Consider the following 57,671-nt stretch of genomic DNA (forward strand, 5'->3'; position numbering starts at 1 on the left):
GAGCGTGCGGCGTAGACCTGCGCCGCCGGCTCCCCTGCGGAGCCGGCGGCCAGCAGCCGGGACAGGGCGGCCAGGCCGTCGGCGTAGACCGTGTTGAACAGGACGTCGACCCAGCGGAACCCGCCGGAGCCGGTGGGGGCGGAGTCGGGCCGCCGCCCGGACTCGTAGTGCTCCAGCAGATCGCGCATGGCCTGGTGCCAGCGCGCCGAGACCTCGGCGGTCGGCGTCCCCGCGATGCCCAGCGCCTCGTCGTACTTGCTGCTGGAGTCGAGACCGGACTCGTCCGGCTGGTGGATGGCCAGCAGCCCGTCGGGTAGGGCGCGGTGCCGGTGCAGCCAGTCGAAGAAGGCCCTGGCCCCGGGCAGTACGGAAGCCAGCCAGGCGTCGTCCCCGTTGACCGCGTGGACCCGTTCGATCGCCCTGGCCAGCACGGGCGGTGCCAGGGTGATCGAGGTCCAGCCGTTCCACAGGGCTATCCGGAAGTCCGCGGTGGCCCGGGCCCGCAGGTTCTCCTGCCACAGCAGCATGTGGGCGAGGAAGCCGTCGGGCGCGATCCCCTTCAGGAGCGTGTCGATCTCGGCGGCCGCCCGCCGGGGGTCGACGCGGCTGAGTGCGATCGCGTGGTACGAGCTGTCCCAGGCCCACTGGAAGGGGTAGCTGTCCGGCGAGGGGCAGGTGAAGTCGTACACCAGGCCGCGGTCGGTGCCGGTGCGGTGGTTGGCCGCCAGCGTGCCGAGCGCATGGGCCGCGGCTGCCCGGGCCGTGTCCGAGGCCGACCCGGCCGTGTCAGAGGCGGGCGCGGCCGCCGCGCGGGGCGCGGCGGCCTGACGGGAGGCGGGGGTCACAGCAGCGAGCCGCTCGTCTGCGGGACGCCCTCGTCCGCCTGGACGGACACCGGCTCCCCGGGCAGCGCCGCGGTGGTGATCGAGGGCTTCATGCCGCCGAAGGCGCCGTAGTTCTCGAAGGCGTCGCGCACGGCGGCCTCGTCGTCGAAGGACAGGTGCGAGGTCACCACCGAGCCGGCGTCCACGACACCGTGGGTGATGAGGTCCAGCGCGACCCGGGCGACGTGGGCGGAGCGGGTCATAGAGAACGCCCGCACGTCGAAGGGCGTGGCCCTCAGCCGCAGGCCCTTGGCGAGGATCATCCAGGAGCTGATCGACTGCCGCAGGCCGGTGGCGCCGTAGACGACGTAGTCGCCCCCGGGCCGCAGCAGGCCCATGGCGAGTTCGCGGGCGTCGGGGCCGTCGTGTGCGTCCACGTGCGGCAGGGCGTCGAAGACGTAGTCCGCGTACCGGTCCTGGTGCTCGGCGATCATCGCCTCGACCTCCGGGACCTGCCGTCCGAGGTTGAACACGGTCGTCGCCCCCGCCGCCGCGGCGCGGGCCAGCCGGGCGTCGTCCAGGTCGAAGACGGTCACCGAGCGCACGCCGAAGTAGCGCAGCATCACCTGGAGGGCCAGCAGCCCGCTGGGGCCGCAGCCGAGCAGCACGCAGTCGTCACCGGGCTTGGGGGCGTTGACCAGCAGCGAACGCAGCACGGACGTGAGCGGTTCGACGACGGTGGCCAGGTGGCCGGGCAGTTCGGAGGGCACGACGACCGCCGCGGCCTGGTGGGCGTCGTAGAAGTGCCGCTCGGTGTACCAGGAGGTCTCCTGGGAGGCGCCGAGGTCGGCGGCGAACAGCGGCCGGATGGTCCGGTAGTCGGCCAGGCCGCCGAAGTCGGTCTGGCCCCAGTAGCAGACGCGGTCGCCTTCGCGTATGACGCCGCGCAGGTCGGCACCGACCTGGACCGCCCTGCCGACGTACTCGTGTCCGGGGATGATCGGCCACGCGTCGGGGAACAGGTGGCCGCGGAAGTAGGAGATGTCGGTCGAGCAGAGCGATACGGACTCCGTCCGCAGGGTGACCTCGTCGGGACCGCACACCGGGTCGGGAACGGTGTCCAGGCCCAGCCGTCCGGGGCCGGACAGCAGGTAGGCGCGCATGGGGGTAATCCTTTGCAGGTGAAAGTGGAACGCTCGTGTCGCGCCCGGCCCGAAGCCGGCCGGCACGCGGAAACGAGTCAGGGGGAGTCAGGAGGCCTTCGCCGCGCGCCTTCCGGCACGCAGGGCCCAGACGGCCAGGGCGGCCGAGCAGGCGACGGAGACGGCGAAGGGAAGACGGGTGTCGATGTCCACGGTGAGACCGGTCAGCCACACCATCAGGGTGGTCAGGACCGCCGAGCCGACACCGAGCGACGCGTTGAGCGGGCCGTGCTGCTCGGCGGGCGTCCGGCCCAGCATCCAGCCCTGGTAGACGGGAACGAGGGGCGCGGTGCCGAACGCGAAGACCACCACGCCCACATAGGCCACCACAACCGAGCCGGCGCAGATCAGCACGTCGCCGACGATGACGAGCAGCACGCCGAGCAGTACGACGCTGGTCACGGACATCCGCTTGACCAGCAGGTCGCCGACCGCCCTGGCGGGCGTGTAGGCCACCCACAGAAGGGCCAGCAGGAAGGACGCGTCGGAGAGCGTGAGCCCGTAGTGGTACTGGCCGAGCGAGGTGACCCAGGAGACCACGACGGTCTCCGCGGCCATCAGCGCCGCGTACACCGCGATGTCCGGAAGCCAGCCGACCAGCAGCGCCCGGGTCAGCCGGGGCTGCACGGCCTCCTCCGCGGCCTCACCGGCCGCCGTGCCCGTGGACCTCGCGAGCAGTGCGCCGGCGCCGACCAGCACCGCCAGGGCCGCGGCGAAGATCGCGTACACCGCACGGTAGTCCCCGCCGTCCGACACCAGCACGCCGACCATCGAGGGCGCGGTGAAGCTGGCCACGCCGAAGGTCGCGTACAGGGCGGAGATCCGGTGGTAGCGCTTCGGCAACCGGTAGAGATAGGAGACCGTCGCCAACGCGCCCAGCGAGAAGGTCGCGCCGTGCAGGAAGGCCCCGGCCAGCACCCCGGCGTAGTTCTGCGCGGTGATCAGAGCCGCGCAGCCCGCCAGGCCCACCAGCACGGCCAGCGTGGTCATCCGCGCGACACCGAGCCTGCGCAGCAGGACGGGCCCGGCGAACATCGCCGCGATCAGTCCCAGGTCCTTGAGGTTCTGGACGTTGGCGAGCTGGCCCCCGCTGAGCCCGTAGTCCTTGCGGAAGGTGGTCACCAGGGCGGGCACCAGGCCCATGCCGAGGGCCAGGGTGCCGTAGACCAGGAAGAGGTAGGTGGTGGTCAGGGCGTACCCGGCCGATGCCGGGGGCGGGGCGGGCGCGGGTCTCTCCAGGGTCCCTGTCGAGGTGGCCGGCCCGCCGGACGGGGGAGCTCCGTCGGCCCCTGTCCCGTTCACGGTGCCACCGGGACGGCTTCGGTGTCCCGGAGCTCCGCCGCCGTGGCGTGCGCGGCGAAGGTCTCCGGATCCAGCTCGCGGGCCTGGCGCAGTTGGGACCGGCCGAGTTCCGGGCTGCCGTCGGCGGTCACCGTGCGTCCGATGCGGATGAGATAGCGGCACAGCACCGCCCGGCCCGTCCGCTCGTCGGCCGCACCGCGCGCGATGGCCGAGGCGATGGCCTCCTCCAGGCCCTCGCGCTCGTTGGTGCAGCGCATCCGGTTGAACGCGTCCACGCCGCCGGACTGCTTCCGCGAGGCGCTGCCGCCCACCTGGGGGACCCGGTAGCAGGTCGGGATGCCCGGCACGTGGTCGATCGCGGCGCCGCTGCCCAGGTAGCGGAACAGGGTTGCCACGTCCTCGCAGAACGGTTTTGCCGGGAACGGAACGCTCAGCGCGAGGGTGGTGCGCAGGTTCATCGCGGACGGTATCGCGATGTTGTCGCGCTCGACGGCCTGCTCGATCCAGCGCTCGCGGCCGCGCAGCTTCGGCAGCCGCTGCTGCTCGTCGAGCATGCGCAGACCGGGCAGCAGCCGGTCCCGGTCCCACGGCCTGCCGTGCTCGTCGATGAACTCGATGTCGTTGTAGGCGAAGTCGAGCTCGGGTTCGGCCGTGAACAGGGCGCGGACGGCGGCCACCCGGTCCGGGTGCGCCAGGTCGTCGGCGTCCAGATAGGCCAGCAGGGGGTGCCCGTCCTGGTACGCCGCCTCGATCGCCAGGTTCCTGGCCTGTCCGGCGCCGGCGTTGCGCGGGGCGTGCAGCACCGTCACCGAGCCGGATGTCGAGGCGGCGAGGTCGGCCAGGAACTCGGCGGTGCCGGGAGTGGGCGAGGCGTCGTCCACCAGATAGGCGCACCAGTCGGGGTCCGTCTGACGTTCGAGACTGCGCAGGGTCAGGCGCAGGTAGTCGCGGCGCCACGCCAGGCCGTCGTCGAAATAGGGGATCACGAAGGCCACGGTCTGCGTTAAGCCGGCGGAATGGGGGGTTACGAACATGGGAATCCTCGGGGGGTGTTCGGACTAAGGAATCCGCAGGGTTGCGAAAGGGGGAAGGGGGAGGGGGAGGGTAAGGAGGAGGGGGGAAGTCGGGAAGCGGGAAGCCAAGAGGGGACGGAGGATGGGGATGGGGATGGGGATAAGGAAAGAAGAGGGGTCGGACGTTGCCGGGAGCTGAGCCGGGCGCCGGATCCGCTAGGTGAGCGGAGCGGGAGCCGGCTCGGAGGCGGGTGCAATGTCGATCAGCAGCCCGTCAGGTTCCTGCCGCACCCGCAGTGCTTCCAGGGTCGCCACGAGCGCGTCGGCCTCCAGCCGGGACGCGGGGTGGGTCGTTGTCACCGCGATACTACGCATACCGGCGGCCCGGGCCGCCTGGAGCCCCGCGGGAGCGTCCTCGACCACCAGGCAGTCGGCGGGCGCGACCCCCAGCCGGGCGGCGGCGACGAGGAAGGGTTCGGGGTCCGGCTTGCCGCGGGTGATGTCATCGGCCGTGATGAGGACCGGGGCGTCGAGACCTACCCGGCGCAGCCGTGCGTCGGCCGTCCGGCGGCTGGCTGAGGTCACCACCGCCCAACGGTCGCGCGGCAGGGCGCGCAGTACGTCGGCGACCCCGGGCAGCAGTACACACTCGGTGTCCTCGGCCTCCAGGTCGTCGTACCGCTGGACGGCGGCCGCCACCGACTCCGCGGGCAGGACCTGGGCGACGACCTCCAGCACGGGCCTGCCGAACACCTTGACCGGATCGAACGAACCGGCGCGCAGTCCATGTTCCTCGCCCCAGCGGGCCCAGCAACGCAGGATGGCGGCAGTCGAGTCCACCAACGTCCCGTCGTTGTCGAACAGGACAGCTTGCACTTTCACGCTTGCGTGCACTCCTCCGGAGTGACCGGACAGTACGTCAAACGCCAATTGCCCGGCTGTAGTTGATTGTTTGAAGAGCCGTTCAGCATGATTGCACACCATCCGTACCGCGGATGACGCGGTGGCGGGCGACCGTGCGACCGGGCGGTGAGTGCCGCCGCATTGGCGCTGGTGGACGTTGGAACGCGGGCCGGGCGTGTCGGCAGCGCCATGAGGAATTCACGTCCATGACAGACCCGGTGACTTCCTTGAACAGACGGAAGTCGATCTTGATTCCCCTCCCCGGCCGCCAATTGCGGAACACCCCTCGAAACCGCGGGGTTTCGAGGCTCTTGCGGTGGGCTGGGCGCCGCGCCGCAGCCGCTTCGCCGGGGGCCTGGACCCGACGGCCGGGCCGCCCCGTCGAACGCGCCCGTACCGGGGCGGCCGCACGCGGGTTCCCGTCGGCTCGACGGGTGCCGCCGTGGCCGGATCGGCCCAGGTGGTGACGGTGGCGTGACGGTGGCCCCTAAATGCTTTAGAGTTCAATTAAATAGCAGTCGCCGGTCCCCCCGAGGAGTGATCGATGCAGCACGCGGTCGTGGAGCGCATGCCCACCCTCTACCTCTCGCACGGCGCCCCGCCCCTCGCGGACGACCCGGTGTGGACGCGTGAACTCGCCGACTGGTCCACGCAACTCCCGCGACCGGCGTCGATACTTATCGTTTCCGCGCACTGGGAAGAGGCCCCGCTCGCCCTGGGCGCGACGGCGACCGTGCCCCTCGTCCACGACTTCTGGGGATTCCCGGAGCACTACTACGGCGTCAGGTACGAGGCCCCCGGCGCGCCGGAACTCGCCGCCTCGGTACGCGTGCTGCTCGGGGGCGCGGGAACGGCCGTGTGCGACGTGCCCGAAAGGGGTCTCGACCACGGGGCCTACGTGCCGCTCAAGGAGATGTTCCCCGCAGCCGACATCCCGGTCCTGCAGATCTCGATGCCCACCCTGGACCCCGGCGAGCTGATGCGGATCGGGCGCGCCCTCGCACCGCTGCGCGACGAGGGCGTGCTGATCGTGGGCAGCGGCTTCTTCACGCACAACCTCGCGGCGCTGCGGCTGCCGGACGGGGAGGTGCCCTCCTGGTCGGCGGAGTTCGACGACTGGGGGCACCGCGCGCTCGCCGCACAGGACGTCGACGCCCTGCTGGACTTCAGGCACAAGGCGCCCGCGGGCCGTCTCGCGCACCCCAGGACGGAGCACTTCGCGCCCCTGTTCGTGACGCTCGGTGCGTCGGAGGGGGACCTCGGCCGGGGGCGGAGCGTGATCGACGGGTTCTGGAGGGGGCTGGCGAAGCGGTCGGTGCAGTTCGGCTGATCCGGTGGGCGCCCGGCCGATGCCGTCCGCGGCCGCCGCGCGACCGGCCGTTCGGGTGCCGCCGCACTCCGGCCCGGTGTGCGTGCCGGTCGGACGGCCGGGTGCGGCGGCACCCGGCCCTCAGATGTCCCGAAACGTTTCGATCTGTGCCCCGACCGAGTTGAGGCGTTCCGCCAGGTCCTCGTAACCGCGGTTGATGACGTAGACGTTCCGCAGTACGGAGGTCCCCTCCGCGGCCATCATCGCCAGCAGCACCACGACGGCCGGGCGCAGTGCGGGCGGGCACATCATCTCGGCGGCGCGCCAGCGGGTGGGGCCCTCCACGAGGACCCGGTGCGGGTCGAGGAGCTGGAGCCGGCCACCGAGGCGGTTGAGGTCGGTGAGGTAGATCGCCCGGTTGTCGTAGACCCAGTCGTGGATCAGCGTCTTGCCCTGCGCCGAGGCGGCGATGGCCGCGAAGAACGGCACGTTGTCGATGTTCAGGCCCGGGAAGGGCATCGGGTGGATCTTGTCGATCGGGGCCTGGAGCTTGGACGGGCGCACGGTGAGGTCCACCAGGCGGGTGCGGCCGTTGTCGGCCACGTACTCCGCGGACCTGTCGTGGTCCAGGCCCATCTCCTCCAGCACGGCCAGCTCGATCTCCAGGAACTCGATCGGCACCCTGCGGACCGTCAGCTCCGACTCGGTGACCACGGCGGCGGCCACCAGGCTCATCGCCTCCACCGGGTCCTCGGAGGGTGAGTAGTCCACGTCGACGTCGATGGTGGGAACGCCGTGCACGGTCAGCGTGGTGGTGCCGATGCCCTCCACCCGCACGCCCAGGGCCTCCAGGAAGAAGCACAGGTCCTGGACCATGTAGTTGGAGGAGGCGTTGCGGATGACGGTCGCACCGTCGTGCCGGGCGGCGGCCAGCAGGGCGTTCTCGGTGACGGTGTCACCGCGCTCGGTCAGCACGATCGGGCGGCCCGGGGTGACGTCGCGCTGGACGTCGGCGTGGTACAGGCCCTCGGTGGCGGTGATGTCGAGCCCGAAGCGGCGCAGTGCGATCATGTGCGGCTCGATGGTGCGGGTGCCGAGGTCGCAGCCGCCCGCGTAGGGCAGCTTGAAGCTGTCCATCCGGTGCAGCAGCGGGCCGAGGAACATGATGATCGACCGGGTGCGGCGGGCGGCCTCCGCGTCGATCGCGTCCATGTCCAGGTGGGCGGGCGGCACGATCTCCAGATCGACGCCGTCGTTGATCCAGCGGGTGCGCACCCCGATGGAGTTCAGCACCTCCAGCAGGCGGTAGACCTCCTCGATGCGGGCCACCCTGCGCAGGAGGGTCCTGCCCTTGTTCAGCAGGCTGGCGCAGAGCAGCGCCACGCAGGCGTTCTTGCTCGTCTTGACGTCGATGGAGCCGGAGAGGCGGCGTCCGCCGACCACGCGCAGGTGCATGGGACCTGCGTAGCCGAGGGAGACGATCTCGCTGTCCAGGGCTTCTCCGATCCGGGCGATCATCTCAAGGCTGATGTTCTGGTTCCCGCGCTCAATACGATTGACCGCGCTCTGGCTGGTGCCGAGCGCCTCGGCGAGCTGCGTCTGTGTCCAGCCGCGATGGTGACGGGCGTCACGGATGAGCTTGCCGATGCGTACGAGGTAGTCGTCTGACATACATGCAGGGTATCTCAGATATGAGATGTCGCGCGTTGAGGGGGCGCGCTGGCGTGGCGGGCCGGGGCAGGGGCAGGGGCGGGGTTGGGCTCGGGTGAACCCGGGTGCACCGGGGTGCCCTTCGACGGTCCGCCCGCCGGGCGCCGCCCGCAACTCGACGGGTGCCGTCCGGGGGTCCACCCACCGTGCGGATGCCCCCTCCCCGCGTCCTCACTCCCACCCGGACGTACCGGGTGCGAGCGCGGACCCGCCGGGCGGCCCCGGGCTCTCGGATGCGGCCGGGCGCCACTCCCGCCATGATGTGGGGACCCCGGTGTTCCCGGACGACGCGATCGCCGCGGCACCGCCGGGCGGGCCCGCACGCCCGGCGGTGCCGCTCGGCCCCCCCTCCGCACATGACCGGCCCGCACCTATGTACTAGAGTTATCTCGACATCGAGATATCTGCCGGGACGCACCGGCCGCCATCTCGGCAAGGCCCACCCGATCACGCCATGAGGGCGCCATCCGGACCCGCACGGCGCGGCGGGCGCCTTGTCGGACCGGCGGGTGAGCCGTGACGGCACCGCGCGGTGGCAGCCGCACCCGGGTGCGGGCGGTGGTATGCGCGGATACGTAAACACGAAGGAGACTGTCGTGTCGGCGAACAGCTTCGACGCCCGCAGCACGCTGCGCGTGGGCGACGAGTCGTACGAGATCTTCAGGCTGGACAAGGTGGAGGGCTCCGCGCGCCTTCCCTACAGCCTGAAGGTGCTGCTGGAGAACCTGCTCCGCAACGAGGACGGCGCGAACATCACCGCCGACCACATACGTGCGCTCGGCACCTGGGACTCCGCTGCCCAGCCCAGCCAGGAGATCCAGTTCACGCCGGCCCGCGTGATCATGCAGGACTTCACCGGCGTGCCCTGCGTGGTCGACCTCGCCACCATGCGCGAGGCCGTCAGGGAGCTCGGCGGCGACCCGGCGAAGATCAACCCGCTGGCCCCGGCCGAACTGGTCATCGACCACTCCGTCATCGCCGACAGGTTCGGCACCCCGGACGCCTTCGCCCAGAACGTGGAGCTGGAGTACGGCCGCAACAAGGAGCGCTACCAGTTCCTGCGCTGGGGCCAGACCGCCTTCGACGAGTTCAAGGTCGTCCCGCCCGGCACCGGCATCGTGCACCAGGTCAACATCGAGCACCTGGCGCGTACGGTCATGGTCAGGAACGGCCAGGCATACCCGGACACCCTGGTCGGCACCGACTCCCACACCACCATGGTCAACGGCCTGGGCGTGCTCGGCTGGGGCGTGGGCGGCATCGAGGCCGAGGCCGCCATGCTCGGCCAGCCCGTCTCGATGCTCATCCCGCGCGTCGTCGGCTTCAAGCTGACCGGTGAGCTGAAGCCCGGCACGACCGCCACCGACCTGGTGCTCACCATCACCGAGATGCTGCGCAAGCACGGTGTGGTCGGCAAGTTCGTCGAGTTCTACGGCGAGGGCGTCGCCGCCACGAGCCTCGCCAACCGCGCCACCATCGGCAACATGTCGCCGGAGTTCGGCTCCACCGCCGCGATCTTCCCCGTGGACGCGGAGACCCTGAACTACCTGCGCCTGACCGGCCGCAGCGACCAGCAGGTCGCCCTCGTCGAGGCCTATGCCAAGGAACAGGGCCTGTGGCTGGACCCGGCCGCCGAGCCCGACTTCTCCGAGAAGCTGGAGCTCGACCTCGCCACGGTCGTGCCGTCCATCGCCGGACCGAAGCGCCCGCAGGACCGTATCGTCCTCGCCCAGGCCGCCCAGCAGTTCGCGCAGGACGTGCGGAACTACGTCGCCGAGGACGAGGAGGCGGGCAAGGAGTCCTTCCCGGCCTCCGACGCCCCGGCCACCGCCAACGGGGTGCCGACCCGCCGCGTCCCGGTGACCGCCCCCGACGGCACCAGCTACCAGCTCGACCACGGCGCCGTCACCGTCGCCGCGATCACCTCCTGCACCAACACCTCCAACCCGTACGTCATGGTCGCCGCGGCGCTGGTCGCCAAGAAGGCCGTCGAGAAGGGCCTCACCCGCAAGCCGTGGGTGAAGACCACCCTCGCGCCCGGTTCCAAGGTCGTCACCGACTACTTCGACAAGGCGGGCCTGACGCCGTACCTGGACAAGGTCGGCTTCAACCTGGTCGGCTACGGCTGCACCACCTGCATCGGCAACTCGGGCCCGCTGCCCGAGGAGGTCTCCAAGGCGGTCAACGAGCACGACCTCGCCGTCACCTCGGTGCTCTCCGGCAACCGCAACTTCGAGGGCCGGATCAACCCCGACGTCAAGATGAACTACCTGGCGTCCCCGCCGCTGGTCGTCGCCTACGCGCTCGCCGGTTCGATGAAGGTGAACATCACCGAGGACCCGCTCGGCACCGACCAGGACGGCAACCCCGTGTACCTCAAGGACATCTGGCCCTCCGAGGCCGAGGTCAACGACGTCGTGGCGAGCGCCATCGGCGAGGACATGTTCACCAAGTCCTACCAGGACGTCTTCGCCGGTGACGCGCAGTGGCAGGCGCTGCCCGTGCCGACCGGCAACACCTTCGAGTGGGACGCCGAGTCGACCTACGTCCGCAAGCCCCCCTACTTCGAGGGCATGAGCATCGAGCCCAGCCCGGTGGAGGACATCGAGGGCGCACGGGTGCTGGCCAAGCTGGGAGACTCGGTCACCACCGACCACATCTCGCCGGCCGGTGCCATCAAGGCCGACACGCCCGCCGGCACGTACCTCACCGCGCACGGCGTCGAGCGCCGGGACTTCAACAGCTACGGTTCGCGCCGCGGCAACCACGAGGTCATGATCCGCGGCACCTTCGCCAACATCCGGCTCCGCAACCAGATCGCGCCGGGCACCGAGGGCGGCTTCACGCGTGACTTCACGCAGGACGGCGGTCCGGTCTCCTTCATCTACGACGCCGCGCAGAACTACCAGGCCGCGGGCGTTCCGCTGGTGGTGCTCGCCGGCAAGGAGTACGGCTCGGGATCGTCCCGTGACTGGGCCGCCAAGGGCACCGCGCTGCTCGGCGTCAAGGCCGTCATCGCCGAGTCCTACGAGCGCATCCACCGCTCGAACCTCATCGGCATGGGAGTCCTGCCGCTGCAGTACCCGCAGGGCCGGAACGCCGAGTCCCTCGGCCTGACCGGCGAGGAGACCTTCTCCTTCAGCGGCGTCACCGCCCTGAACGACGGCACCACCCCCGCCACGGTCAAGGTCACCACCGACACGGGCGTCGAGTTCGACGCGGTCGTCCGCATCGACACCCCCGGAGAGGCGGACTACTACCGCAACGGCGGCATCCTGCAGTACGTACTGCGCCAACTCGTCGGTTCTTTGACCTGACGTGAACGAGGCCGGGCCCCTGCATCTCGCGCGCGGGGGCAGGGCGCTCGCGCGCGGCGGGCGGAAGACGCGCCTGCGACCATGATCCCATGCGATCTGTTCCCGGAGCGGAGCTGCGCATCCTACGACGAAGAACTCCGCACCTGGTACCAGGTGCGGAGTTCTTCTGTCCTTGCGAGCGTGTGGCGAACGAGCGCCTGGTACTGCAACGGTGCCTGCCGTCACTGGGGGCCAGGTCGGTCGTTGGTGCGGTCATGGGTGGGGACCTTGCTGGTGTCAGGTTGTGGGCGCATGAACCGCACGCTCTGCATGAGCGGTTCGGGCATCGGTTCAAGGGATCAGAGCCGCGGGGATCGGCACTGGCCTATACGCGATGGCTGATCGCTCCGCTGCGACGCAAGAACGGCTGGACCCTGGCGGAGGAGGTCGGTCACGCGGGCCCGGAGCGCATCCACCGGATGCTGAACCTGATCGACTGGGATGCCGACGAGATCCTCGGCCGGACGTTGATCGACCGCCGTCTGTATCTGCCTATGTCCGGGACGGACGACCGGGAACAGTGCCGTCGGGCCGCATCGGTGACGAGGTCGCCTTCGAGACGAAGGTGGCGATGGCCAAGGCGATCGTCCGCCGGGCGATCGCCGACAAGGTGCCCTTCCGGTGGGTGACCGCGGACGCCGCCTACGGCTTCTCCAGCTCCTTGCGCAGCCGCTTGAGCTCCGCGCGCTCGGCGCTGGTCAGCTCACCGGAATCGTCCTTGCCCCGGCGCGCCTTCCCCCGGCGATACCACCGCGCAGGGACTCGGAGCTGATGCCGAGTCCCCGTGCGACTGGCCGTGACCGTCCTGCCCGAGGAATCGACGAGCGCGATCGCGTCCCGCTTGAACTCCTCGGTGTACCGCTTCGTGTACTTGCTTCCCACCTGGTGCTATTTCCTCTGGGCCCTCAAGATCACCAGTCTCCGGCTGTCCACGATCAAGGGGAAGCTTCGATCCTGCACTACCGCCGGTACAAGGACGAGGAACTGCCCTCGTGGAAGGAGGAGCACAACGCCTCCCACCGCCGCGCCCGCGCCGAGCACACTTTCGCCCGCATGAGGAACTGGAAGATCCTGCGTGACCACAGCCTGAGAGGCGACGGAAACCACCACGCCATGCCCGGCATCGCCCGCCTTCACAACCTCACTGGATGACAGGCGAACGAGCAGGTCAACCACACATGCTCCCGAGCATGCACGGGACACCGTCAGTGGACCGCAAGCTGGAGACGGGTAACGTCGAAATCAAGCGACTGCAGGTGTGCGCGGGTGAAGCACCACCCAGGACGATCCCGAAACCAACCCTCGTGACTGAACGGAGTCTGCCCGTCACCCATGGTGCTCATTGAGGGATAGTAGGCCGATCAGGAAGGCATACACGGACCGGCGGAGAGCGTCCGTGAAGTCTGTCTTCATGAACGCAAGGGTGGGGTCGGAGTCGTAGACCGCGCGAATTGCGGGCGCCGGGTGAGTCGCGACCTCGGCCGACACGTTGTGCTCCAACACCCCGGCCTGTGCGCTGACCGGCCTGGCCCTCGACGAACCCGCGTCACCTTGAAGAGCTGAAAACGCGTGAGTCCAGAGCGCGCCGACCAGCACGATGATCAGCCTGCTCGCCTGCGCCGCTTGCTCCGGTTCGAGTCTCCTCGACCTCGCTGCGGGAGACTTTCTCGCAGGGGCGGTCGAGCAACTTGTCAAGTAAATGACAAGGTCAGGACAGGTTGGATTCGTGTACAGGTTGACGAGGTGCGCGCGGTCCCGGCGGCCCGCTGAGATCGGTCGTGCCCGAGGTCGCGATCACAGGAATTCCGTGCGCCTCGTGGCCTTTGTCGGTCTGCGGAGCCGTTCCGGGCCGCTGGCCGTGCTCCGTCCCTCCGAGTCGCCATCCGTGGTGCTCGATGGTGGTATATCACTATTTTCCTGTTGATGGGTTTCGGCTCGACATGCCGAGAAACCCGCTCCTCAACCCTCCGTGGGCAGGCGAACCACGGGCCGCGCTCACCTTGCTGCGACCTGTCGTCGGTTCTCGTTGAGATCGCGCACTGTTCGAGGCAGGCCGCGTCGGCCCGGACGGAGTCGGGCTGCTGCCGCTCCGGCGCGCAAGCGCCCGGAGCGGCAGCAGCACAACCAGGACACCGACGGAGCGGGACCGCGTCCACGCACGCATACCTGTACGCGGGCTTCGACGAAGGAGTACCTCATGGCCAAGGCAGTCGGGATCGACCTGGGAACCACCAACTCGGTGATAGCGACCTGGGAGGGCGGAGAGGCGACGGTGCTGCCGAACTCCGAGGGCAGCCGCACCACACCCTCGGTGGTGGCCTTCACCGACACCGGCGAACGACTGGTGGGCCAGCTCGCCCGCCGCCAGGCCATCCTCAACCCCAAGGGCACCGTCTACTCGGCCAAACGCTTCATCGGCCGCCGTTTCGACGAGATCCCCGAGGAGGCGAAGGCGGTCGGCTTCGATGTCGTCGCCGACGACCAGGGCAACGCCCGCTTCGAGGTCCGCGAGAAGCTGTATGCGCCCGAGGAGATCAGCGCGCTCGTACTGCGCAAGCTCGCCGACGACGCCGGCAAGCAGTTGGGCGAGCGGGTGACAGAGGCCGTCATCACCGTGCCCGCCTACTTCAACGACGCTCAGCGCACCGCGACCAGGGACGCAGGGCGCATCGCCGGTCTCGAGGTGCTGCGCATCATCAACGAGCCGACGGCCGCCGCGCTCGCCTACGGCCTGGACAAGAAGGGCCACGAGACGGTGCTCGTGTTCGACCTCGGCGGCGGCACCTTCGATGTGAGCCTGCTCGACGTCGGCGAGGGGGTCGTCGAGGTACGGGCCACCGCGGGCGACGGCCACCTCGGCGGCGACGACTTCGACCGGCGCCTGGTGGACCACCTGGCGGACCGCTTCCAGCAGGAGAACGGCATCGATCTGCGCAATGACCCGCAGGCTCTGCAGCGGCTCTTCGAGGCCGCGGAGAAGGCCAAGACGGAGCTGAGCTCGGTCACCCAGACGCAGGTCAGCCTGCCGTTCATCACGGCCGACGCCTCCGGCCCCAAGCACCTCACCGAGACGGTCATGCGCTCCACGTTCGAGCAGATCACCCAGGACCTGCTGGAGCGGACCAGGGAGCCGGTGCAGCGGGCGATGGAGGACGCCAAGATCGGTGAGAGTGACATCGGTGAGGTCATTCTCGTCGGCGGCGCCACCCGGATGCCGGCCGTGCAGGGCGTGGTGCGGCGGCTCACCGGCGGCAAGGAGCCGAACATGAGCGTCAACCCGGACGAGGTGGTGGCGCTGGGTGCCGCGATCCAGTCCGGTGTGCTCAAGGGCGAGGTCAAGGACGTCCTGCTGCTCGACGTCACACCCTTGTCGCTGGGTGTGGAGACCTCGGGCGGCGTGATGACGAAGATCATTGAGCGGAACACCACGATCCCGGTGCGCCGCACCGAGACCTTCTCCACCGCCGAGGACAACCAGCCGGCCGTCGACATCGTGGTGCTCCAGGGCGAGCGCGAGCTGGCCGCCGACAACCGCGTGCTCGGCCGGTTCCGCCTGGAGAACATCAGGCCGGCTCCGCGTGGCGAACCGCAGATCGAGGTGACGTTCGACGTCGATGCCAACGGCATCGTCAACGTCGCCGCGCGGGACAGGGACACCGGGGCCGAGCAGAGCATCACCATCACCGAGGGCTCGAACCTCGACCGCGGCGAGGTCGACCGGATGATCCAGGAGGCCGAGGAGCACCGCGGCGAGGACAGGGCCCTGCGGGAGGCCGTGGACGCACGCAACGAACTGGATGCCGCCGCCTACCAGGTCGAGCGCCAGATCAACGAACTCGGCGACGCGGCCCCGTCCCACGAGAGGTCCCGGGCCGAGATGCTGGTCGGCGACGCCCGTGACGCCGTCAGGCAGGAGGCCCCGCTGGATCGGGTCAGGTCGTTGACCTCCGAGTTGCAGCAGGTGTACGCCTCGCTCGCGGCCCACCGGTCCGGCGGCGGCGCGGGCGGGCCGGGGCGGGCCGGTGCGGAGCGCGACGAGGGCGGCCCGGGCCGGTCCGACGACGTGATCGACGCCGACTTCGACAAGAGCTGAGGTCCGCATGTCCACGGAGCAGGAACCCAGCACGCAGGGCGAACCGCGCCGGGAGCCACCGCCCTCGCAGCCACAGGGGGAGGAGCCCGCCCGTGGCGCCGGACAGGAGCAACCCGCCGCGCAAGAGGAACCATCCGTGCCGCAACCGGAAGAGCAGCCGCCCGCGCACCCGGAGCAGGAGCCGGCCGCGGCGCATGAGGACCGGAGCGCCGCGGACGTCGCCGAGCTCCGGGACCGCTGGCACCGCGCTCTCGCTGACCTGGACAACCTCCGCAAGAGGCACGCGAAGGAACTCCGGCAGGTGCGGGCGGAGGAGCGTGCCCGCACCGCCGGGGCGTTGCTGCCCGTCATCGACAACCTGGAACTGGCCCTTGAGCACGCCGGATCCGAGCCGTCCGCCGTCCTGAAGGGCGTCGAGGCGGTGCGCGACCAGGCAGCCGAGGTGTTCGCCCGGCTCGGATACCCGCGGTACGAGGAGACGGGTGTGCTCTTCGACCCGGCACGGCATGAGGTCGTCGGCGTCGTCGACGACCCCGACGCTCCGCCGAACACCGTGGTCCAGGTCCTGCGCCCCGGCTACGGCGAGGACGGCGACCTGCTGCGGCCCGCCGCCGTCGTGGTCAGCAAGCGGCAGGAGTGACGCCGATGGCACGGGACTTCTACAGCGTTCTCGGGGTGTCGCGCGACGCGGGCCAGGATGACATCCAGCAGGCCTTTCGCAGGCTGGCGCGCCGGTACCACCCCGACATCAACAAGGACCCGGCGGCGGAGGAACGCTTCAAGGAGCTCAACGAGGCCTACAGCGTGCTCTCCGATCCTGGCACCCGGCGCCGCTACGACCGGTTCGGAGAGGACTTCCGGCAGGTCCCGGAGGACTACGAGGAGCGGGTCGCCGCTGGTGCGGGCGCCCGCGGCGGGGCGCGCGGCCGGCCCGGCGGCGCAGGCGTGCGCACGGGCTTCGGGGGCGGTTTCGAGGGCGTCGACATCGACGACCTGCTCGGCGGGATCTTCGGTCGGGGCGCCGGACGGGGCGGGACCTGGGGTGCCGTGCCCGGCGCTGACCAGGAGGCCGAGCTGCCGCTCGGCGTCGAGGAGGCCTACCGCGGAGGCCGCCGCTCCGTCACCCTCACCGGCCCCGAGGGGGAACGCACCTACGGGGTCGACGTGCCGCGCGGGGTGATCGACGGACAGCGCATCCGGCTGGCCGGCGAGGGCGGCCGGGGCAGCGGCGACGCCCCGTCCGGCGACCTCTACCTGCGGGTGCGCATCAGGCCCGACTCCCGCTACCGCCTGGAGGGCCGGGACATCCACGTCGCCGTCCCGGTGACGCCATGGGAGGCGGCGCTCGGCGCCACGGTGCCCGTCCGCACCCCGGGCGGCACCGTCAAACTCAATCTCCCCGCCGGCTCCTCCAGCGGCCGCAGGCTGCGGCTGCGCGGCGAGGGGATGCCCAACCCGCGCGGCCGTGACGGCGACCTGTACGCCGAGGTCCGCATCATGGTGCCGCCCGAGCCGGGCGAGAGGGAGCGTGAGCTCTTCGAGGAGCTGGCGGCCGTCTCCACCTTCAACCCGAGGGAGACAGGATGACCAACGACCCGCGGCGCGCCGCCGCACCGGCCGGCGGGAGGCGCATGGCGTCCGCGCCGGCGCGCAGGCGCCCCCCGAACGTCCTCGTCCGCAGGTACGCCATCGTGCCCCTGGACCGGCTCAGCCTGGATGCCACCGCCAGGCGCTCCGGCCTCCACCCCGACCTCGTCCGGCGGATGGCGGCGCTCGGCGTCGTGGACGCCTCGCGCGACGCCCACGGCCGGCTGTGGTTCGGCCCCGGCGCCCCCGCCACCCTCGCCCGGGCCCAGCGGCTACGGGCCGGACTGCACCTCAACTACGCGTCCGTCGGCTTGGTGCTCGACCTGCTGGAGCGGATCAGCGAGCTGGAGGCCGAACTGAGGCGCAGCAACGCCGGCTGCAGGAGTGATGAATCGTGGATATGAACCGCCTCACCCAGAAGTCCCAGGAAGCACTCCAGGAGGCGCAGACCATCGCGGGCCGGCTCGGCCAGACCGAGGTCGACGGCGAGCACCTGCTGCTCGCGCTCCTCGAACAGCGGGAGGGCCTCGTGCCCCGCCTGTGCGAGCAGGCGGGTGTCGACACCGAGGGGCTGCGCACCGCGGTGTCCGGTGAGGTCTCCCGCCGGCCCAAAGTGACAGGACCGGGCGCCGCGCCGGGGCAGGTCTACGTCACCCAGCGGCTCGCCGGGGTGCTGGACGCCGCGGAGCAGGAGGCGGGGCGCCTCAAGGACGAGTACGTGTCCGTCGAGCACCTCGTCCTGGCGCTCGCGGACGAGGGCTCGCGCACCGCGGCGGGCCGCCTGCTGAAGGAGTACGGCCTCACCAAGGACGCGTTCCTGAACGCCCTGACCCGCATCCGCGGCCATCAGCGCGTCACCTCGGCGACTCCCGAGGAGGCCTACGAGGCGCTGGAGAAGTATGGTCGCGACCTTGTCGCGGAGGCGCGGAGCGGCAGGACGGACCCGGTGGTGGGCCGGGACGCCGAGATCCGCCGCGTGGTGCAGATCCTCAGTCGGAAGACGAAGAACAACCCCGTGCTGATCGGCGACCCGGGCGTCGGCAAGACGGCCATCGTGGAGGGCCTTGCCCAGCGCATCGTCCGCGGTGACGTGCCGGACGGGCTGCGCGACAAGACCATCTTCGCGCTCGACATGAGCTCCCTGGTGGCGGGCGCCAAGTACCGCGGCGAGTTCGAGGAGCGCATGCAGGCCGTCCTCGGTGAGGTCAAGGGAGCGCAGGGCCGCATCCTGCTGTTCATCGACGAACTGCACACGGTCGTCGGTGCGGGCGGGACCGAGGGCGCGATGGACGCCGGGAACATGCTCAAGCCCATGCTCGCCCGGGGCGAGCTGCATATGATCGGCGCCACCACACTGGACGAGTACCGCAAGCACGTCGAGTCCGACGCCGCCCTCGAACGCCGCTTCCAGCAGGTCATGGTGGACGAGCCCAGCGTCGAGGACACCGTCTCCATCCTGCGCGGCCTACGCGAGCGCCTGGAGGTGTTCCACGGCGTGAAGATCCAGGACACCGCCCTGGTCGCCGCCGCCACCCTCAGCCACCGCTACATCTCCGACCGGTTCCTGCCGGACAAGGCCATCGACCTCGTGGACGAGGCCTGCGCCCGGCTGCGCACGGAGATCGATTCCATGCCCGCCGAACTCGACGAGATCACCCGCCGGGTGACCCGTCTCGAGATCGAGGAAGCGGCCCTGGCAAAGGAGGAGGACCCCGCCAGCCGCCAGCGCCTCGACGACCTCAGGCGAGAGCTGGCCGACCTGCGCGCCGAGGCCGACGCCATGCACGCCCAGTGGGACGCCGAGCGCCAGGCCATCCGGCGCGTGCAGGAGCTGCGCCAGGAACTGGAACAGGTGCGCCAGGACGCCGAGGAGGCCGAGCGCCGTTACGACCTCAACCGCGCGGCGGAACTCCGCTACGGCAGGATCGCGGAACTGCAGCGCCGGCTCGAGGCCGAGGAGGAGGGGCTCGCCGCCAAGCAGGGCGAGAACCGTCTCCTGCACGAGGTGGTCACCGAGGACGAGATCGCCGAGATCGTGGCGGCCTGGACCGGCATCCCCGTGACCCGGCTGCAGGAGGGCGAGCGGGAGAAGCTGTTGCGCCTGGACGAGATCCTCGCCGAGCGGGTGATCGGCCAGGAGGAGGCCGTCGGACTGGTCAGCGACGCCATCATCAGGGCCCGCTCCGGCATCCGCGACCCGCGCAGGCCGATCGGCTCGTTCATCTTCCTCGGCCCCACCGGTGTCGGGAAGACCGAGTTGGCCAAGGCGCTCGCGGAGGCGCTGTTCGACAGCGAGGAGAGCATCGTCCGCCTGGACATGAGCGAGTACCAGGAGCGCCACACCGTGAGCAGGCTGGTCGGCGCACCGCCCGGGTACGTCGGTTACGAGGAGGGCGGCCAGCTCACCGAGGCGGTGCGCCGCAAGCCGTACTCCGTAGTGCTCTTCGATGAGATCGAGAAGGCGCACGCCGACGTCTTCAACACCCTGCTCCAGGTCCTCGACGACGGGCGCATCACCGATGCCCAGGGCCGCACGGTCGACTTCCGCAACACGGTCCTCATCATGACCTCCAACATCGGCTCCGCCCACCTGCTGGACGGTGCGACCGTGGACGGCGAGCTCAAGCCGGACGCCCGTGCTCTGGTGATGGGCGAGCTGCAGAGCCACTTCCGGCCCGAGTTCCTCAACCGCGTCGACGACATCGTGCTGTTCAAACCGCTCGCCATGGAGCAGATCAAACGGATCGTCGAGTTGCAGTTCGACGACCTGCGGCGGCGCCTGGCCGAGCGGCGGATCACTGTCGAGCTCACTGAGGACGCCCGTGAGCACATCGCCCAGCAGGGCTTCGACCCCGTCTACGGTGCCCGGCCGCTGCGCCGGTACATCTCGCACGAGGTCGAGACGCTCGTCGGACGCGCCCTGATCCGCGGTGAGGTGCAGGACGGCGCGACGATCCGGGTGGACACGCGGGACGGCGAACTGACCGTCACCCATGACGGCCCCGAGCAGCGAGCCCCTGTCGGAAAGGCAGCGTGAGACCGGTGGCCGACGAAACGGACAGGGTGACCACCTGCCGGAACTGCGGCCGGAACAACCGCGTCCCGGCGGTGGGCGAGGGGCGTCCGCGCTGCGGCAACTGCGGCGCGGAGCTGCCCTGGATCGCCGACGCCGGCGACCAGGACTTCGCGGAGATCGCCGAGCAGGCCGAGCCGATCGCCCTCGTCGACCTGTGGGCCGCCTGGTGCGGGCCCTGCCGCAAGGTCAGCCCCGCCCTGGAGGAGGTCGCCGGGCAGATGGCCGGGCAGGTCAAGCTCGTCAAGGTCGACATCGACGCCGCACCGCGCCTGGCCCAGCGGTTCGACGTGCATGCGGTGCCGACCCTGCTCCTGCTCGATCACGGAGAGGTGATCGGCCGGCAGGCGGGCGCCGCACCCGCCGCGGCGCTGCGCCAGTGGGTCGAGGAGACCATCGCAAGCCGCCGTGGAGCCAGGGCGACGGCGCACGGATGAAAGGGACGACACCGATGACACTGCAACCCGATCCGCACCTCGCCATGGTGCGCCCGGTGACCCCGAACACCCCGCAGGGCTGCGAGGAGTGCCTGGCCCAGGGAACCGGCTGGGTCCACCTGAGGATGTGCCTCACCTGCGGGCACGTGGGCTGCTGCGACTCATCGCAGGGCCGGCACGCCCGACGGCACGCGGCCGCCAGCGAGCACCCCATTGTCCAGTCCTACGAGCCCGGTGAGGACTGGCGGTGGTGCTTCGTCGACGAGGCGATGGTATGACAGGGGCCGACGGCGTCCGCCTCACCGAGACCCCCGACCGGTGCGGCGCCTTTCCCCGGCTGACGCCGGAGCAGCTCGACGCCCTGGGCGAGCACGGCGAACGCCGCCGGGTCGAGGAGGGCGACGTGCTGTTCCGCGAGGGACAGCGATGCGAGGAGTTCCTGGCCATCCTCAGCGGGTTCGTTGAGGTCGTGCACGACCTCGACGGCATGGAGCAGCGGACCGTGGCCGTGCACGGCCCGGGCCGCTTCCTTGGCGAACTGGGCCTGCTTGAGGGCCAGGCGGCGTTCGACACGGCGATCGTGCGAGAGCCCGGTGAGGTGCTCGCCGTACCGGTGCAGCGCCAGCGGTCCCTGGTCGCCCGGGACCCGGTCCTCGGCGACCTTGTGCTCCGTGCCTACCTCGGGCGGCGCTCCATGCTGATCGGCCTGGGTGCGGGCTTTCGGATCCTGGGCTCGTGCTACTCGCCCGAGACCCGGCGGCTGCGCGAGTTCGCGGCGCGCAACCGGCTGCCGCACCGGTGGATCGACCTGGAGAAGGATCAGGAGGCCGAGGCGCTGCTGCGGAGGTTCTCCGTCCGACCAAAGGAGACTCCCGTCGTCATCTGGAAGGGCCGTAAGGTGCTGCGCAACCCCAGCCTCACTGAACTCGCCCGGCTGATCGGCCTGCCCGCACCCACGCCCGACATCGCCCGCAGCGATCTGCTGGTGGTCGGCGCCGGTCCAACTGGCCTTGCCAGCGCCGTGTACGGGGCCTCCGACGGGCTCGACACGCTGCTCGTGGACGCCGTCGCCACCGGAGGCCAGGCCGCGGCCTCCTCGCGCATAGAGAACTACCTCGGCTTTCCCGCCGGGATATCCGGCGGGGAACTCATAGAGCGGTCCGTGATTCAGGCCCGCAAGTTCGGCGCGCGGATCACCGTGCCACTGGAGGCCACAGGTCTCGAACGCCGCGACGACCACTATGCCGTCCGCTTCACCGACGGCACCCTCACCGAAGCGCGTACCGTCGTCCTCGCCCCCGGCGTGCGCTACCGCAAGCTCGATGCGCCCGGCATCGCACGCTTCGAGGGCACCAGCGTGTTCTACGCGGCCACGCTGCACGAGGCGCACCAGTGCGCCACGGAGCCGGTGGCCATAGTCGGCGGCGGCAACTCCGCGGGTCAGGCCGCGCTGTTCCTCGCCGAGTACACGCCCGAGGTGCGCCTGATCGTGCGCGGCGGCGACCTTGGCCAGCACATGTCGAGGTACCTGGTGGACCAGGTGGAGCGCCACCCGAGGATCCGGGTGCTGCTCCACCACGAGGTGCACGAGGTGCTCGGCGACGACGTCGTGCGCGCGGTGGCCGTCAGGGACAACACCACCGACCAGGTCAGGGAGGTGCCGGCCAGGTTCCTGTTCGTCTTCATAGGGGCCCGGCCGCATACCGACTGGCTCGCGGGCGCACTTGCGATGGACCGGCGCGGCTTCGTCCTGACGGGCTCCGACGCGCAGGCGGCGGCCGACCCGGACATCTGGGCGGCGGCGGGCCGCTCGCCGATGATGCTGGAGACCACGCTGCCCGGCGTGTTCGCGGCGGGCGATGTCCGGAGCGGGTCCGTCAAACGCGTCGCCTCGGCGTCCGGCGAGGGCGCCATGGCGACCCGGCTCGTCCACGAGCACCTGGCCGAAGAGGGCAACCTCGTCCGCACCCCCACCACCGGCGACCGCATGCCCGGCGGCGACTCCGGCGACCACACCCGCAAGCCCGGCGGCCGACAGCCGGCGATGGGCGGCGCGGCACAGCACTGACCCACCCACGTGCCAGGCAGACATGCACCTTCGCTACGAACTCATCGCATTTCATGGGGCATCGCTCCTCATGGTCGCTCAGCGTTCCCGGTCGCGGCAGGGCGGGCCGTAACGGTTACTCGCGAGCAGCGAGGCTTTGAGGAAGAGCAGCGACGCGGCACCTGCCGATCGCGGCGCCCACCACGATCGTCACCTCCAGGCCGTCCAGGATCCAGACCGTGCCGAGCCCCAGCACCACCCGCCAGTGGAACCGGACCATGGCAGCCGATCGAGTCGTGCGGCACGTCGGTGCGGATGTGCGCAGTTCTGCAGTCTCTGACATGGGTACCACCCCAACCAGCGGCGGACGCCCCTCGTCGGGCTCTTTCCGCTGCCTCTGTGGCGGGCGCTGCGGTCCCGCAGACAGCAGTCCTGAGCCCACGCGCGGCAGGCCCAGGGCGGAGAAGCGACCTCCCGCGGGCTGTCGTGCACAGGCCGGACCATCACAGCAGCAGGTGAAACAGGTCGAAGACGTGCTCCCACTGCGGGGTCAGCGGATGCCGGCGCTCCGGGTCCATCGTCCGCAGGGCACGAGCCAGCGCGACACTCACCCCGCCCGCCAGGTCAGGGAGCCGCGCATTGGTCTCCTCGCTCGCCGACGGCTCCAGCGCCGGCCGGGTCGTCAGCTCCTCAAGCAGCGGCCGCAGCTCGATGTCCTGGTCGATCTTGCGGAAGTCACGGATACACTCCTGGAGCCCCTTGGTGACGGGCAGGTCCTGCGGCTCGATCAGATCCCGGCCGTTTGCCTTCGCCCTGGTCGCGCCGATGAGGAAGAAGTCGTAGATCTTGTCGTTGACGAAGTCGTTGTAGGCCTTGACGTCGTTCTTGTCGACGGTCAGGCCTGCTGCCTCACGGAAGAACCGTTCGAACCTGCGCACGCCCATCACGGGCATTGCGATCACCTCCCGGCGAAGCCTCCACGGGTCAGTTCTGAGATCGCCAGCCGCCTCCTGCGGACGGCGGGCGCTGCTTCCTGGTGATCGCTGGGGCGTTCCTCGCCACGATCTTGGCCTCCATAATGGACGAGCCCCTCGGGCCCCGCACGTCGGGCCGGGACCGGGCCGTCCTCGGTATCAGCCGCTATCGCGTCTACTGCTCACGCACTCCGAGCTGCCGGGCAGGGCTCTGCGCCTGCCGAGTATTTCATCCGTGCAGCTCAGGGGCGTGTTCGGTGGTGCGGCAGGAAGAGTGCCCGTGTTGCTTCATCTTGCCTACCTGACCGTGACCAACGCGTTCGCCGCGCTGCGGCTGCTACCGAAGAGCGATCGCGACAAGGACGCGGAGATTCTCGCCCTGCGCCATCAGCTCATGGTCCTTGAGCGGCAGCTCGGTGCCGACCGGGTGACGTTCGCGTCGGAAGGCCGGGCTTTCCTCGCCGCTCTGCTGTTGCGCTGCCGCGCCAGGTTCCACGTCGGCTGCGTTTGCTGGTTCAGCCCGACACCGTGCTGCGGTGGCACCGGGATCTGTTCAAGCGTCGCCATGCCCGTACATGCCGACCGAAGGGACCAGGTCGCCCGCCCACCGTTCGCTCGATCCGCGATCTGATCCTGGGCCTGGTGCGGGAGAACCCATCCTGGGGCTATCGCCGCATACACGGCGAGCTTCCCACCCTCGGAGCACGCCGATGTCGTGGCGGCCGTCCAGGACGAGGTGCGCACCCAGATCGGCGCGCTCGCCGGAGCCCTGCGCGGATCCCTCGACGAGGTCCGCGAGCAGTGGCGATCCGACCTCGGCGAGATCCGTCAGGAGACCGCCGCCGTCGCCGCGGCGCTCCGGGAGCTCCAGGAGCTCCGCACGGACCCCACGCCCGAGGTGCAGGTGACCCCGGGGCACAGCCAGCTCCTGCGTCAGGCCGCGCGCGTGTCGTCTGCGGTGCTTCTGTGCCACCGCGACACCTGGGGGTTCGTCACCGCCCACGCCGGCAGGCACCCCCACTTCCGCGTGCCGCCGCAGGTCGCCGACAACGGTCACGAACGCGTCCGCGCCAGCGTGTCGGGACGTTCTCTGATCGCCCTGCTCATCAGCCTCTTCACCGTCGCGTCCCTGTCCCGGGAAGGCGACGGGGACCACGAGCTCGCCGGCACCGTCTACCAACGCATCAGCGAGAGCCTGTCCGGGCTGGACAGCGACGGGCAGCCGGTGACCATCGTCCTGGACGACCGCACCCCTTCGCCTGCTGAAGCGGAAGGCGCGGTGGAGGAAGGCCCTGCTCCGGACGCCCCTCTCTAGGGCCGTGTCCGGCGGATCATGGGGGCTCGGTCCCGGCTGAACCTCGCCTTGTGGGCCGCGGCTGCGACGATCCGAGACGACGCGGAGTGGAACCCCTCCTGCGGCGGGCGGTGGTATGCCCCGTCACCCCTGCGCCCGCACCATCTTCTCGACCTCCTTGAGGACGAGGCCGGGCCGGTCCTTCGGGACGTCGTGGGAGCTGCCCTTCGCGGTGACGAGAGTCCGGCCGGGTGCCTGCTTCACGAATGCGGCGGCGGCGTCCCGCCAACGCTGCGCGTCCTCGGGCGAGCCGTCGAACGGCGTCTTCTCCGAAACGATGACGGTCGCCGGAACCGTGTCCGGCCAGGAGACCTGGTGGTACGCCTCATGCATGGGGACGTAGCTCTCCGAGGTGGCGATGAGCTGCCTGTTCTGCGGCGTGGAGGGGTCCTTCCGCGCGGCGTCGACCGCGGGCCGGCCGGCGGCGACGATGCGAGCTGTCTCCTCGTCGGTGTAGAGCGGGGGGAGGCTGGCGTCGACGAGTACGGAGCCCGACACCAGACCAGGGTTCTCCTTGGTCAGGTAGGTCGCGATCTCACCGGCCTGCGAGTGGGACACCAGGATCACGTCGTCACTCACGCCGAGCGTGGACAGTCCCGTCTTCAGGTCGCTGACGGCGCTCTCGACGTCCCAGGGGCCGTCGACGGCCTCGCTCTCGCCCAGGCCGGCCCGGTCGTAGGTGATGATCTTGGCTCCGGTCGCCGTGTGCAGCCCGGGGACGATGTCCTTCCAGTACGAGGAGTCCTCGCCGCCGCCCGCGTCCAGCACGATGGTGGGCCCGCGTCCGTCGGTGACGTGGAAGGCGAGGCGGTGGCCGTCGTTGTCGATCATGTGCAGCTTCGATGCGGCCACCCGGCCCGCACCCGGTGTCGCCGAGGCGGAAGCCGGGGCGGGGGAGCCCGGGGGCGTGGAGCCCTCGTCGCCACACGCGGTGGCGACACCGGCGGTGACCGCCAGCAGCGCGATGCCCGACAGGGCACGGTGCGCGCGTCGGCGGGGCATGGGGATACGAGCCATCATGAGTGATTCCTGAGAGCTGGTGCCGCGGGGGATGTGAACGCATCCCAGTTTTCGCCTGAACCCGGCTCTGGCACATCCGGATACCAGGCCGATCAGCGGTGCGGTTGGCAGCAGTGGGCATGGTGGGGGTAGCCCCCGCTCCGTCACCTGCCATGACCGCGGGGGACTGACAGGGGACGGGCCTTGGCCGAGGCGGAGCCGGATCGAGTCGACGGCGACGGTGCCGCGGAAGACGTGGGCCCGCCTGTCGTGGCTGGTGGGTGCGCCACGAGGCGTCGTGGAGTCGAGTGGGGCCCTGGGGCGACGAGGGCGGCGCGGGGTGGACCGCGCCGCCCGGCTTCCACACCGGGACCGGCGGCCGGCCGCTGTCGGTGGCCAGGAACTGCGGGCCAGGGGACCGTTCGTGCGACGTCATGCCCGCCGCCCTGCGAGGACGGCGCTGCCTAGGAAGCAGTCCCGGGACGCGGCGGAACCGGTGGATGAGTCGCCCGGAAGACCGGCTGCGGCCCACCGGTCGATCGGGAGGCAACGCTTACGCACTCGTCCCCGCCGGTGGGCGACCGACGGCACCTCCGAGCGGATGCCGCGGGCGGGCCGCCGGCCGATCCGGAGGCGGCTCTGCTCGGCGGCCCAGCCCCCGCCGCCGCGCGTCAGGCCCTCACCACGTCGCCCGGCAGGGGGACCTCCCGCAGGGGGGACGAGGCGGCGGTGGGGACGCGGACGAGCGCGATGCCCGTGACGACGAGGCCGCGCCGGACCAGCCAGCGCCCGGAGAACGAGGTCAGCTCCTGCCCGCCGACCGTGGGCGGGGGAACCAGCAGCCTGGCGGTGAAGCCACCGGTGCAGGAGCCGAGGGGGGAGTCCTCGCTGACGGTGTCCGGGGTAGGGTCGATCCTGATCTCGGCCTCGTCGAAGTCGAGCTCGCGCCCGGTGAGCGGGAACCACGTCTTGTAGACGCTCTCCTTGGCGCTGAACAGCAGCCGGTCCCAGCAGACACCGGGGTGGCAGTCGTTCAGCTCGCGCAGCCGGATCACCTCCCGGCGCAGCGCGATGGCGTCGAGTACGCCGTCGGGCAGCGGCTTGTCGGGTTCGGCGTCGATGCCGAGCGAGGCGACGTCCTCGCCCCGGGCCACGGCGGCGGCCCGGAACCCGGCGCAGTGCGTCAGGCTGCCGACGATGCCGTGCGGCCAGGCGGGAGCGCCACGGCGGCCCCAGAGCAGTGGCGCGGGCGGCACTCCGAGGCGTCCCAGGGCCCGCCGCGCACAGAGGCGCACGGTGGCGAACTCCAGACGCCGCTGCGGCACGGCACGCGCGACGAGCGCCGCCTCCTCGGGGAAGAGCCCGAGTCCCGGTTCCGCGGGAAAGTCGGAGAAAGCCGCCTCGGCGGCGACCTTTCCCTCGGGCAGTATCTCCTCGATCACCTGGACATCACCTGGACCTCTTCCTTTCCCCCGGTCCGACGGTCTCGTGCATGCGCTACGAGTCCTTTTCGACGGCCTCGCGTACGCCTGTCCGTACGCCATGAGGCCTTGTGCGCGACGGTCGCTCCCGGCCGTGGTCCCCGGTGCCGCCAACCCTTGCGAAGCGAACCGGACGAGAGGCGCCACGGCGGGTTTCACGTGCTCGTTCGGGGCGTGCCTGAACGGTGGCATCGGAACGCCATCATGGATCGCGGGACCGCTACGGGGTACCCCTGATTTTCTGCTCCCCACCCCTATGGGGCCCTTATCGCCTCCACCGGCCGGGCACGTGCCCGAGTGAGCCGCGTCACGCGGGCCGCTCTGTCCAGCAAGGCGCCCGGCGCCTGGTCCAGCGGGATCGAGGACTTCTTCAGAGCGGCTTCAGCCTTCCGCAACCACCGGAACGAGCCCTGCCCGGACAGGGGGGACTTAGGGGTTACCTCCCGAAGGGCGCAACCGTAATCTGACGCTCCGTGGAAGTCGGGCAACCGGCGGTCCAGGGCGATGGGAAAGGAGCCTTCTGGAAGTGAGCGGTCCTGTGCACTGGGAAGAGCTTCGCTCCGCGGATTCGGGCCACCTGGTCCTCGTGGTCGACTGGCCGGCAGGTCCGGGCGACGCGCGGGCCTCCCGGGACCTGGTGTCCCTGCTGGACACCCCGCACGCCGTCTGGCGCACATCGGGCACCGCCGAGCCGCACCACTGGGAGGCCGGCGCGCGGGAGTACGTCAGGCCCTGGGCGCGGGAGGTGCACGACAGCGGGCTGGGCGTACGGGCCGTGGTCGCCTGCGGGGTGGCCGGTGTCCTCGCGGCGGCGCTCGCCGAGCTGGTGGCGGACGGACAGGGGGGCTGCCCCGAGATCCTGCTGATCGACCCGGAGTTCGTGGACCCCGCGACCGTCTACGACGAGTTCCTCGCCCAGCTCGCCCGGCTCGGCCAGGCCCCCGCGGCCGGCGGCCGGGAGCGGCTGGAGCGGCTGCGGGACATGGGGGCGTCGGTGGTGGCGGAGTGCGGCGAGGATCTGACCATCCTCGCCGCCCGACTGCACGCCCTGCTGACCGAGGCCCGTGGCGCACCGCCTCCGTCGTCGTCCACGGGCCTCGGCGCCGGCGGCACGGGCGGGTTCGAGCCGGGCGGGGCCAGGTTGTGCGCGCTGGCCGTCGCCGACCGGGCCGATGTGAGCCGGATGTGGGCCAGGGGCACCGCGCTGTGCTCGTCGAGCTCCGGCAGCGGCCTCAACCGCACGCGGGCGGCGCTGCTGCTGCCGGAGGCGGCCCTGGTAGGCAGGGAGATCGTCTTCGACGTCGACCACGCCGGCCTGCTCAGGGACGCCGCCGTCGCCCGTACGGTCTCCGAGTTGATAGGCGCATGACAGGGGGATGCGCCCACGCCCGGAGGTCGGCAGCCCGGCAGGCGGACGGCGGCGCGGAACGCCGCCGGTTCGCCCCGCCGGGTGCCGGTTCGCGAGGCGCAGCCGTCTCACAGCGCCTCGGACGCCTCCAGCGGATGCAGGTCCAGCCGTGCGGGCAGGTCCTGTCTGCGGGTGATGTTCAGCTTCCGGTACACCCGGGTGAGGTGCTGCTCCACGGTGCTGACCGTGATGTGCAGGATCCCCGAGATCTCGCGGTTGGTGTACTTGAGCGCGGCGAGCGAGGCCACCCGGCGCTCCGAGTCGCTGAGCGCCGCGCCCGTCTCCCGCTCCCTGCGGTCCTGCGGCAACTCGGACACGGTGGCCCCGGGGTTCGCCACGGGCGGGCCGCCGTGCAGGATCCGCTCGTGCAGCACGGCTGCCTTGCACTCGGCCGCCAGGCTCAGCGCCTCCTGCCGGATGGTGCGGGCCAGCGGATCGCCCAGCGCGGTCAGCGCGTCGCCCAGGTCGGCCAGGGCACGCGCCAGCGCGACCCGGTCCCCGGACCTCCTGAGCTCGGAGATGGCCTCGTCCAGCAGGTGCGGGCGCCGCTTGGGGTCGGAGGTCGCGGCCCGCAGCCGCAGTGACGTGCCGCGCACCCAGGGGTGGCGGGAGTCCACCATCGAGAGCTGACGGTGCACCAACTGCTCCGCCCTCGCCACCTGCCCCAGTTGCAACAGCACCTCGGCGACGTCCGTGCGCCAGGGCAGGACCAGCGGGCGGTCGATGCCCCACTTCTTCATCAGCCGCCCGACCTGGAAGAGGTCGATCAGCGCAGCCTGGAACTGCCGTGTCGCCATGTAGTACTGGGCACGGGCGCGGAAGTACGCCAGGCCGTGCACGGTCAGGTGCAGGGTGTCGGGGACCGGCTGCTCCACGATGGCCGCCGCCTCCGCGTACTTGCCCATCTCGGTACGGGCGCGCAGCAGCGTGGAGAGCGCCGAGTAGGAGAAGTCGCTGGTCCGCTGGTCGGCGACGCACTCCAGGGACTCCAGCGCATGCTCCTCCGCGCCCGCCAGGTCGCCGAGCCGCAGCAGGCCCTGGGCGCGCAGCGCCGAGAACAGCGCCTGCCAGCCGGGGGCGTCGAAGCGCAGCGACTCGTTCCGGAACACCCGGCACCAGTGCACGCCGCGCTCCAGGTCCTCCGAGGTGGTCAGCGCCATGATGGCCTGCACGATGGGCGGGACGGTGGCGCCGGTCAGCTTGGTGGCCCGCAGGAAGCGGGTGATGTCGGTGGAGTTCGCACCGACCGCCGAGAAGGGGCTGTCCTTGCCGGGCCGGCGGCCCGGGAAGGCGCCGCTCGGCTGGGGCGACAGCGGGGACGGGACCAGGAAGTCGGGGTCGCCGTTCGTCGGGGCGCCGTCCGGGTCCATCGCCGCCAGGTACACCCGTTCCGAGGTGTCGGCCTCGCCGTCCTCGGGGCGCGAGGAGATCAGGCCCCGCACCTCCGCGGCCTCGGCCATCCGGCCCTGTGCCACCAGCAGGTGCAGCAGCGGCAGCAGCCCGGACACGGAGACCTGGGCGGTGCGCGCGCCTCGCACCGCCTCGGTGAGGTGCTGCTCGGACGTGCCCGGGTCAAGCCGCCAGACAATCGCGGCGAGCCGGGTCTTGATGGCGACCCGCTTCTGCGTGTCGGCACACGAGCGGTGGGCGAGCCCCAGCAGCGCGACGGCCCGGCTGATCTCGTCGTGCTCGACGCACTCCTCGGCGGCGCCGCGCAGCACGTCCGCGGCCCACTCCGGGAACCGGGGCGTGGTGCCCTCCGGGACGGCCGAGACGAGGTGCTGCGCGACCAGCGCGGCCTCGGCGCCCTGTGCGTGCAGGATGTCCGCGGCCCGGCGGTGCAACTGCGCCAGCGTGCCCGGCGGCAGGTGGTCCAGGACGGTGGTCCTGACGACGGAGTGCCGCAGGCCCTCGCCGCTCAGCAGTCCTGACGACTCCAGCGCCGACATGCCCTGGGCCACCGCCGTCCTGGTGGTGCCGATCAGACGGGCCAGCAACTGGGTGGTGGCCAGGTCCTCCAGCACGATGATCGCCGCGGCCAGGGTGAGCACGTTCTGCCCGCAGCTTTGCAGGCAGCTCACCACGGCCCGGGCGAAGGCGCCGCCGGGCTGCGGCCGGACGTCACCGGAGCCGGTCGAGGCGGCGGTGCGGACGCCCGTGTGCTCCGAGATCAGCGCACGCAGCAGCAGGGGATTTCCACCGCTGATCCGGTGCAGATCGGCGGCCATCCCGTCCCGTCCGGTCAGACCCGGAAAACGGGAAAGGGCATTCACGACCTCCGTCGCCGTCAATGGCTGGGGCTGTAGCCTGCTCATGCTCGGACGACGTAGCAGCTCCGTGCTGAATCCCGCGTCGAACGGGCTGTAATGCAGAGTTTGCGTGACAACCAGAAGGATCCTGGTCGAACGGTTATGGTGACGCGCCACATATTGCAGAAACTGCTGTGACGCGGCATCGACATGGTGCAGATCATCGATGCAGCAGACGACGGGCGCACACTCCGAGATCCTGCACAGACGCACATGCAGCTCACGCATTTCCTCGCCCTTGAGGCCGTCGGACCCGCACTCCTGGAGCTGCCCCAGGTCCAGCGCCGGCACTCCGTCGAAGAGCTGCCGCAGTGTGCCCAAAGGGGCGTCGCGGTCAGCGGCGGAACCCGCTGCGAACAGCACGTTCGCGCCGGTGGACGCGGCCTGTTCGGCGAAGGTGGCAAGGAGTTCGCTCTTGCCGCAACCGGCCGCCCCCTCGATCAGGACGATACGGTTGCGGCCCGCCCGGCAGTCCTCCAGAGCAGACTCCAGGGCTGTGATCTCGGCCTTCTGGTCGATGAGTTGCATGCATCCCCCGATGTACCCATATGCATCTATATGCAGTACGCACCTAAGTGCAATGTCGCCGCGGCGCCGCCGGCGTATCCGTCGAGCCCCCTCTGCTTCCCCCGGACGCCCGTGGCTGGGACCTGGGCGCCGTGGCCCCATCCACATGAGCGCAATCCAGCCAGCATTCAACTCGCAGGCGCTGGCGAGTCTAGATCGGCCTCAGATTGATTCGCGCGGCAACAACCTGCATGGCAGGAAGTTCCCACCTGCTTGTTGCGAGGCCATCGAATGGTCAAGACATCATCAATTGGCCCTGAAGTAACTCGGCGCATGATAGGTCAACCTGCGCCTCTGACCGGTGGGTCAGGTCCTCATGCCACATCCGAACGGGTCTGATCGAGCGTCAATGCGCCCCCCAGTGCCACCTTCGCGCCCGCCTGGAAGCGGCTGTCCGCCTCCAGCTCGTCCATGATCTCCTTGACATAGCGTCGGCACTGCCGTACTGACAGCCCCAGCCGCCGGGCCACCACCTCGTCCTTGTGACCCTGGGCCAGCAGCCGGACGATGGCCACCTTCAGATCGCCGCTGATCGTCGTGCAGCCGGAGTGGTTCGCGCCGAACGGAGTGGCATCCTGCCAGAGCTGGTCGAAGGTGGCGCACAGCACCCCGACCGTGGTGGGCTCGCTCACCGTGACCGCGGGCGGCCCGGCCTCCTGGCCCGGCGCCTCGCCACCGCCGGCGGCCCTGGCGCACCCGGGGTCGAGCAGGACAGCGTGCTCCCGGTCGAAGATGACGAGCTGGCCGACCAGCTCGGGACGGGACCGCACGGTGACGCCGAGCGCGGCGAGCTCGGCCGTGCCGGAATGCGAGGCGGGGTCCACCAGGGCGGAGTGGCGGCACAGCGCCCGAATGCGTATTCCGTGCCTCGCGGCATCGCGGATCTTTTCCCGGACGGTGTCCAGGATGTCCTCCGGAACGGGCTCGCTCTGTCCGCTGATGAGTATTTCACTGCGGCACTGGGTGATCTGCTCCTTGAGAATCCATTTGATCTGCCCGTTGGTCTCGATCGGATGGAATCCCTGATGCGCGCGGTGCAGCAGCCTGCGCCCCTCGGAATAGGCGGGTGTCAGCCTGCCCAGCCGCAGCCGTATATCGCTGATGCGCTGCTGGAGGCGGCTGATGTCCCGCTCGGCCGGGCTCGTCAGCTCGGTGACCGCGACCTCGGGATGTACCGGAATCAACAATTCCGGATTATGGGCGGGTGATTGCAGAAGGTTGAGGTCGACGAGTTCCCTGCGGACCTTCCTGACCGTTTCGACGGGCAGCTCCAGCGTTCTGGCGATCTCGTCGACGCTGAAGTGCCCGAGACGAGTGGCTTGCCCGAACACCAGGGCAGTGGTGTGATCGGGATCGGTACGTTCGGACATGGTGCATTCCCCCGTTCTGCGCACGCCTTCATAAAGACCGGCAGCCCTCGCCGAGGCGAAGGGTCTTCCCGGCTCACATTAGGCCGTCCGCTCTTCCCGTGACGAAGGGGAGTCGGTCACCCCCAGGGGTGGGCCGGGGGCACGGCGGCGGCGCACGGCGGCGCATCAGGACACCGGGCGACCCCGCCCGTACGGCTCCCGCGGGCTGCCGCCGCCGCGGTGTCCCGGGCAGCGGCGGCCACAGCCCCAGGGGGCACCCGGTCCGCAGGGCGCCCCGCAGACCCGCCGACACCACCTGACGCACCGTACGACAGGCCCCATGCCGCGCTGTAGGCTCGGTTTCAACGGGTGTCCGCCCGAGTGGCGGGCACCGTTCTCGTACGGGCCCTCCGGCGGCACGGACGGTGGGCGGGCTCATGGGCCGCCGGCGGGCACGGGCGGTGCGCAGTTAGGGGGCGCTAGGGGTTCTGCGGGAGGGTCAGGTCTGCCAGCCTGTGACCGTCCGCCACGGACCCCGCCCCAAGAGCGCACCGCGCATCCCAGGGGATCCCCCGCCCCGGATGGCCGGTGTCCCGGAGCCTCCGCCGTCCACTTCGGCGGAGGCTCCTTCACCTTCCTACGGACGGGCGGCAAATGGACCGGGCACATCTCTTGGCCATCAGCGATCTTCATGTCGTGCATCCCGAGAATCGCAGGATCGTCGAGGAACTGCGTCCCGTCTCCGACCGCGACTGGCTGATCGTCGCGGGGGACGTCGGGGAGATGTCGCAGGACATCGCCTGGGCCCTCGAGACCCTCAGCCGGAACTTCGCCCGAGTCATCTGGGCGCCCGGCAACCACGAGCTGTGGACCCCCCGCGACGACCCGCTGGAGCTGCGCGGTCTCGCGCGCTACGAACACCTGGTGGCGCTCTGCCGAAGCCTCGGCGTCGTCACCCCCGAGGACCCGTACCCCGTCTGGGAGGGGCCGGGCGGCCCGGTGGTCGTCGCGCCGCTGTTCGTCCTCTATGACTACACCTTCAGGACCGACCCCTCGCACACCCGCCGGCAGGCGCTGGAGCAGGCCTACGAGAACGGTGTGGTGTGCACGGACGAGTTCCTGCTGCACCCCGATCCGTATCCGAGCCGTCAGGCCTGGTGCGCGGCGCGGCTGGAGCAGACCGAGGCACGGCTCGCGGCGCAGGGCTCCGACCTGCCCCTGGTCCTCGTCAACCACTTCCCGCTCACCCGCGAGCCCACCGACATCCTGCACTACCCGGACTTCGCCCTCTGGTGCGGCAGCGAACGCACCGCCGACTGGCTGACCCGATTCCCCGTCGAAGCGGTGGTGTACGGCCATCTGCACATCCCGCGTACCACCTGGTACCGGGGCATACGCTGCGAAGAGGTCTCCGTCGGCTACCCGCGCGAATGGCGCCGCCCGGGCCACCCGCGCACCGTACCGCCGCGCCGCATCCTCCCGTACGAGCGGTCGTGACGCGCACCCGTGGTCCTGACACGTACCGGGCGGCGGCGGTGCGCACCGGGCGGACGTGAGGCACCGCGCAAGGCCGTGCGGCGCCATGGGGCAGGGCCGTGCGGCGCCGTGCAGCCGTGGCGCACCACGGCTGCACGGCACCGTGACGCGCCGCGGGGCCGTGGCGTGCGCCGGAAGGACGACGTGAGCCTCCCGAGCGGTGCCTGCGCCGCCGTTGTGCGCCCAGGCCGCCGTTGTGCGCCCGGCCCGGGGCCGGGTGCCGGCCCCGCTGCACGCCCTCCACGGCCCCCCACAGCCCCCTGACGGTCCCCGCCCCTCCACGGCCCGGACCCGCCCGCGCCCCCGACGGGCCGTCAGGACAGGCGCGGCAACGAGCCGTCGGGCAAGCGGACGTGCCTCGTGCGGGGAGCACGCCGCGGACTTACGCGCCGGCGAACAGCCGGGCGCCTGGACAACGTTGTCGGCTCCCTTCCCCGTCCCGCCGGCCCCCGCCGGCCCCCGCCGGCCGGGTGGGGCGAAGGCGCTGGCCGACGGGGGCCGAGGGTGCCGGGCGCACGCCGGGAGAACCCGGGCGGGCCATGTGTCCGCGAGGTCTCAACTAGGGAAAGACTGCCGACCAAACCTGCATTCGATCTTGCCCATATCTCGGGAAGTGGACTATACCTGTCGGCGTCCGCAGGGTGGCCGTGCCAACCGCTCTGCCCGGGGGAGTGGGGAGGCGGCACGCGGTGTTCAGAGCGCCAACTGCCGGAAATTCCGTGCAATCCCGGTATTTTCGAGCATGAAATCTGTTTTCGAGCACGACCCCAGCTTCACATCACCGCGGTGCCGGGGAGGATCCGGTTCACCGCCTGAGTCCTGGAGAAAGCGAGGACTTGAGCATGGGATCCACTTCCGCGCAGCACCCGCACGACGGTCTGGGCCGACGCGACCTGATCAGGAGGTCCGCTGCGCTCGGCGTGATCGCCGTTCCCACCATGGGTTTCCTGTCGGCCTGTGCCAGCAGTGACAGCGGCAACAAGCAGGTCGAGAAGGGCAAGACGAGCGCGGCCAACCCGCTGGGTGTCAAGGAGAACGCGCCGCTCGACGTCGTCATCTTCGACGGCGGTTTCGGTGACAAGTACGCCGTCGACGCCGAGGCGCTCTACCAGAAGCGCTACCCGAAGGCGACGATCAAGCACCACAAGACGCAGAAGATCCAGACCGAGCTCCAGCCCCGCTTCAACGGCGGCACGCCCCCGGACCTGATCGACGACTCCGGCGCCGAGCAGATGGACACCGGAGTGCTGGTCGGCAAGGACCAGCTCTCCGACCTCACCCCGCTGCTCGACGCGCCGTCCATCGACGACCCGAAGACCAAGGTCCGCGACACCCTGCGGCCCGGCGTGGTCGAGATGGGCCAGTTCGACGGCGACCAGGTCTGGATCATGTACTACGCGTACACGGTGTACGGCGTCTGGTACTCCCGCTCCAACCTCGCCAAGCTCGACGCCGAGTACCCGGAGACCTGGGACGACATGCTGGCGCTGTGCGCCAAGGCGAAGAAGAAGGGCGTCGCGGGCTGGACCTACGCGGGCAAGTACCCGTACTACATCCCGTTCTCGCTGTTCCCCTTCATCGGCAAGATCGGCGGCCCGAAGGTCCTCGACGCCATCGACAACCTGGAGCCCAGGGCCTGGTACGACCCCGCGGTGAAGGCCGCCTTCGAGGCGTACTACGAGCTGTACCAGAAGGGCTACATCCTCCAGGGGACACCCGGTCTGACCCACATCGAGTCGCAGACCGCCTGGAACGAGGGCAAGGCGCTCTTCATCCCGAACGGCTCCTGGGTGGAGAACGAGGCGGCGAAGACCACGCCCAAGGACTTCCAGATGGCCGTTGCGGGGCCCTCCAGCCTCGACAAGAGCGACAAGATGCCCTTCGGCACCCTCTGGGCCGCGGGCAGCGAGCCGTTCATCGTGCCGAAGAAGGCGAAGAACCCGCTGGGCGGCATGGAGCAACTGCGCATCATGCTCGGCAAGGAGGCCTCCGCGAACTTCACCAAGCAGGTCTCCTCGCTCAGCTCGCTGCGCGGCGGCACCACCGGCCTCAAGCTGCCGCCGGGCCTGTCCTCCGCGGTGGCCGCGCTGGACAAGGCCGGCAACAACGTCCTCAACCCGCGTCTGCAGGACTGGTACACGGACCTCAACAAGCAGCGCATCGGCGTGGCCGTGCTGGGCGAGATGATGGCCGGGCGGATGACGCCCGCCGAGGCCGTCAAGAAGTGCCAGGCCGCCTCGGACGCGACGGCCAAGGACGACTCGATCAAGAAGTACAAGCACAGGTGAGCACGCGTCACGTGGATGCCCCTCCCAGACCTTTCGGGTACTGGGGGAGGCGTCCTCGAACGGATCGGGGCCGGTAGACCATGCAACACGGAAAGTACCGCTTTGTTGCGGGATTCCTCGTGACTCCCCTCGCGCTGTACGCGATCTTTGTGATCTGGCCGTTCATCCAGGCGATCTATTACTCGTTCACGGACTGGACCGGCCTGAGCCCGGAATTCGCGATGGTGGGCTTCAAGAACTACACGAAGCTGTTCAGCGATCCGTTGTTCTGGAAGTCCTTCCAGCACAGTGTGCTGTTCGTGATCCTGCTGCCCCTCGTGACGCTCTCCCTGGCGCTCTTCTTCTCGTTCATGCTCAATGTCGGGGGCCGGCAGCGCAAGGACGCGGCCATCTCCGGTGTGCGGGGCGCGGAGTTCTACAAGATCGCCTACTTCTTCCCACAGGTGCTGTCGATCGCGATCGTGGCGCTGCTCTTCCAGTTCGCGTACAACCCGCGGCAGGGCGCGCTCAACGGCTTCCTGCAGGCACTGGGGGTGAGCGATCCGCCGGAGTGGCTCGGCGACCCGAAGTGGGCCCTGTGGTGCGTGATGGCCGTTCTGGTCTGGAGCACCGTCGGCTTCTTCGTGGTGCTCTTCTCGGCCGGCATGTCGTCCATCCCGAGGGACTTCTACGAGGCCGCGCTGCTCGACGGCGCGAGCCGCGTCACGACCTTCTTCCGCATCACCCTGCCGCTGCTGTGGGACACCGTGCAGTCCGGCTGGGTCTACATGGGGATCATGGCGCTCGGCGCGGAGGCCTTCGCGACGGTGCAGATCATGACCGTCGGACCCGGCGGTCCCGCCGACTCGACGATCGTCATGCCGCTGTACGTCTACCAGAAGGCCTTCCACGACGGGCAGGCCGCCTACGCAACCACGATCGGCGTCGCCCTGCTCTTCGTCACGCTGCTGTTCGCGGCGATCGTGATGAGGCTCGGCAGGCGTGAGCGGCTGGAGTACTGATGAAGACCACCGACACCCCGCCCCCGGCAGAGGGCACCGAGGCCGCGACACGGGTCGCCAAGCTCCCCGCGGCGCCGCAGGAACGGGGCGGCGGCCGGGGCGGCGTCCTCAACGTCTTCTCGCACGGCATGCTCGTGCTGTGGGCGGTCATGGTCGTCCTGCCGCTGCTGTGGGCGGTGATGACGTCGTTCAAGGACGACAGGTCCATCTTCACCTCGCCCTGGGGCCTGCCCGACCGGCTGCACTTCGAGAACTGGTCGCGCGCCTGGTCGCAGGCGCACATGAGCGACTACTTCCTCAACACCATCCTGGTGGTGGGCTGCTCGCTGGTCGGCACGCTGGTGCTCGGATCGATGGCGGCCTACGTGCTTGCGCGCTTCGAGTTCCCGCTCAACAGGTTCGTCTACTACCTCTTCGTCGGGGGCATGAGCTTCCCGGTGATGCTGGCCCTGGTGCCGTTGTTCTACGTCATGAACAACATGGGGCTGCTGAACACGCTGCCGGGTCTCGTGCTGGTGTACATCGCGTACTCGCTGCCGTTCACCGTCTTCTTCCTGACGTCGTTCTTCAGGACGCTGCCGACCTCCATCGCGGAGGCCGCCTTCGTGGACGGCGCCTCGCACACCAGGACGTTCTTCCAGATCATGCTGCCGATGGCCAAGCCGGGCCTGATCAGCGTCGGGATCTTCAACTTCCTGGGGCAGTGGAACCAGTACATGCTGCCGACGGTGCTCAACACCGACCCGGACCGCAAGGTGCTCTCCCAGGGGCTGGTCGAGCTGGCCGTCAGCCAGGGGTACAAGGGCGACTGGTCCGGTCTGTTCGCCGGCCTGGTGATGGCGATGCTGCCGGTGCTGGCCGCCTACGTCATCTTCCAGCGCCAGGTCGTCGCCGGTCTCACCGCCGGTGCTCTGAAGTAGGGGGACGCCGTCCGGCCATCCTGTGCACCGCCCCGGCAGGGGCCGCCGGTGCACAGGGTGGCCGGCTGCCTGCGTACCGCAGCGGATCCTTCGGAGGTTGGCCGCGGGCCGCGGGCGCCTTCCGCCTCCGGCGGAGCGCCGGGTGTCCCAAAGAGCTGCTTCCGGTCAGCCGGATACCGGTCACGGCGTGCGCCGGCGCCACCGATTTCTGTCAAGGACTTGACTGCGGTAACCCGTTCAGCGGAGCTTGGAGTTCACAACTTGTAAATGGCCCGGGTTCCGCTGCCGTGACCCGGGGCACGGGCGGCAGTGCCGTCGCCCGGCTTAGGGCAGGAGTGGATGGGTCGATGGAGACTCCAGGGTCGCAGTCGTCGCTGCACCGGGCCAATCTGGAGCGGGTCGTACGCGCCGTACGGCTCGCCGGTTCGCTCACGCAGGCGGAGATCGCGAGGACGACGGGCCTTTCCGCGGCCACCGTCTCCAATATCGTCCGCGAACTCAGGGAGGGCGGGACGGTCGAGGTCACGCCCACCTCGGCAGGGGGCCGCAGGGCCCGCAGCGTCTCGTTGAGCGGTGACGCCGGAATCGTCATCGGAGTGGATTTCGGCCACACCCACCTGCGGGTGGCGATCGGCAACCTGGCCCACCAGGTGCTCGCCGAGGAGGCCGAGCCGCTGGACGTGGACGCCTCCGCCGCGCAGGGCCTGGCCCGTGCGGAGAAGCTGGTCAGCCGGCTGGTCGCGGCCACCGGAGTGGACAGGGCCAAGGTCACGGGCGTCGGGCTCGGCGTCCCGGGCCCGATCGACGTGGAGTCCGGCACCCTGGGCTCCACCTCGATACTGCCGGGCTGGAGCGGCGCGAGGCCCGCCCAGGAGCTGCGCGAGCGCCTGGGAGTGCCGGTGCACGTCGACAACGACGCCAACCTCGGCGCGCTCGGCGAACTGGTCTGGGGCAGCGGACGGGGCGTGAAGGACCTCGCCTACATCAAGGTGGCGAGCGGGGTCGGCGCGGGCCTGGTGATCAGCGGGAAGATCTACCGGGGGCCCGGCGGCACCGCGGGAGAGATCGGTCACATCACGCTGGACGAATCGGGGCCGGTCTGCCGCTGCGGCAACCGCGGCTGCCTGGAGACCTTCACGGCGGCGCGGTACGTCCTGCCCCTGCTGCGGTCCAGCCACGGCACGGGGCTGACCATGGAGACGGTCGTCAGGCTGGCCCGCGAGGGGGATCCCGGCTGCCGGCGGGTGGTCGCCGATGTCGGGCGCCACATCGGCAGCGGGGTGGCGAACCTCTGTAATCTTCTCAACCCGAGCCGCGTGGTGCTCGGCGGCGACCTCGCGGAGGCCGGTGAGCTGGTACTCGGGCCCATAAGGGAGTCGGTCGGACGGTACGCGATCCCCAGCGCCGGACGCCAGCTCTCCGTCCGTCCCGGGGAGCTCGGCGGCCGCGCCGAGGTGCTCGGGGCGCTGGCCCTGGCGCTAAGTGAAATGGGTGATTCGACCCTTTTGGATGGAGTTCACCCGACGGCTACGCCTGCCTTCACTTAGTTCACGCATGGCACCGTTGTCATCTCGTTAAGGATTTACTCCTTGACGCCGACGTGCGCGCCGAGTTGACTTCCAGCCACCTCGGCCGCAGCGACGCGGCCGCGTCAGGGAGGTTTCTTAAGTGAACACGCGTATGCGTCGTGCCGCCGTCGTCGTTTCCGCCGGCACCATGGCCGTTGCGCTGGCCGCCTGCGGCAGCGCCAAGGAGTCCGGCGGCGACACCGCCAAGAGCGACAGCGCCAAGAAGGGCGACGCGCTGACCATCGGTCTGCTCCTTCCGGAGAACCAGACCGCGCGGTACGAGAAGTTCGACAAGCCGATGATCGAGAAGAAGGTCAGCGAGCTGACGCACGGCAAGGCCACGGTGAAGTACGCCAACGCCAAGCAGGACGCCAGCACCCAGAACCAGCAGGCCGACACCATGATCACCAACAAGGTGGACGTCCTGATCGTGGACGCGGTGGACTCCAAGGCCATAGCCAGCTCGGTCCAGAAGGCCCACGACGCCGGCATCCCGGTGGTCGCCTACGACCGCCTGGCCGAGGGCCCCATCAGCGCCTACACCTCCTTCGACAACGTGGCGGTCGGCAAGGTGCAGGGCCAGGCCCTGCTGAAGGCGCTGGGCGGCAAGGCCAAGTCCGGCAAGGTCGTCATGGTGAACGGCTCCGCCACCGACCCGAACGCCGCCCAGTTCAAGCAGGGCGCGCACTCGGTGCTGGACGGCAAGGTCGACATCGCCAAGGAGTACGACACCCCGGACTGGAACGCGCAGAAGGCGAACGCCGAGGTCGAGGGTGCTCTCACCGCGCTCGGCAAGAACAAGGTCATCGGCGTCTACTCCGCCAACGACGGCATGGCCGGCGGTGTCATCACCGCCCTGCAGAGCGCGGGCCTGTCCAAGCTGCCGCCGGTCACCGGCCAGGACGCCGAGATCAACGGCGTGCAGCGCATCGTCGCCGGCACCCAGTACATGAGCGTCTACAAGTCCTACCCGCAGGAGGCGTCCATCGCCGCGCAGATGGCGGTGGCGCTGGGCAAGGGGCAGAAGCTGGACTCCATCGCCGAGACGAAGGTCGACAGCCCGACCGAGAAGGACGTGCCGAGCACGATCGTCCCGGTGGTCTCGCTGACCCAGGACAACATCAAGCAGACCGTGATCAAGGACGGCATCTACACCGTCAACGAGATCTGCACCCCCAAGTACAAGGCCGCGTGCGACAAGATCGGTCTGAAGTAGACCGGGACGGTCGTCCACCGGCCGAGCGGACCAGCGGCCCCCGGTCCACCGGGGCGGTTGAAAGACCTGTCCGGCGTCCCGCCACCAACGCCCCGCCGCTTCGGCGGGGCGCCGGACAGAACCAGCCGCCTCGCGCCCCGGGCCCGCACGGCTGCCCGGCGTACGGCCCCCGCCCTGCGGCAGGCCCTTCCTGCCGCTCCGGCACCCCCGATCCAGCGTGCCCACCGGGCCCGCTGGATCGTCCAGGTGTCTTCCCCCTGCTCAACCTCCGCGCCCCACCCCCGGGCGCGGCATCCCCGCCGGTCAGGCGGCGAAGGAGATGGTTCACGTGTCCGCTACGCCCGTGTTGGCGTTGCGCGGGGTCTCCAAGCGGTTCGGTGCCGTCCAGGCGCTCACCGACGTAGAGCTTGAGGTCCACGCCGGTGAGGTGGTCGCCCTGGTGGGCGACAACGGCGCCGGAAAATCCACACTGGTCAAGACCATTGCCGGTGTGCACCCCATCGATGACGGCAGCATCGAGTGGGAAGGCCGGTCCGTCCAGATCGACAAGCCGCACGACGCCCAGCACCTGGGCATCGCGACCGTCTACCAGGACCTCGCGCTGTGCGACAACATCGACGTGGTCGGCAACCTCTTCCTCGGCCGGGAGCTGAAGAGGCGCGGCGTGCTCAACGAGGTGGAGATGGAGCGCCGCTCCCGCGAGCTCCTGAACACCCTGTCCATCCGCATACCCAGCGTCCGGATACCGATCGCCTCGCTCTCCGGCGGTCAGCGCCAGACGGTGGCCATCGCCCGCTCCATGCTGGGCGAGCCCAAGCTGGTCATCCTCGACGAGCCCACCGCGGCCCTCGGCGTCGAGCAGACCGCGCAGGTCCTCGACCTGGTGGAGCGGCTGCGCGAGCGCGGCCTCGCGGTGATGCTCATCAGCCACAACATGGCCGATGTCAAGGCCGTCGCCGACAAGGTCGCCGTACTCAGGCTGGGCCGCAACAACGGCGTCTTCGACGTCAAGTCGACCTCGCAGGAAGAGATCATCTCCGCCATCACGGGCGCCACGGACAACGCCGTGACCCGTCGTGCGGCGCGCCACGGGGAGGCTCAGAAGTGAGCACAGAAAAGACCACGACCACCGTTGCCCCCAGCGCCGAGAACCCGGAGGCCGCCGCAGCCGCGGCGCCCGTGGTCGACCCGCGGCTGCTGGTGCGCGAGCAGGGCTTCGCCGGCTACATCGGCGAGTTCAAGCGCCGGATGCGCGCGGGTGACCTGGGCTCCGTCCCGGTCATCGTCGGCCTGATCGTCATCTGGGCGATCTTCTCCAGCATCAACTCCCGGTTCCTCACCGCGGAGAACCTGAGCAACATCTCCGTCGCCATGGTCGGCACCGGCATGATCGCGGTCGGTATCGTCTTCGTGCTGCTGCTCGGTGAGATCGACCTGTCGGTCGGCTCCGTCAGCGGTGTCGCGGGAGCCTTCTCCGCCGTGCTCGCGGTCAACCACGGCCAGTCGGAGTGGGTGGCGCTGATCGCCGCCATCGTCACCGGCATCGTGATCGGCATCATCCACGGCTTCTTCTTCGCCCGGATCGGTGCGCCCGCATTCGCCGTCACCCTGGCCGGTCTGCTGTTCTGGCAGGGCCTGATGCTCCAGATCCTCGGTGACGACGGCACCATCAACCTCGACAACGACGGCCTCATCGCGCATCTGACCTCGTACTACTTCTCGGACGTGGCCGCCGCCTACGGTCTCGCCCTGGTCGCCGTCGTGGTCTTCTTCCTGTCGTCCTTCCTCGACTCCAGGCGCCGGCACGCCGCGGGTGTGCCGTCCAGGCCGCTCAGCGACATCGTGCTGCGGACCGCGGTGCTCGCCGTCGTCGCCTTCGCCGCGGCGATCATGTTCAACCAGTACAAGGGCCTGCCCCTGGCGCTGGTCATCTTCCTGGCCGTGCTGGTGCTGACGGACTTCACGCTGCGGCGCACCTCCTACGGGCGGAAGGTGTTCGCGCTCGGTGGCAGCGTGGAGGCGTCCCGCAGGGCCGGCATCAACGTCATCAGGGTGCGGATCTCGGTCTACGCCATCGCCGGCGGCTTCGCGGCCCTCGGCGGCCTCTTCCTGGCCTCCAAGATCCAGGCGGCCAACCAGGGTGCGGGCACCGGTGACCTGCTGATGAACGCCATCGCGGCGGCCGTCATCGGCGGCACCAGCCTGTTCGGCGGCCGGGGCCGCACCTGGAACGCACTGCTCGGTGTGATGGTGATCACCTCGATCCAGTACGGCCTGGCCCTGCAGGGCATCGCCACCCCGATCCAGTACATGATCACCGGCGCGGTGCTGCTCGCCACGGTCTGCATCGACTCGATCACCCGCAGGACCCAGCGCACCGCGGGCCGCGCCTGACGGCCTGGTCCCGTACCGCGAGTGCCCCCGGGTGCCCCGCGCCGGCCGCCGGCGCGGGGCACCCGTGCGTACGGGCGGCGGCAGCGGGGCGCGGACGGTGTGCCGGGCACCGCGGCCTGGGGCGCGGCCGGCAGGGCACGGCCCGGGCGCGACGGTCCGGGCCGCGACATTAGACTCGGGCCAGCCCGGAAAGCTCGAACCGCCCTACGCAAGGAGGCACCGGTGCCGCTGCTCGCCCGCATCAGGGGACCACGTGATCTGGACGCGCTCAGCCCGGAGCAGTTGGACCGACTGGCCGCCGAGATCCGTACCTTCCTCGTCGACGCGGTGGCCAAGACCGGCGGCCACCTGGGCCCCAACCTGGGCGTCGTCGAGCTCACCCTCGCGCTGCACCGCGTCTTCGAGTCCCCGAAGGACCGGGTGCTCTTCGACACCGGCCACCAGTCCTACGTGCACAAGCTCCTCACCGGCCGTCAGGACTTCTCCGCGCTGCGCGCCAAGGGCGGCCTGTCCGGCTACCCGTCCCGCGCCGAGTCCGAGCACGACGTCATCGAGAACTCCCACGCCTCCACCGTGCTGGGCTGGGCGGACGGCCTCGCCAAGGCCAACCAGGTGCTGGGCCGCGCCGACCACGTGGTCGCCGTGATCGGCGACGGCGCGCTGACCGGCGGCATGGCCTGGGAGGCGCTGAACAACATCGCCGCCGCCAAGGACAGGCCCCTGGTCATCGTCGTCAACGACAACGAACGCTCCTACGCGCCCACCATCGGCGGCCTGGCCAACCACCTCGCCACCCTGCGCACCACCGACGGCTACGAGCGCTTCCTGGCCCGCGGCAAGGACCTCCTGGAGCGCACGCCCGTCGTCGGCAGGCCCCTGTACGACACGCTGCACGGCGCCAAGAAGGGCCTGAAGGACTTCATCGCGCCGCAGGGCATGTTCGAGGACCTGGGGCTCAAGTACCTCGGTCCGATCGACGGCCACGACATCGAGGCACTGGAGTCCGCGCTGGCCCGCGCCAAGCGCTTCGGCGGCCCGGTCATCGTGCACTGCCTCACCCAGAAGGGCCGCGGCTACCAGCCCGCCGAACAGGACGAGGCCGACCGCTTCCACGGCATCGGACCGATCCACCCGGACACCGGCCTGCCGCTGGCCGCCGCGGGCACCGACTGGACCTCCGTGTTCGGCGAGGAGATGGTCAAGCTCGGCCGGGAGCGCGAGGACATCGTGGCGATCACCGCGGCCATGCTCCAGCCGGTCGGCCTGAAGAGGTTCGCCGAGGAGTTCCCGGACCGGATCTACGACGTCGGCATCGCCGAGCAGCACGCCGCGGTGTCCGCCGCCGGCCTGGCCACCGGCGGCCTGCACCCCGTCTTCGCGGTCTACGCCACCTTCCTCAACCGCGCCTTCGACCAGTTGCTCATGGACGTCGCGCTGCACCGGTGCGGCGTCACGTTCGTACTGGACCGGGCCGGGATCACCGGTACCGACGGTGCCTCGCACAACGGCATGTGGGACCTGTCGATCCTGCAGTGCGTACCGGGCCTGCGCATCGCGGCGCCGCGCGACGCCGACCAGGTCAGGCTCCAACTGAGGGAGGCCGTCGACGTCGACGACGCGCCGACCGTCGTGCGCTACTCGAAGGGCGCCGTGGGACCCGCGGTCGAGGCCGTGGGCACCGTCGGGGGCATGGACGTGCTGCGCGCGGCCGGCACCGACCACCCGGACGTCCTGCTGGTGTCCGTGGGCGCGCTCGCACCCATGTGCCTGGAGATCGCCTCGCTCCTCGACCGGCAGGGCATCTCCACCACGGTCGTCGACCCGCGCTGGGTCAAGCCCGTCGACGAGGCCATGGCCCCGCTCGCCGAGCGGCACCGCGTGGTCGTCACCGTCGAGGACAACTCCCGCGTCGGCGGTGTCGGCACCGCGATCGCGCAGGCGCTGCGGGACGCCGGCGTCGATCTGCCGCTGCGCGACTTCGGCATCCCGCCGCGCTTCCTGCACCATGCCTCCCGCAAGGAGGTGATGGCGGAGATCGGGCTGACCGCGCCCGACATCGCCCGCCAGGTCACCGGCCTGGTCGCCCGGCTCGACGGTGCCACCGCCGAGGTCGTGCAGACCGCCAGGGACTGACGCCGGACCGCCAGGGACTGACGCCCCCTGCCCGGACCCTCGCGGGCCCGCCGCCCTTCGGGTGGCGGGCCCGGCGGCCGCGTATGGGAACCCGGGCGCCGGGGCAACGAGGCTGCATGAGTGCGCCCGGAAGTCCTCGCACGCGGGCGCCCGCCGGCCGGGACGAAGGACCACGTGACGCCCCGCGCCGGGCCCGGCGGCCTGGGAGGTACCGTCCGTGAGCAATGCCCTCTTCCGGACGAAGTCGGTCGAACAGTGCATCAAGGATACCGAGCGGCCGGAGCGCGGCCTCAGGAAGTCCCTCTCCGCACTGGATCTGACGGTCTTCGGGGTCGGAGTGATCATCGGCACCGGCATCTTCGTGCTCACGGGCAAGGTCGCCAAGGAGAACGCCGGGCCCTCGACCGCGCTGGCCTTCGTGGTCGCCGGCCTGGCCTGCGGACTCGCGGCGCTGTGCTACGCGGAGTTCGCCTCGACGGTGCCGGTGGCCGGGTCCGCCTACACCTTCGCGTACGCCTCACTCGGCGAGTTCCCGGCCTGGGTGATCGGCTGGGACCTGGTCCTGGAACTGGCCCTTGCCTGTGCGGTGGTCGCCGTCGGCTGGTCGGGCTATCTGCGCTCGCTGATGGACAGCGCGGGGATCCCCGTGCCGCAGCAGCTCAGCGGGTCGAGCGGCGGCCGCTTCGGCTTCGACCTGCCGGCCGCCGTCCTGGTGCTCGTCATCACCGCCGTCCTGATCGCCGGGACGAAGCTCTCCTCACGGGTCACCGGCGTCATCGTGGCCGTCAAGGTGACCGTGGTGCTGCTGGTCATCGGGGTGGGCGCCTTCCACGTCACCGGTGCGCACTACCACCCGTTCATCCCGCCCGCCCAGGACGTCGGCGGCGGCTCGGGCCTCAACGCGCCGCTCATCCAGTTGATGTCCGGCTACACCCCGTCCAACTTCGGGGTGATGGGCGTCTTCACGGCCGCGGCCGTGGTCTTCTTCGCCTTCATCGGGTTCGACGTCGTGGCGACCACCGCGGAGGAGACCCGGGTCCCGCAGCGCGACATGCCCCGCGGCATCATCGGCTCCCTGATCATCTGCACGGTGCTGTACGTGGCCGTGTCGCTGGTCGTCACCGGTATGCAGAAGTACACCCGGCTGTCCACCGACGCCCCTCTCGCGGACGCCTTCAAGGCGGTCCACCACCCGTTCTGGGCCGGTGTCATCAGCTTCGGGGCCGCCGTCGGGCTGACCTCCGTCTGCCTGATCCTGCTGCTCGGCCAGACCCGCGTGTTCTTCGCGATGAGCCGTGACGGGCTGCTGCCGCCCGCCTTCTCCCGTGTGCACCCGCGCTTCGGCACGCCCTACCGCACGACCGTGCTGCTCGGCTTGATCGTGGCGGTCGTGGCCGGGTTCACCTCGATCGACGAACTTGCCGAACTGGTCAACATCGGCACCCTCTTCGCCTTCGTGGTGGTCGCCCTCGGCGTGCTGCTCCTGCGCAGGCGGCGGCCCGACCTGCCGCGCGCCTTCCGCACCCCGCTGGTGCCACTGGTACCCGTGCTGTCGTTGCTGGCGTCCCTCTGGCTGATGCTCAACCTCAGCGCCGAGACCTGGCTGCGGTTCGCCGTCTGGATGGCGGCCGGCCTGGTGGTGTACGCCGCTTACGGCCGCCTGCACAGCAGACTGCGCCCCGACCGGCACTCCCGTCCCTCCGCCCGGCCCCCCGGCCCCGTGTGACACGGGACGGGAGCAGGCGCCGGCACGGGACTACGAGGCGCCTTCCCCGTACACCGTGCGCGGTCCGGCCGTCCGCGCGCCCAGCTCCCGCACCCGGCGGCGCAGCTCGCGGTCGGCCGTGACCACCAGGACGGGCCGGCCCCCGGCGGCCGCGGCCAGCTCGACGATCCTGTCGTCGCCGCTGCCGGCCGCCTCCTCCACCCGCACCCCGGGCACCGACGGCACACCCCGCGCCGCGCCCTCCACCACCAGCACCACCTCCGGCGCCCCCGGCAGGTCGGGCAGGCCCCGTTCGGCGAGCGGCACCAGGCGGTCCCGCAACCGTCCGGCCGCGGCGCGCCGGTCGCGCCACCAGCCGTCGGGCACCGAGCCCACCACATTGGCGGCGTCGACGACGAGCAGGGGTTTCGGCGCCGTCATCGGGCCACCGCCTTTCTGGGGAACGCGCCGGGCCGGGGCCGCGGGCTCGGCGGGGCGGCGGCCGCCGGTCACGGGCGACGGGCCGCGCCGGAAGGGTGCTCCGGCACGGCCCGTACCCGTGGGGGGTGGTGCGGGAGGGTCCTGCGCGAGTGCTACGCGGGCACGCTGGCGACGCCGGGAGCCAGGAACCGCTTGCCGGTCACCCGCTCGCTGACGCCCTCGCGGTCCAGGTACGGGGTGAGCCCGCCGAGGTGGAAGGGCCAGCCGGCGCCGGTGATCAGGCACAGGTCGATGTCCTCGGCCTCGGCGACCACGCCCTCGTCCAGCATCAGGCGGATCTCCCCGGCCACCGCGTCCAGTACCCGGGTGCGGGTCTGCTCCTCGGTGAGCCGCGTGTCGCCCTGCCTCAGCAGCGCGGCGACCTCCGGGTCGAGTTCCGGCTTCCCGCCCTCGTACACGTAGAAGCCGCGCTTGCCGGCCTCGACCACGGCCTTCAGGTTGGGGGAGACCCTGAAGCGGTCGGGGAAGGCGGCGTGCAGGGTCTCGGAGACGTGCAGCCCGATCGCCGGACCGACCAGTTCAAGCAGCACCAGCGGGGACATCGGCAGGCCCAGCGGCTCGACCGCGCGCTCGGCGACGTCCACGGGGGTGCCGTCGTCGATGACGTTCTGGATCTCGCCCATGAAGCGGGTCAGGATGCGGTTGACGACGAACGCCGGGGCGTCCTTCACCAGGACCGCCGTCTTGCGCAGCTTCCTGGCCACGGCGAAGGCGGTGGCCAGCGCCGCGTCGTCGGTGCGCTCGCCGCGCACGATCTCCAGCAGCGGAAGGACCGCGACCGGGTTGAAGAAGTGGAAGCCCACCACGCGCTCGGGGTGCTTGAGCTCCGCCGCCATCTCGGAGACGGAGAGCGAGGAGGTGTTGGTGGCGAGGACGGCGTGCTCGGGTGCGACCGCCTCGACCTCGGCGAACACCCGCTGCTTGACACCCATCTCCTCGAAGACGGCCTCGATGACGAAGTCCGCGTCCGCGAAGCCCTCGGCCTTGTCCAGCACACCGGTCACCAGGGCCTTGAGGCGGTTGGCCTTGTCCTGGTTCAGCCGGCCCTTGGCGAGCAGCTTGTCGATCTCGGCGTGCACGTAGCCGACGCCCTTGTCGATGCGCTCCTGATCGATGTCGGTGAGCACCACCGGCACCTCAAGACGGCGCAGGAACAGCAGGGCGAGCTGGCTGGCCATCAGACCGGCGCCGACCACACCGACCTTGGTCACCGGCCGCGCCAGGCTCTTGTCCGGTGCGCCCGCGGGGCGCTTGGCGCGCTTCTGCACCAGGTTGAAGGCGTAGATGCCGCTGCGCAGCTCCCCGCTCATCACCAGGTCGGCCAGGGCCCGGTCCTCCGCGTCGTAGCCCTGCTGGAGGTCGCCGTCCTTGACCGAGGCGATGATGTCCAGCGCGCGGTAGGCGGCCGGGGCCGCGCCGTGCACCTTGGAGTCGGCGATCGCCCTACCGCGCTCCACCGCCTGGTCCCAGGTCTCGCCGCGGTCCACGTCGGGACGCGCGACCTCCAGCTCACCGGTCAGCACGGCGGCCGTCCACAGCAGCGACTGCTCCAGGAAGTCCTGGCTGTCGAAGAGGGCGTCCGCGATCCCGAGTGCGAAGACGTCGGGGCCCTTGAGCTGCTTGTTCTGGTTGAGGGAGTTCTCGACGATCACCGAGACCGCGCGGTCGGCGCCGATCAGGTTCGGCAGCAGGGTGCAGCCGCCCCAGCCCGGCACCAGGCCCAGGAAGACCTCCGGGAAGGAGAACGCGGGCAGCGCGCTGGAGACGGTGCGGTAGGTGCAGTGCAGGCCGACCTCGGCGCCGCCGCCCATCGCCGCGCCGTTGTAGTAGGCGAAGGTCGGTACGGCCAGGTGCGCGAGGCGCTTGAAGACCTCGTGGCCGCCCTTGCCGATGGCGAGCGCGTCCCCGCGGTCCTTCAGCAGTTCCAGGCCCTTGAGGTCGGCGCCGACGGCGAAGATGAACGGCTTGCCGGTGAGGCCGACACCGGTGATGGAGCCCTCGGCGGCCTCCTTCTCCACCTCGTCGAGGGCGGCGTCGAGGTTCGCCAGCGACTGCGGCCCGAACGTGGTGGGCTTCGTGTGGTCGAAGCCGTTGTCGAGGGTGATGAGCGCGAAGCGGCCCGCGCCTTTCGGCAGGTCCAGGTGGCGGATGTGCGCCTTGGTGACCACCTCGTCGGGGAACAGCTCGGCGGCGCCCCTCAGCAGCTCGGCGGTGGTGGTGCTCACTTGGTGCCTCCGGCGTCGGTGAAGTGCGGGTTCTCCCAGATGACCGTGGCGCCCATGCCGAAGCCGACGCACATGGTGGTCAGGCCGTAGCGGACCTGCGGCTGCTCCTCGAACTGGCGGGCGAGCTGGGTCATCAGCCGTACGCCGGAGGAGGCCAGCGGGTGGCCGAAGGCGATGGCGCCGCCGTACTGGTTGACGCGGGGGTCGTCGTCGTCGATGCCGTAGTGGTCGAGGAAGGCCAGCACCTGCACGGCGAACGCCTCGTTGACCTCGAAGAGGCCGATGTCGGAGATGTCCAGGCCGGCCTTGGCGAGCGCCTTCTCGGTGGCCGGGATGGGACCGTAGCCCATCACCTCGGGCTCCACACCGGCGAACGCGTAGGTGACCAGCCGCATCCTGACCGGCAGGCCCTGTTCACGTGCGAAGTCCTCGGAGGCGATGAGCGAGGCGGTGGCGCCGTCGTTGAGCCCGGCGGCGTTGCCGGCCGTGACCCGGCCGTGCACACGGAAGGGCGTCTTGAGGCCCGCGAGCTGCTCCAGCGTGGTGCCCGGCCGCATCGGCTCGTCGGCGGTGACCAGGCCCCAGCCCTTCTCGCCGCCCTCCTCGGTGGTGCGGCGCACCGCGATCGGCACCAGGTCCTGCTGGATCAGGCCGTTGGCGTACGCCTTCGCGGCCTTCTCCTGCGAGCGCACCGCGTAGGCGTCGGCGCGCTCCTTGGTGAGGTGCGGGAAGCGGTCGTGCAGGTTCTCGGCGGTCATCCCCATGAAGAGCGCGGACTCGTCGACGAGCTTCTCGCTGACGAACCGGGGGTTGGGGTCGACGGCCTCGCCCATCGGGTGGCGCCCCATGTGCTCCACCCCGCCCGCCACGACGACGTCGTACGCGCCGAACGCGATGGACCCGGCGGTACTGGTGACGGCGGTGAGCGCGCCCGCGCACATCCGGTCGATGGCGTAGCCGGGTACCGACTGCGGAAGACCGGCGAGGATGCCCGCGGTACGCCCGATGGTCAGGCCCTGGTCGCCGATCTGGGTGGTCGCGGCGACGGCCACGTCGTCGATGCGGGCCGTATCGAGGGACGGGTTGCGGCGCAGCAGCTCCCGGATGGCCTTCACCACGAGATCGTCGGCACGAGTTTCGTGGTAGATGCCCTTCGGGCCCGCCTTGCCGAACGGGGTGCGGACGCCGTCGACGAAGACGACGTCCCTGACGGTACGAGGCACGATGGCTCTCCTCCAGACGCGGGTGACACGGCCGCGGTGCGCTGTGCGGCAACCCTATGCTACTTACCAGTAACCATAGGGGGTAGGCCCCTTGCGAGGAGCGGTGAAGGTCACACGACGCGCGCGTGTCCCACCCCAGAGCTCCCGAGGAACGACCGCCGCGCCCGGCCGCCCCGACCCGCTTCCACCAGGGGCGCGGGCAACCGCGCGACCGGCCGGGCGATGCCCGGGGCCCGTCACCGCGCGGGGCTGGCAGCCTCGACCGCACCGGGCCGCCGGCGCGAGCTCCTGCCGGGGGCGGAGCCCCGCTCGAAGGGGGGCGCGGGGAACCGCGCGACGAGCCGGGGCGCCACCCGAGCCAGGCCACCGCGCGGACGCGGCCCTCGCACCCCCGGCCGCAGGCCGACGAAGGGGGCCGGCCGGGGGCCGGCAGGCCGCGGCCCGCCGCACAGGGCCCTCACTGCCCCAGCGCACGCACCAGCACCGGCGTGACCTGCTCGATCTGCCACTCCCGTGCGCCGTACCCGGCAAGGGCCGCAGCCACCGTCTCCCCCGACACCACCGCGGGCGGCTCCCAGCACACCCGGCGCACCGTGTCCGGCGTGATCAGGTTCTCCTGGGGCATGTTCAGTTGCTCGGCGAGCGCCGACACGCCGGCACGCGCGGCCGACAGCCGGGCCGCCGCGGCCGGGTCCTTGTCCGCCCAGGCGCGCGGCGGGGGCGGCCCCGCGGCGGACTGGCCGGGGCCGGGCAGTGCGGAGTCCGGCAGCGCGCGGGCCCGGTCCACGGCCGCCTGCCAGTTCTCCAACTGGCGGCGCCCCACCCGGCCGAAGCCGGGCAACTGCGCGAGGGCGGCCGTGTTCACGGGCAGTGCCAGCGCGGCCTCGACGATCGCCGCGTCACCGAGCACCTTGCCCGGTGAGACGTCGCGCCGCTGCGCGATCCGGTCGCGGGTCTGCCACAGCTCGCGCACCACGGCCAACTGGCGCCGCCGCCGCACCTTGTGCATGCCGGACGTGCGCCGCCACGGGTCCTTGCGGGGCGGAGCGGGCGGCGCCGCGGCGATCGCGGCGAACTCCTGCCGTGCCCAGTCCAGCTTGCCCTGCCTGTCCAGCTCCTTCTCCAGGCAGTCGCGCAGGTCCACCAGCAGTTCGACGTCGAGCGCGGCGTAGCGCAGCCAGGGTTCGGGCAGCGGGCGCGTCGACCAGTCGACCGCGGAGTGGCCCTTCTCCAGGACGTAGCCGAGGACGTTCTCGACCATCGCACCGAGGCCGACCCGCGGGTACCCGGCGAGCCGCCCCGCCAGCTCCGTGTCGAAGACCAGGGTGGGCACCATGCCTATTTCGCGCAGGCAGGGCAGGTCCTGGGTGGCCGCGTGCAGCACCCACTCCGCCTCGCCGATCGCCGCGCCGAGCGCGGACAGGTCGGGACAGGCCACCGGGTCGATCAGCGCGCTGCCGGCGCCGTCGCGGCGCAACTGCACCAGGTACGCGCGCTGGCCGTAGCGGTATCCGGACGCGCGTTCCGCGTCGACCGCGACGGGCCCGGTGCCCCCGGCGAAGGCGGTGACCACCGCGGCGAACGCCTCCGCGTCCGCGACCACCGGGGGGATGCCGTCCCGCGGCTCGAGCAGCGGGACCGGGGCCCCTTCGGTGGCGACGCCTTCGTCCGGAGCCTCTTTCGCGGGCGGCTCCTGCCGCGGGTCCCGGGTGGTGCGCAGTGGGCTGTCTGCTGCGGTGTCTTCGGCGTCGGTCACCTGTCAAGGGTATCCGCGGATACGCAACGCCCGCCGACGTAACGTTCCGTCGACGGGCGCGGCACCACTCGTGCCGGCGGGCGCGGGGCGCCGTGCGCCCTGGGTGCCCTCCGGTGGGCGGCGGTCAGTGGATGATGCCGGTGCGCAGGGCGACCGCGACCATGCCGGCCCGGTCCCCGGTACCGAGCTTGCGGGCGATACGGGCGAGGTGGCTCTTGACGGTCAGGGCGGACAGGCCCATGGACACGCCGATGGCCTTGTTCGACTGGCCCTCCGCAACCAGTCGAAGCACCTCCACCTCCCGGCCCGACAGCTCGCGGTAACCGCCCGGGTGGCTCGGGGCGCCCGGAGGGCGGCGGTGCATACGGGCCGCGGCGGCGCCGATCGGGGCGGCGCCGGGGCGCAGCGGGAGGCCGACGTTGGTGCGGGTGCCGGTGACGACGTAGCCCTTCACACCGCCCGCGAGGGCGTTGCGCACGGCTCCGATGTCGTCGGCGGCGGACAGGGCCAGGCCGTTGGGCCAGCCGGCGGCCCGGGTCTCGGACAGCAGCGTCAGGCCGCTGCCGTCGGGCAGGTGGACATCGGCGACGCAGATGTCCCGGGGGTTGCCGATACGGGGTCGTGCCTCCGCGATGGACGACGCCTCGATGACGTCGCGCACGCCGAGCGCCCAGAGGTGGCGGGTGACGGTGGAGCGGACACGCGGGTCGGCCACGACCACCATGGCGGTCGGCTTGTTGGGGCGGTAGGCGACCAGGCTTGCGGGCTGCTCAAGGAGAACGGACACCAGGCCTCCTGGGGTGCGGGATGGGGCCGGCTCGGGGAAGAAACCGGAGGAACCGTGCTTTCAAGGTCACAGACGTCTTCGGCAGCCCGACCGTCCGCCTTTAGGGAATGATCACGATTTGGTGAGTAATAATTCGTGCGAATCGGACACGCGGTCGATCATCCAGAGATCGAATCGGGTCGATACAAGGCCGAAACTGCGCGCATTCCTCCATCCAGCGGCACCACCATCGATTTCCGGCCATCGTTGAACGAGGGAGAGCGGGAAAAGGGGACGAACGGGGCGGGGAAGTCGCCCGGAAGGGGCGGCCCGGCCCTCGTGAGGGCCGGGCAGACGGACGGGACGGCAGGCGGACGGCGCGGCAGCGCGGGCACCGGGGCCGGGTGCGCCCGCGCGGGCCCGTCCGGGAACGGGACTGCGCGGGGAGCCGGCCCGCATCGCGGGCGCAACGCCCGCCCCGGCGACGGGGCCCTGCCCGGGGGCACGGCGGCGACCGGCGCCCGGGAACGCCGGCGGGCCCGCCGAAGGGCGGCCGGGACCGCTCAGGACCTGCCGGGACCGCTCAGGACGTGCCCGGACCGCTCAGGACGTGCGCGGGCCCCTGCGCTGCGGCAGCGACACCACCGAGGTGTCCCCGGGACCGATCGGCGGCAGGCCGCCGATCTGGCAGAGCAGGTCGCACCAGGCCGCGAGGTGCGCCGCCGTGTCCGGCGCGCCGCCGGGGCCCTCACGCGGCGTCCAGGAGGCGCGGATCTCGATCTGGGAGGTGGCGGGACGCTCCGCCAGCCCGCCGAAGTGGTGCGAGCTGGCCCGGGTGACGGTGCCGCTCGGCTCGCCGTACCCGAGCCCGCGGCTCTGCAGTGCGCCGGTCAGCCAGGTCCAGCACACCTCGGGCAGCAGCGGGTCGACCGCCATCTCCGGCTCCAGCTCCGCACGGACCAGCGTGACGAGGCGGAACGCCCCGTGCCAGCCCTCGTGCCCGTCCGGATCGTGGAGCAGCACCAGGCGCCCGTCCGCCAGGTCGTCGTCGCCGCCGTCGACGACCGCGGCCTCCAGCGCGTACGAGAACGGTGCGAGCCGGCGCGGCGCGCGCACCGGTTCGATCTCCACACCGGGCCGCAGCAGCGCCGACAGCAGCCCGTCGACGGCCGTGCGGAAGGGCGCCGGGACGGGATCCGCCGCCTCCAGTGGTGCCTGTTGTGTTCCGCCCGTGTCGTTGTCCGTCCCGTTCGTTCCGTCGGCGCCGTCCGACAGTCGTCCCTGAGCCGCAGCCATGCGGGGAAGATTAAGGGGAACCGGGCCCCGGTGCAGGGAGAGACACCCTGCGGCGCGCGGGCTGTCCGGATCGCGTCGTCCACCGCGTGCGAGACTTTGCCCTGTGAGTGCCAACGACCTTCCCCACGCTCCCCACCCCGCGCCCGCCGGCGGGCCGTCCGTCCACCGGGGCGTCAAGGACGACGTCAAGCCGGACGTCAAGGGGGGGCCCGGGGAATCCGCCTTCCTGAAGGCATGCCGCCGCGAGCCGGTGCCGCACACCCCGGTCTGGTTCATGCGGCAGGCCGGTCGCTCCCTGCCGGAGTACCGCAAGGTGCGCGAGGGCACCTCCATGCTGGAGTCGTGCACGATTCCGGAGCTGGTCACCGAGATCACCCTCCAGCCGGTGCGGCGGCACGGCGTGGATGCCGCGATCTACTTCAGCGACATCGTCGTACCGCTCAAGGCCATCGGCGTCGGCCTGGACATCAAGCCCGGCGTGGGCCCCGTGGTGGACCGGCCGATCCGCACCCGGGCCGACCTCGCCCAACTGCGGGACCTCACCCCCGAGGACGTCCCGTACGTCACCGAGGCCATCGGGATGCTCACGGCCGAGCTGGGCACCACCCCGCTCATCGGGTTCGCGGGCGCGCCGTTCACGCTGGCCAGCTATCTGGTGGAGGGCGGTCCTTCGCGCAACCACGAACGCACCAAGGCGCTCATGTACGGCGAGCCCGACCTGTGGTCCGAACTCCTCGACAGGCTCGCGCGGATCACCGCAGCCTTCCTCCGGGTGCAGATCGAGGCGGGCGCCTCGGCGGTGCAGCTCTTCGACTCCTGGGTGGGCGCCCTGGCACCGGCGGACTACCGCCGCAGCGTGCTGCCCGCCTCCTCCAAGGTCTTCGCCGCGGTCGCCGGCCACGGGGTGCCGCGCATCCACTTCGGCGTCGGCACCGGCGAACTGCTCGGCCTGCTGGCGGAGGCCGGGGCGGACGTCGTGGGCGTCGACTGGCGGGTGCCGCTGGACGAGGCGGCCCGCCGCGTCGGCCCCGGCAGGGCGCTCCAGGGGAACCTCGACCCCGCGGTGCTCTTCGCGCCGGAGGAGGCCGTGCGGGCGAAGGCGGCCGAGGTGCTGGACGCCGCGCGGGACCTGGAAGGGCACGTCTTCAACCTCGGGCACGGTGTACTGCCGACGACGGACCCCGACGCGCTGACCCGGCTGGTCGAGTTCGTCCACACCCGGACGAGCCGTTAGCCGCCCGCCCGGGCGCGGCGGCCGATCCGCCCGGTGGGCCGCGGGGGGCCGGTGCGTGGGCAGGACCGGCGCGCCGGTGCGGACGCCGACCCGGTGGCGGCCCTGCGCCGACTCGGTGGCGGCCTGACGGCGACCCGGTGGGCGACTGACGGCGACCCGGTGGCGGCCCGCCGGGCTACCCGGCCTGTACGGCCCTGGCCGCCTTCCGCGCCGCCACCAGGACCGGGTCCCACACCGGTGAGAACGGCGGTGCGTAACCCAGGTCCAGGTTCACCATCTGCTCGACGCTCAGGCCGGTGGCGAGGGCGACCGCGGCCACGTCCACCCGCTTGGCGGCCCCCTCGCGGCCGATGATCTGGACACCGAGCAGCCGCCCGGTGCGGCGTTCGGCGAGCATCTTCACCGTCATCCGGCCCGCGTCCGGGTAGTACCCGGCCCGGCTCGTCGACTCGACCGTGGCCGTCACGTACTGCCGGCCGCTCGCCCGGGCGTCCTTCTCCCGCAGCCCCGTCCGGGCGATCTCCAGATCGCAGATCTTGCTGACGGCGGTGCCGACGACGCCGGGGAAGGTGGCGTAGCCGCCGCCCACGTTGGCGCCGATGATCTGGCCGT

Annotated in this window: 44 protein-coding genes and 2 pseudogenes (2 of these 46 only partly in view); 26 read left to right on the top strand and 20 right to left on the bottom strand. The window is 71.0% G+C overall.

Annotation, left to right across the window (positions count from 1 at the left end):
* From IE313_RS24515 to IE313_RS24535, 5 genes are all read right to left on the bottom strand, one after another.
* A protein-coding gene (locus IE313_RS24515) for an amylo-alpha-1,6-glucosidase (RefSeq protein WP_189935822.1) crosses the window boundary here: on the bottom strand, positions 1–845 show its 5' portion. The gene continues 529 nt to the left of window position 1, outside the view; 845 of the gene's 1,374 nt are visible here — the first part of the coding sequence; the start codon lies at positions 843–845; its stop codon lies off the left edge, out of view.
* Positions 842–1,987: a zinc-dependent alcohol dehydrogenase gene (locus tag IE313_RS24520; protein ID WP_189935823.1), complete on the bottom strand. Its 1,146-nt coding sequence runs from the start codon at positions 1,985–1,987 to the stop codon at positions 842–844. The genes IE313_RS24515 and IE313_RS24520 overlap by 4 nt, the downstream gene beginning before the upstream one ends.
* An 87-nt stretch (positions 1,988–2,074) precedes the next feature.
* Positions 2,075–3,328, bottom strand: coding sequence for an MFS transporter (locus IE313_RS24525; RefSeq protein WP_189935825.1), 1,254 nt, complete (start codon positions 3,326–3,328; stop codon positions 2,075–2,077).
* A complete protein-coding gene (locus tag IE313_RS24530) occupies positions 3,325–4,314 on the bottom strand; it encodes a glycosyltransferase family 2 protein (protein WP_189935826.1) in 990 nt (329 codons plus the stop codon). Before IE313_RS24530 ends, IE313_RS24525 begins: the two co-directional genes overlap by 4 nt.
* 243 nt (positions 4,315–4,557) lie before the next feature.
* Entirely contained in the window at positions 4,558–5,223 is a 666-nt protein-coding gene (locus tag IE313_RS24535; RefSeq protein WP_229924912.1) for an HAD-IA family hydrolase, read from the bottom strand.
* A gap of 565 nt (positions 5,224–5,788) precedes the next feature.
* Here IE313_RS24535 and IE313_RS24540 point away from each other — a divergent pair.
* Positions 5,789–6,574, top strand: a complete 786-nt coding sequence (locus IE313_RS24540; RefSeq protein ID WP_229924913.1) for a dioxygenase family protein — start codon at positions 5,789–5,791, stop codon at positions 6,572–6,574.
* Positions 6,575–6,694: 120 nt separating this feature from the next.
* On the opposite strand, the gene IE313_RS24545 is transcribed toward IE313_RS24540, so the two are convergent.
* Positions 6,695–8,224, bottom strand: a complete 1,530-nt coding sequence (locus tag IE313_RS24545) for a helix-turn-helix domain-containing protein (protein ID WP_189935828.1) — start codon at positions 8,222–8,224, stop codon at positions 6,695–6,697.
* Between the two features lie 635 nt (positions 8,225–8,859).
* On the opposite strand from IE313_RS24545, the gene acnA reads away from it, so the two are divergent.
* Together acnA and IE313_RS24555 are read left to right on the top strand one after the other, a co-directional pair.
* Entirely contained in the window at positions 8,860–11,580 is a 2,721-nt protein-coding gene (acnA, locus tag IE313_RS24550; protein WP_308439210.1) for an aconitate hydratase AcnA, read from the top strand.
* Positions 11,581–11,861: 281 nt separating this feature from the next.
* A pseudogene (locus IE313_RS24555) lies at positions 11,862–12,304 on the top strand (transposase); the annotation flags it as partial.
* Here the strand turns inward: IE313_RS24555 and IE313_RS24560 are convergent.
* Complete coding sequence (locus IE313_RS24560) at positions 12,262–12,501, bottom strand: hypothetical protein (RefSeq protein WP_189935911.1); 240 nt, start codon at positions 12,499–12,501, stop codon at positions 12,262–12,264. The pseudogene IE313_RS24555 and the gene IE313_RS24560 sit on opposite strands and share 43 nt — an antisense overlap.
* Positions 12,502–12,597: 96 nt before the next feature.
* Between IE313_RS24560 and IE313_RS24565 the strand changes: the two are divergent.
* From IE313_RS24565 to IE313_RS24605, 9 genes and pseudogenes are all read left to right on the top strand, one after another.
* Positions 12,598–12,771, top strand: a pseudogene (locus tag IE313_RS24565) (transposase); the annotation flags it as partial.
* 1,045 nt (positions 12,772–13,816) lie between these two features.
* A complete protein-coding gene (dnaK, locus tag IE313_RS24570) occupies positions 13,817–15,712 on the top strand; it encodes a molecular chaperone DnaK (protein ID WP_189935830.1) in 1,896 nt (631 codons plus the stop codon).
* A 7-nt stretch (positions 15,713–15,719) separates the two neighbouring features.
* Entirely contained in the window at positions 15,720–16,352 is a 633-nt protein-coding gene (locus tag IE313_RS24575) for a nucleotide exchange factor GrpE (protein ID WP_189935831.1), read from the top strand.
* Positions 16,353–16,357: 5 nt separating this feature from the next.
* Positions 16,358–17,299 (top strand): DnaJ C-terminal domain-containing protein, encoded by a 942-nt coding sequence (locus tag IE313_RS24580; protein WP_189935832.1) that lies wholly within the window; start codon positions 16,358–16,360, stop codon positions 17,297–17,299.
* Between the two features lie 44 nt (positions 17,300–17,343).
* Complete coding sequence (locus tag IE313_RS24585; RefSeq protein WP_229924922.1) at positions 17,344–17,703, top strand: chaperone modulator CbpM; 360 nt, start codon at positions 17,344–17,346, stop codon at positions 17,701–17,703.
* Positions 17,694–20,336 carry an ATP-dependent chaperone ClpB gene (gene clpB, locus IE313_RS24590; RefSeq protein ID WP_189935835.1) on the top strand — a complete coding sequence of 881 codons (2,643 nt, stop codon included), beginning with the start codon at positions 17,694–17,696 and terminating at the stop codon, positions 20,334–20,336. Before IE313_RS24585 ends, clpB begins: the two co-directional genes overlap by 10 nt.
* Positions 20,337–20,341: 5 nt before the next feature.
* Positions 20,342–20,809, top strand: a complete 468-nt coding sequence (gene trxA / locus IE313_RS24595; protein ID WP_189935837.1) for a thioredoxin — start codon at positions 20,342–20,344, stop codon at positions 20,807–20,809.
* A 14-nt stretch (positions 20,810–20,823) separates the two neighbouring features.
* Positions 20,824–21,087 carry a UBP-type zinc finger domain-containing protein gene (locus IE313_RS24600; RefSeq protein ID WP_189935839.1) on the top strand — a complete coding sequence of 88 codons (264 nt, stop codon included), beginning with the start codon at positions 20,824–20,826 and terminating at the stop codon, positions 21,085–21,087.
* Complete coding sequence (locus IE313_RS24605) at positions 21,084–22,877, top strand: FAD-dependent oxidoreductase (protein WP_189935840.1); 1,794 nt, start codon at positions 21,084–21,086, stop codon at positions 22,875–22,877. The genes IE313_RS24600 and IE313_RS24605 overlap by 4 nt, the downstream gene beginning before the upstream one ends.
* Positions 22,878–22,992: 115 nt before the next feature.
* Here IE313_RS24605 and IE313_RS24610 read toward each other — a convergent pair whose 3' ends face one another.
* Positions 22,993–23,199, bottom strand: coding sequence for a hypothetical protein (locus tag IE313_RS24610; RefSeq protein ID WP_189935912.1), 207 nt, complete (start codon positions 23,197–23,199; stop codon positions 22,993–22,995).
* Between the two features lie 160 nt (positions 23,200–23,359).
* Entirely contained in the window at positions 23,360–23,809 is a 450-nt protein-coding gene (locus IE313_RS24615; RefSeq protein ID WP_189935841.1) for a DUF1931 family protein, read from the bottom strand.
* Between the two features lie 256 nt (positions 23,810–24,065).
* Between IE313_RS24615 and IE313_RS24620 the strand changes: the two genes are divergently transcribed.
* Together IE313_RS24620 and IE313_RS24625 are read left to right on the top strand one after the other, a co-directional pair.
* Complete coding sequence (locus IE313_RS24620; RefSeq protein WP_308439211.1) at positions 24,066–24,461, top strand: hypothetical protein; 396 nt, start codon at positions 24,066–24,068, stop codon at positions 24,459–24,461.
* An 84-nt stretch (positions 24,462–24,545) separates the two neighbouring features.
* A complete protein-coding gene (locus tag IE313_RS24625; protein ID WP_189935843.1) occupies positions 24,546–25,145 on the top strand; it encodes a hypothetical protein in 600 nt (199 codons plus the stop codon).
* A 123-nt stretch (positions 25,146–25,268) separates the two neighbouring features.
* Here IE313_RS24625 and IE313_RS24630 read toward each other — a convergent pair whose 3' ends face one another.
* Both IE313_RS24630 and IE313_RS24635 read right to left on the bottom strand, forming a co-directional pair.
* Positions 25,269–26,204 (bottom strand): alpha/beta fold hydrolase, encoded by a 936-nt coding sequence (locus IE313_RS24630; RefSeq protein ID WP_229924915.1) that lies wholly within the window; start codon positions 26,202–26,204, stop codon positions 25,269–25,271.
* 650 nt (positions 26,205–26,854) lie between these two features.
* On the bottom strand, positions 26,855–27,625 hold the full coding sequence (locus IE313_RS24635; protein ID WP_229924916.1) for a 4'-phosphopantetheinyl transferase family protein: 771 nt from the start codon (positions 27,623–27,625) through the stop codon (positions 26,855–26,857).
* 565 nt (positions 27,626–28,190) lie between these two features.
* Here IE313_RS24635 and IE313_RS24640 point away from each other — a divergent pair.
* Complete coding sequence (locus IE313_RS24640; protein WP_189935845.1) at positions 28,191–29,033, top strand: hypothetical protein; 843 nt, start codon at positions 28,191–28,193, stop codon at positions 29,031–29,033.
* 107 nt (positions 29,034–29,140) lie between these two features.
* On the opposite strand, the gene IE313_RS24645 is transcribed toward IE313_RS24640, so the two are convergent.
* Both IE313_RS24645 and IE313_RS24650 read right to left on the bottom strand, forming a co-directional pair.
* Positions 29,141–31,909: an AAA family ATPase gene (locus tag IE313_RS24645; protein ID WP_189935847.1), complete on the bottom strand. Its 2,769-nt coding sequence runs from the start codon at positions 31,907–31,909 to the stop codon at positions 29,141–29,143.
* Positions 31,910–32,262: 353 nt separating this feature from the next.
* The gene (locus IE313_RS24650) at positions 32,263–33,318 is read right to left on the bottom strand and encodes a helix-turn-helix domain-containing protein (RefSeq protein WP_189935848.1); all 1,056 of its coding nucleotides are present in this window, start codon (positions 33,316–33,318) and stop codon (positions 32,263–32,265) included.
* A 675-nt stretch (positions 33,319–33,993) separates the two neighbouring features.
* Here IE313_RS24650 and IE313_RS24655 point away from each other — a divergent pair.
* From IE313_RS24655 to IE313_RS24700, 10 genes are all read left to right on the top strand, one after another.
* Positions 33,994–34,794, top strand: a complete 801-nt coding sequence (locus tag IE313_RS24655) for a metallophosphoesterase family protein (RefSeq protein WP_373317053.1) — start codon at positions 33,994–33,996, stop codon at positions 34,792–34,794.
* An 881-nt stretch (positions 34,795–35,675) separates the two neighbouring features.
* Positions 35,676–37,121 (top strand): N-acetylglucosamine/diacetylchitobiose ABC transporter substrate-binding protein, encoded by a 1,446-nt coding sequence (gene ngcE / locus IE313_RS24660; RefSeq protein WP_189935851.1) that lies wholly within the window; start codon positions 35,676–35,678, stop codon positions 37,119–37,121.
* An 80-nt stretch (positions 37,122–37,201) separates the two neighbouring features.
* A complete protein-coding gene (locus tag IE313_RS24665; RefSeq protein ID WP_189935853.1) occupies positions 37,202–38,122 on the top strand; it encodes a carbohydrate ABC transporter permease in 921 nt (306 codons plus the stop codon).
* Positions 38,122–39,042, top strand: coding sequence for a carbohydrate ABC transporter permease (locus IE313_RS24670; RefSeq protein ID WP_189935854.1), 921 nt, complete (start codon positions 38,122–38,124; stop codon positions 39,040–39,042). Before IE313_RS24665 ends, IE313_RS24670 begins: the two co-directional genes overlap by 1 nt.
* 347 nt (positions 39,043–39,389) lie before the next feature.
* Complete coding sequence (locus IE313_RS24675) at positions 39,390–40,589, top strand: ROK family transcriptional regulator (RefSeq protein ID WP_189935855.1); 1,200 nt, start codon at positions 39,390–39,392, stop codon at positions 40,587–40,589.
* A gap of 133 nt (positions 40,590–40,722) precedes the next feature.
* Complete coding sequence (locus tag IE313_RS24680; protein WP_189935908.1) at positions 40,723–41,826, top strand: ABC transporter substrate-binding protein; 1,104 nt, start codon at positions 40,723–40,725, stop codon at positions 41,824–41,826.
* A 319-nt stretch (positions 41,827–42,145) separates the two neighbouring features.
* Complete coding sequence (locus IE313_RS24685; RefSeq protein ID WP_189935857.1) at positions 42,146–42,934, top strand: ATP-binding cassette domain-containing protein; 789 nt, start codon at positions 42,146–42,148, stop codon at positions 42,932–42,934.
* A complete protein-coding gene (locus IE313_RS24690) occupies positions 42,931–44,220 on the top strand; it encodes a sugar ABC transporter permease (RefSeq protein ID WP_189935858.1) in 1,290 nt (429 codons plus the stop codon). Before IE313_RS24685 ends, IE313_RS24690 begins: the two co-directional genes overlap by 4 nt.
* Before the next feature lie 222 nt (positions 44,221–44,442).
* Positions 44,443–46,353 (top strand): 1-deoxy-D-xylulose-5-phosphate synthase, encoded by a 1,911-nt coding sequence (gene dxs / locus IE313_RS24695; protein ID WP_189935860.1) that lies wholly within the window; start codon positions 44,443–44,445, stop codon positions 46,351–46,353.
* Positions 46,354–46,570: 217 nt separating this feature from the next.
* Positions 46,571–48,079, top strand: coding sequence for an amino acid permease (locus IE313_RS24700; protein WP_189935861.1), 1,509 nt, complete (start codon positions 46,571–46,573; stop codon positions 48,077–48,079).
* A gap of 30 nt (positions 48,080–48,109) precedes the next feature.
* Here the strand turns inward: IE313_RS24700 and IE313_RS24705 are convergent, their stop codons facing one another.
* The 6 genes from IE313_RS24705 to IE313_RS24730 all read right to left on the bottom strand — a co-directional run bounded on the left by IE313_RS24705 (position 48,110) and on the right by IE313_RS24730 (position 55,825).
* A complete protein-coding gene (locus IE313_RS24705) occupies positions 48,110–48,499 on the bottom strand; it encodes a PIN domain-containing protein (protein WP_189935862.1) in 390 nt (129 codons plus the stop codon).
* Between the two features lie 152 nt (positions 48,500–48,651).
* Positions 48,652–50,784: a 3-hydroxyacyl-CoA dehydrogenase NAD-binding domain-containing protein gene (locus IE313_RS24710; RefSeq protein WP_189935864.1), complete on the bottom strand. Its 2,133-nt coding sequence runs from the start codon at positions 50,782–50,784 to the stop codon at positions 48,652–48,654.
* A complete protein-coding gene (locus IE313_RS24715; RefSeq protein WP_189935865.1) occupies positions 50,781–52,007 on the bottom strand; it encodes a thiolase family protein in 1,227 nt (408 codons plus the stop codon). The genes IE313_RS24710 and IE313_RS24715 overlap by 4 nt, the downstream gene beginning before the upstream one ends.
* A 457-nt stretch (positions 52,008–52,464) precedes the next feature.
* Positions 52,465–53,763, bottom strand: a complete 1,299-nt coding sequence (locus IE313_RS24720; RefSeq protein WP_189935866.1) for an HRDC domain-containing protein — start codon at positions 53,761–53,763, stop codon at positions 52,465–52,467.
* Positions 53,764–53,887: 124 nt separating this feature from the next.
* Positions 53,888–54,550, bottom strand: coding sequence for a response regulator transcription factor (locus IE313_RS24725; RefSeq protein ID WP_189935867.1), 663 nt, complete (start codon positions 54,548–54,550; stop codon positions 53,888–53,890).
* A gap of 582 nt (positions 54,551–55,132) precedes the next feature.
* Entirely contained in the window at positions 55,133–55,825 is a 693-nt protein-coding gene (locus IE313_RS24730; protein WP_189935868.1) for a DUF3000 domain-containing protein, read from the bottom strand.
* 226 nt (positions 55,826–56,051) lie between these two features.
* Here IE313_RS24730 and hemE point away from each other — a divergent pair, with 226 nt between their 5' ends.
* A complete protein-coding gene (hemE, locus tag IE313_RS24735) occupies positions 56,052–57,059 on the top strand; it encodes a uroporphyrinogen decarboxylase (RefSeq protein WP_229924924.1) in 1,008 nt (335 codons plus the stop codon).
* 175 nt (positions 57,060–57,234) lie between these two features.
* On the opposite strand, the gene IE313_RS24740 is transcribed toward hemE, so the two are convergent.
* Positions 57,235–57,671, bottom strand: the final stretch of a protein-coding gene (locus IE313_RS24740) for an FAD-dependent oxidoreductase (RefSeq protein ID WP_189935870.1). Its footprint extends 949 nt past the window's final position; 437 of the gene's 1,386 nt are visible here — the last part of the coding sequence; its start codon lies beyond the right edge, outside the window; its stop codon occupies positions 57,235–57,237.

It is taken from the genome of Streptomyces sulfonofaciens (assembly GCF_014656295.1).
In the GTDB taxonomy this organism is placed as follows: Bacteria; Actinomycetota; Actinomycetes; order Streptomycetales; family Streptomycetaceae; genus Streptomyces; species Streptomyces sulfonofaciens.

Bases quoted from the DNA above. Each gene is read 5' to 3' on its own strand.
- IE313_RS24520 (WP_189935823.1), bottom strand. From the start codon at position 1,987: ATGCGCGCCTACCTGCTGTCCGGCCCCGGACGGCTGGGCCTGGACACC.
- IE313_RS24540 (WP_229924913.1), top strand. From the start codon at position 5,789: ATGCAGCACGCGGTCGTGGAGCGCATGCCCACCCTCTACCTCTCGCAC.
- IE313_RS24545 (WP_189935828.1), bottom strand. From the start codon at position 8,224: ATGTCAGACGACTACCTCGTACGCATCGGCAAGCTCATCCGTGACGCC.
- dnaK (WP_189935830.1), top strand. From the start codon at position 13,817: ATGGCCAAGGCAGTCGGGATCGACCTGGGAACCACCAACTCGGTGATA.
- IE313_RS24575 (WP_189935831.1), top strand. From the start codon at position 15,720: ATGTCCACGGAGCAGGAACCCAGCACGCAGGGCGAACCGCGCCGGGAG.
- IE313_RS24580 (WP_189935832.1), top strand. From the start codon at position 16,358: ATGGCACGGGACTTCTACAGCGTTCTCGGGGTGTCGCGCGACGCGGGC.
- IE313_RS24585 (WP_229924922.1), top strand. From the start codon at position 17,344: ATGGCGTCCGCGCCGGCGCGCAGGCGCCCCCCGAACGTCCTCGTCCGC.
- IE313_RS24600 (WP_189935839.1), top strand. From the start codon at position 20,824: ATGACACTGCAACCCGATCCGCACCTCGCCATGGTGCGCCCGGTGACC.
- IE313_RS24605 (WP_189935840.1), top strand. From the start codon at position 21,084: ATGACAGGGGCCGACGGCGTCCGCCTCACCGAGACCCCCGACCGGTGC.
- IE313_RS24610 (WP_189935912.1), bottom strand. From the start codon at position 23,199: ATGTCAGAGACTGCAGAACTGCGCACATCCGCACCGACGTGCCGCACG.
- IE313_RS24615 (WP_189935841.1), bottom strand. From the start codon at position 23,809: ATGCCCGTGATGGGCGTGCGCAGGTTCGAACGGTTCTTCCGTGAGGCA.
- IE313_RS24630 (WP_229924915.1), bottom strand. From the start codon at position 26,204: ATGATGGCTCGTATCCCCATGCCCCGCCGACGCGCGCACCGTGCCCTG.
- IE313_RS24645 (WP_189935847.1), bottom strand. From the start codon at position 31,909: ATGCAACTCATCGACCAGAAGGCCGAGATCACAGCCCTGGAGTCTGCT.
- IE313_RS24650 (WP_189935848.1), bottom strand. From the start codon at position 33,318: ATGTCCGAACGTACCGATCCCGATCACACCACTGCCCTGGTGTTCGGG.
- ngcE (WP_189935851.1), top strand. From the start codon at position 35,676: ATGGGATCCACTTCCGCGCAGCACCCGCACGACGGTCTGGGCCGACGC.
- IE313_RS24665 (WP_189935853.1), top strand. From the start codon at position 37,202: ATGCAACACGGAAAGTACCGCTTTGTTGCGGGATTCCTCGTGACTCCC.
- IE313_RS24670 (WP_189935854.1), top strand. From the start codon at position 38,122: ATGAAGACCACCGACACCCCGCCCCCGGCAGAGGGCACCGAGGCCGCG.
- IE313_RS24675 (WP_189935855.1), top strand. From the start codon at position 39,390: ATGGAGACTCCAGGGTCGCAGTCGTCGCTGCACCGGGCCAATCTGGAG.
- IE313_RS24680 (WP_189935908.1), top strand. From the start codon at position 40,723: ATGCGTCGTGCCGCCGTCGTCGTTTCCGCCGGCACCATGGCCGTTGCG.
- IE313_RS24685 (WP_189935857.1), top strand. From the start codon at position 42,146: ATGGTTCACGTGTCCGCTACGCCCGTGTTGGCGTTGCGCGGGGTCTCC.
- IE313_RS24705 (WP_189935862.1), bottom strand. From the start codon at position 48,499: ATGACGGCGCCGAAACCCCTGCTCGTCGTCGACGCCGCCAATGTGGTG.
- IE313_RS24730 (WP_189935868.1), bottom strand. From the start codon at position 55,825: ATGGCTGCGGCTCAGGGACGACTGTCGGACGGCGCCGACGGAACGAAC.